The organism is Cognatundibacterium crateris, assembly GCF_010078235.1.
GTDB lineage: Bacteria > Pseudomonadota > Gammaproteobacteria > Burkholderiales > Burkholderiaceae_D > Undibacterium > Undibacterium crateris.
In genome coordinates, this window is the sequence record NZ_JAABOS010000001.1 from 1 (window position 1) to 57,671 (window position 57,671).

The 57,671-nt window shown below is 54.3% G+C and carries 42 protein-coding genes and 1 riboswitch (1 of these 43 running past the window's edge); of the genes, 25 read left to right on the top strand and 17 right to left on the bottom strand.

What is annotated here, in order from left to right; all coding sequences use genetic code 11:
- Window positions 1-1,092, top strand: a 1,092-nt coding sequence (locus EYB48_RS00005; protein ID WP_235934800.1) for a thioesterase domain-containing protein, incomplete at its 5' end; no start/stop codon positions are given.
- Window positions 1,093-1,123: 31 nt separating this feature from the next.
- Complete coding sequence (locus EYB48_RS00010; protein ID WP_162018245.1) at window positions 1,124-1,336, top strand: MbtH family protein; 213 nt, start codon at window positions 1,124-1,126, stop codon at window positions 1,334-1,336.
- Window positions 1,337-1,383: 47 nt separating this feature from the next.
- Here EYB48_RS00010 and EYB48_RS00015 read toward each other — a convergent pair whose 3' ends face one another.
- Window positions 1,384-2,115: a 4'-phosphopantetheinyl transferase family protein gene (locus tag EYB48_RS00015; protein ID WP_162018246.1), complete on the bottom strand. Its 732-nt coding sequence runs from the start codon at window positions 2,113-2,115 to the stop codon at window positions 1,384-1,386.
- A gap of 43 nt (window positions 2,116-2,158) precedes the next feature.
- Between EYB48_RS00015 and EYB48_RS00020 the strand changes: the two genes are divergently transcribed.
- From EYB48_RS00020 to EYB48_RS00035, 4 genes are read left to right on the top strand one after another with little or no spacing between them, the layout of a single operon-like run.
- The gene (locus EYB48_RS00020; RefSeq protein ID WP_162018247.1) at window positions 2,159-3,256 is read left to right on the top strand and encodes an efflux RND transporter periplasmic adaptor subunit; all 1,098 of its coding nucleotides are present in this window, start codon (window positions 2,159-2,161) and stop codon (window positions 3,254-3,256) included.
- Window positions 3,253-3,927 carry an ABC transporter ATP-binding protein gene (locus tag EYB48_RS00025; RefSeq protein WP_162018248.1) on the top strand — a complete coding sequence of 225 codons (675 nt, stop codon included), beginning with the start codon at window positions 3,253-3,255 and terminating at the stop codon, window positions 3,925-3,927. The genes EYB48_RS00020 and EYB48_RS00025 overlap by 4 nt, the downstream gene beginning before the upstream one ends.
- Window positions 3,924-5,213 (top strand): ABC transporter permease, encoded by a 1,290-nt coding sequence (locus EYB48_RS00030; RefSeq protein WP_162018249.1) that lies wholly within the window; start codon window positions 3,924-3,926, stop codon window positions 5,211-5,213. The genes EYB48_RS00025 and EYB48_RS00030 overlap by 4 nt, the downstream gene beginning before the upstream one ends.
- Complete coding sequence (locus EYB48_RS00035; RefSeq protein ID WP_162018250.1) at window positions 5,206-6,804, top strand: TolC family protein; 1,599 nt, start codon at window positions 5,206-5,208, stop codon at window positions 6,802-6,804. The genes EYB48_RS00030 and EYB48_RS00035 overlap by 8 nt, the downstream gene beginning before the upstream one ends.
- 19 nt (window positions 6,805-6,823) lie before the next feature.
- On the opposite strand, the gene phnF is transcribed toward EYB48_RS00035, so the two are convergent.
- The 7 genes from phnF to EYB48_RS00070 all read right to left on the bottom strand — a co-directional run bounded on the left by phnF (window position 6,824) and on the right by EYB48_RS00070 (window position 14,843).
- Entirely contained in the window at window positions 6,824-7,564 is a 741-nt protein-coding gene (phnF, locus tag EYB48_RS00040) for a phosphonate metabolism transcriptional regulator PhnF (protein WP_162018251.1), read from the bottom strand.
- A gap of 19 nt (window positions 7,565-7,583) precedes the next feature.
- Entirely contained in the window at window positions 7,584-8,708 is a 1,125-nt protein-coding gene (locus EYB48_RS00045; protein WP_162018252.1) for a TIGR03364 family FAD-dependent oxidoreductase, read from the bottom strand.
- Window positions 8,705-9,595 (bottom strand): phosphonoacetaldehyde hydrolase, encoded by an 891-nt coding sequence (gene phnX / locus EYB48_RS00050; RefSeq protein ID WP_162018253.1) that lies wholly within the window; start codon window positions 9,593-9,595, stop codon window positions 8,705-8,707. The genes EYB48_RS00045 and phnX overlap by 4 nt, the downstream gene beginning before the upstream one ends.
- 67 nt (window positions 9,596-9,662) lie before the next feature.
- The gene (locus EYB48_RS00055; protein ID WP_162018254.1) at window positions 9,663-10,772 is read right to left on the bottom strand and encodes a 2-aminoethylphosphonate--pyruvate transaminase; all 1,110 of its coding nucleotides are present in this window, start codon (window positions 10,770-10,772) and stop codon (window positions 9,663-9,665) included.
- Between the two features lies 1 nt (window position 10,773).
- On the bottom strand, window positions 10,774-12,528 hold the full coding sequence (locus tag EYB48_RS00060; RefSeq protein ID WP_235934802.1) for a putative 2-aminoethylphosphonate ABC transporter permease subunit: 1,755 nt from the start codon (window positions 12,526-12,528) through the stop codon (window positions 10,774-10,776).
- A complete protein-coding gene (locus EYB48_RS00065) occupies window positions 12,525-13,673 on the bottom strand; it encodes a putative 2-aminoethylphosphonate ABC transporter ATP-binding protein (RefSeq protein WP_162018255.1) in 1,149 nt (382 codons plus the stop codon). Before EYB48_RS00065 ends, EYB48_RS00060 begins: the two co-directional genes overlap by 4 nt.
- Before the next feature lie 138 nt (window positions 13,674-13,811).
- Entirely contained in the window at window positions 13,812-14,843 is a 1,032-nt protein-coding gene (locus tag EYB48_RS00070; RefSeq protein ID WP_162018256.1) for a putative 2-aminoethylphosphonate ABC transporter substrate-binding protein, read from the bottom strand.
- Between the two features lie 428 nt (window positions 14,844-15,271).
- On the opposite strand from EYB48_RS00070, the gene parS reads away from it, so the two are divergent.
- Together parS and EYB48_RS00080 are read left to right on the top strand one after the other, a co-directional pair.
- Window positions 15,272-15,799 carry a type II RES/Xre toxin-antitoxin system antitoxin gene (gene parS, locus EYB48_RS00075; protein WP_162018257.1) on the top strand — a complete coding sequence of 176 codons (528 nt, stop codon included), beginning with the start codon at window positions 15,272-15,274 and terminating at the stop codon, window positions 15,797-15,799.
- Window positions 15,799-16,275, top strand: a complete 477-nt coding sequence (locus tag EYB48_RS00080; RefSeq protein ID WP_162018258.1) for an RES family NAD+ phosphorylase — start codon at window positions 15,799-15,801, stop codon at window positions 16,273-16,275. The genes parS and EYB48_RS00080 overlap by 1 nt, the downstream gene beginning before the upstream one ends.
- A 57-nt stretch (window positions 16,276-16,332) precedes the next feature.
- On the opposite strand, the gene EYB48_RS00085 is transcribed toward EYB48_RS00080, so the two are convergent.
- From EYB48_RS00085 to EYB48_RS00095, 3 genes are all read right to left on the bottom strand, one after another.
- The gene (locus EYB48_RS00085; RefSeq protein WP_162018259.1) at window positions 16,333-16,986 is read right to left on the bottom strand and encodes a TetR/AcrR family transcriptional regulator; all 654 of its coding nucleotides are present in this window, start codon (window positions 16,984-16,986) and stop codon (window positions 16,333-16,335) included.
- 95 nt (window positions 16,987-17,081) lie between these two features.
- On the bottom strand, window positions 17,082-17,804 hold the full coding sequence (locus EYB48_RS00090) for a Rossmann-fold NAD(P)-binding domain-containing protein (protein ID WP_202927615.1): 723 nt from the start codon (window positions 17,802-17,804) through the stop codon (window positions 17,082-17,084).
- Window positions 17,805-17,826: 22 nt separating this feature from the next.
- Window positions 17,827-18,612 (bottom strand): SDR family NAD(P)-dependent oxidoreductase, encoded by a 786-nt coding sequence (locus EYB48_RS00095; protein WP_162018260.1) that lies wholly within the window; start codon window positions 18,610-18,612, stop codon window positions 17,827-17,829.
- 314 nt (window positions 18,613-18,926) lie between these two features.
- Here EYB48_RS00095 and rdrA point away from each other — a divergent pair, with 314 nt between their 5' ends.
- From rdrA to EYB48_RS00115, 4 genes are all read left to right on the top strand, one after another.
- A complete protein-coding gene (gene rdrA, locus EYB48_RS00100) occupies window positions 18,927-21,752 on the top strand; it encodes an antiviral RADAR system adenosine triphosphatase RdrA (protein ID WP_162018261.1) in 2,826 nt (941 codons plus the stop codon).
- Window positions 21,745-24,552: an antiviral RADAR system adenosine deaminase RdrB gene (gene rdrB, locus EYB48_RS00105; RefSeq protein ID WP_162018262.1), complete on the top strand. Its 2,808-nt coding sequence runs from the start codon at window positions 21,745-21,747 to the stop codon at window positions 24,550-24,552. The genes rdrA and rdrB overlap by 8 nt, the downstream gene beginning before the upstream one ends.
- A gap of 95 nt (window positions 24,553-24,647) precedes the next feature.
- Complete coding sequence (locus EYB48_RS00110) at window positions 24,648-25,394, top strand: SLATT domain-containing protein (RefSeq protein WP_162018263.1); 747 nt, start codon at window positions 24,648-24,650, stop codon at window positions 25,392-25,394.
- A gap of 283 nt (window positions 25,395-25,677) precedes the next feature.
- A complete protein-coding gene (locus EYB48_RS00115) occupies window positions 25,678-28,524 on the top strand; it encodes a DUF1444 family protein (protein ID WP_162018264.1) in 2,847 nt (948 codons plus the stop codon).
- Between the two features lie 442 nt (window positions 28,525-28,966).
- Here the strand turns inward: EYB48_RS00115 and EYB48_RS00120 are convergent, their stop codons facing one another.
- Window positions 28,967-30,235 carry a dicarboxylate/amino acid:cation symporter gene (locus tag EYB48_RS00120; RefSeq protein WP_162018265.1) on the bottom strand — a complete coding sequence of 423 codons (1,269 nt, stop codon included), beginning with the start codon at window positions 30,233-30,235 and terminating at the stop codon, window positions 28,967-28,969.
- Window positions 30,236-30,492: 257 nt separating this feature from the next.
- Between EYB48_RS00120 and EYB48_RS00125 the strand changes: the two genes are divergently transcribed.
- A complete protein-coding gene (locus EYB48_RS00125; RefSeq protein ID WP_162018266.1) occupies window positions 30,493-30,663 on the top strand; it encodes a hypothetical protein in 171 nt (56 codons plus the stop codon).
- Window positions 30,664-30,861: 198 nt separating this feature from the next.
- Here the strand turns inward: EYB48_RS00125 and EYB48_RS00130 are convergent, their stop codons facing one another.
- Window positions 30,862-31,755 carry a DUF1186 domain-containing protein gene (locus EYB48_RS00130; RefSeq protein ID WP_162018814.1) on the bottom strand — a complete coding sequence of 298 codons (894 nt, stop codon included), beginning with the start codon at window positions 31,753-31,755 and terminating at the stop codon, window positions 30,862-30,864.
- A gap of 444 nt (window positions 31,756-32,199) precedes the next feature.
- Here EYB48_RS00130 and recC point away from each other — a divergent pair, with 444 nt between their 5' ends.
- From recC to recD, 3 genes are read left to right on the top strand one after another with little or no spacing between them, the layout of a single operon-like run.
- Complete coding sequence (recC, locus tag EYB48_RS00135) at window positions 32,200-35,709, top strand: exodeoxyribonuclease V subunit gamma (protein WP_162018267.1); 3,510 nt, start codon at window positions 32,200-32,202, stop codon at window positions 35,707-35,709.
- On the top strand, window positions 35,706-39,320 hold the full coding sequence (recB, locus tag EYB48_RS00140) for an exodeoxyribonuclease V subunit beta (protein ID WP_162018268.1): 3,615 nt from the start codon (window positions 35,706-35,708) through the stop codon (window positions 39,318-39,320). The genes recC and recB overlap by 4 nt, the downstream gene beginning before the upstream one ends.
- Before the next feature lie 46 nt (window positions 39,321-39,366).
- Window positions 39,367-41,463, top strand: a complete 2,097-nt coding sequence (gene recD / locus EYB48_RS00145) for an exodeoxyribonuclease V subunit alpha (protein WP_202927616.1) — start codon at window positions 39,367-39,369, stop codon at window positions 41,461-41,463.
- A gap of 91 nt (window positions 41,464-41,554) precedes the next feature.
- Here recD and EYB48_RS00150 read toward each other — a convergent pair whose 3' ends face one another.
- Window positions 41,555-42,412 (bottom strand): SDR family oxidoreductase, encoded by an 858-nt coding sequence (locus tag EYB48_RS00150; protein ID WP_162018269.1) that lies wholly within the window; start codon window positions 42,410-42,412, stop codon window positions 41,555-41,557.
- 121 nt (window positions 42,413-42,533) lie between these two features.
- Between EYB48_RS00150 and EYB48_RS00155 the strand changes: the two genes are divergently transcribed.
- The 7 genes from EYB48_RS00155 to mmsB all read left to right on the top strand — a co-directional run bounded on the left by EYB48_RS00155 (window position 42,534) and on the right by mmsB (window position 50,150).
- On the top strand, window positions 42,534-42,977 hold the full coding sequence (locus tag EYB48_RS00155; protein WP_162018270.1) for a winged helix-turn-helix transcriptional regulator: 444 nt from the start codon (window positions 42,534-42,536) through the stop codon (window positions 42,975-42,977).
- 26 nt (window positions 42,978-43,003) lie between these two features.
- Complete coding sequence (locus tag EYB48_RS00160; protein WP_162018271.1) at window positions 43,004-43,876, top strand: dienelactone hydrolase family protein; 873 nt, start codon at window positions 43,004-43,006, stop codon at window positions 43,874-43,876.
- A 155-nt stretch (window positions 43,877-44,031) separates the two neighbouring features.
- Window positions 44,032-44,239: riboswitch (cobalamin riboswitch) on the top strand.
- Window positions 44,240-44,509: 270 nt separating this feature from the next.
- Complete coding sequence (locus EYB48_RS00165; RefSeq protein WP_162018272.1) at window positions 44,510-46,066, top strand: CoA-acylating methylmalonate-semialdehyde dehydrogenase; 1,557 nt, start codon at window positions 44,510-44,512, stop codon at window positions 46,064-46,066.
- A 13-nt stretch (window positions 46,067-46,079) separates the two neighbouring features.
- Entirely contained in the window at window positions 46,080-47,240 is a 1,161-nt protein-coding gene (locus EYB48_RS00170; protein WP_162018273.1) for an acyl-CoA dehydrogenase family protein, read from the top strand.
- Window positions 47,237-48,019, top strand: a complete 783-nt coding sequence (locus EYB48_RS00175) for an enoyl-CoA hydratase (protein ID WP_162018274.1) — start codon at window positions 47,237-47,239, stop codon at window positions 48,017-48,019. Before EYB48_RS00170 ends, EYB48_RS00175 begins: the two co-directional genes overlap by 4 nt.
- Window positions 48,016-49,248, top strand: coding sequence for an enoyl-CoA hydratase/isomerase family protein (locus tag EYB48_RS00180; protein WP_235934804.1), 1,233 nt, complete (start codon window positions 48,016-48,018; stop codon window positions 49,246-49,248). Before EYB48_RS00175 ends, EYB48_RS00180 begins: the two co-directional genes overlap by 4 nt.
- A complete protein-coding gene (gene mmsB, locus EYB48_RS00185) occupies window positions 49,245-50,150 on the top strand; it encodes a 3-hydroxyisobutyrate dehydrogenase (RefSeq protein ID WP_162018275.1) in 906 nt (301 codons plus the stop codon). Before EYB48_RS00180 ends, mmsB begins: the two co-directional genes overlap by 4 nt.
- A gap of 122 nt (window positions 50,151-50,272) precedes the next feature.
- Here mmsB and metE read toward each other — a convergent pair whose 3' ends face one another.
- Window positions 50,273-52,591: a 5-methyltetrahydropteroyltriglutamate--homocysteine S-methyltransferase gene (gene metE, locus EYB48_RS00190; RefSeq protein ID WP_162018276.1), complete on the bottom strand. Its 2,319-nt coding sequence runs from the start codon at window positions 52,589-52,591 to the stop codon at window positions 50,273-50,275.
- Between the two features lie 141 nt (window positions 52,592-52,732).
- Here metE and EYB48_RS00195 point away from each other — a divergent pair, with 141 nt between their 5' ends.
- Complete coding sequence (locus EYB48_RS00195) at window positions 52,733-53,656, top strand: LysR family transcriptional regulator (protein ID WP_328823223.1); 924 nt, start codon at window positions 52,733-52,735, stop codon at window positions 53,654-53,656.
- Window positions 53,657-53,761: 105 nt separating this feature from the next.
- Here the strand turns inward: EYB48_RS00195 and EYB48_RS00200 are convergent, their stop codons facing one another.
- Together EYB48_RS00200 and pepF are read right to left on the bottom strand one after the other, a co-directional pair.
- Window positions 53,762-54,361: a hemerythrin domain-containing protein gene (locus EYB48_RS00200; RefSeq protein ID WP_162018278.1), complete on the bottom strand. Its 600-nt coding sequence runs from the start codon at window positions 54,359-54,361 to the stop codon at window positions 53,762-53,764.
- A 544-nt stretch (window positions 54,362-54,905) separates the two neighbouring features.
- Window positions 54,906-56,774 (bottom strand): oligoendopeptidase F, encoded by a 1,869-nt coding sequence (gene pepF / locus EYB48_RS00205; RefSeq protein ID WP_162018279.1) that lies wholly within the window; start codon window positions 56,772-56,774, stop codon window positions 54,906-54,908.
- A gap of 271 nt (window positions 56,775-57,045) precedes the next feature.
- Here pepF and EYB48_RS00210 point away from each other — a divergent pair, with 271 nt between their 5' ends.
- Window positions 57,046-57,671, top strand: the 5' portion of a protein-coding gene (locus EYB48_RS00210; RefSeq protein ID WP_162018280.1) for a bile acid:sodium symporter family protein. The gene runs 340 nt beyond the window's last position; the window shows 626 of its 966 coding nt (coding positions 1-626); the start codon lies at window positions 57,046-57,048; its stop codon lies beyond the right edge, outside the window.

The window sequence follows — 57,671 nt, forward strand, 5'->3', positions numbered from 1 at the left end:
CCTTTGAATGCGAACGGGAAGTTAGATGTTAAGGCATTGCCAGCGCCGGATGACAATGATGCTGTGCTGACTCAGCGTGCTTATCTCGCGCCGCGCAATGCGACTGAACAGCGCTTGCAAACCGTCTGGCAAACCGTGCTGGGACGCACACAAATCGGCGTGCGCGATAACTTCTTTGAGTTGGGTGGGCATTCCTTGCTGGCGATACGTCTGCATGCTGCTTGTAACGCTGCCTTGGATGCGGCGCTGCCTTTACGCAGTTTGTTCGCCTTTCCGACCATAGAAGCGATGGCCAGCTTACACGCGAATGCAGCGCTGCTTGGTCATGGGCCCTTGGTACCCTTGCGCGCCAGCGGATCACGCCGCCCGCTGTTTGCGATTCATCCTTATGGCGGCACGGTGTTTTGCTATCAGGACTTGGTCCGGCAGTTACCGGATCAGGTACCGGTCTATGGCTTGCAGGCGCCCGGTCTGGAAGCAGGCGAACAGCCGCACACCAGTATTGCAGCGATGGCCACCCACTACATCGCCTGCATACGTCAGGTGCAGGCCGAAGGACCGTATCAGATCGCGGGCTATTCGCTGGGTGGCTTGATCGCACTTGAAATCGTCAGTCAGTTGCAGGCACAGGCGCAGCCGGTTTCCTTGCTCGCTTTGATTGATGTGCCTATGGCGGTGGCTGAGCAGCGTGTAGCGGTCACGCCAACACAAATCATGGCTGAAGCGATGGAGGGCTTGGGCATAGGCGGTTTGCAGGAAATGCCACGCTCTGTCGAAGAATTGGTGCAGCTATTGCAAACCCGGGGCCTGGTGCCAGCTGGATTTGCTGTGGCAGATGCGCAGCGCTGGGTCGATGTTGCACTCAAGATGATGCAAGCGGCACATGCCTGGCAAGCGCCGCGCTTGCAACTGCCTGATGACGCTGTCTGCCTGCAAATCCGCGCCACACAAAGCGCGCAACAGTTGTCTGACTGGCCTACACATTTGCAATCCGGGCTACATACGCTCGATCTGGACTGCAGTCACGCTGCACTGATGCAGGCCACATGGGCAGACAAGCTGGCTGCATTCCTTGCGCCGCATTTGTTTTAATCATTCAATCTCATCAGGAGGACATCACATCATGAGCAAGGACAATCAAAACGGCCACGAAAACAATTGGGACTGGGTGGTGCTGATCAACGCTGAAGAACAATATTCAGTCTGGCCGGAACAGCTGGATATTCCCGAGGGCTGGAAACAGACTGGCACCATAGGTTCCAGAGAAGAATGCCTGGCGCAGGTCGCTGAGTTATGGACAGATATGCGTCCACGCAGCCTGCGTACTTTGGGCTAAGTCATGATTGCGCATAAAGCTCAGTGCTGCCTGAGCCGGAAACAGGTTCAGGTTCGCGCTGGCAGGCAAATAGCGGTACACATGACGCCTGCATGTTCACGCCAGCGACCTGCGATCACGGTCCCGTTCGCGAAGCGGCCGCAGTCTTTTGTCAGCACCGCCACAAATTCTGCATCAGAACGCAGACTTATCTCTGCATCGGAAAAATCCATCCATACTTTGGTGAGCGGATGCAGGCATTTGAATAAAGATTCTTTGGCGCTGAACACTAAAGGCAAGGGCAACGCGGCGGCACGTTCTGCTGCCGTGCAGATCACACGCGCCAGATTTGGTTCGAAACGCTGGATATTGGCGAGGTCTATGCCTATCGCTTGCCAAGCGCCACCAGCACGCGTCACAGCAACGGCTGCCACGTTTTCAGAGTGCGTGATGGAACCTAGGATGCCAGCCGGCCACAGCGGTGAGCGGTCAGCTGCCACAGGAATGGCACAGGCTAGTCCGCTTACCTCTTTCAGCGCCATGTGTGCCAGCCGCCGTCCGCTTGCGAATTCAGCCTGGCGTCGTGGCACTGCACGCGCAATGGCTTCGCGTTCTTCACTAAATAATCCCGCCAGAAGCCCGGTTTCCGTGTGCGCTGATTCTATAGTTGCTTCCGCGACGACGATCTCGGGCGGTAGCAGTGGGCGTATCCAGCCCGAATCAGAAACGGTGTCGGTTTTCATACGGAATTTAAATGGAATGGAATGGACGAATTCAACGCAGACATGATAGCACTGCATATGCGGCCACCTGAAATCAGTCAAGAGTAGCAGCCTAAAAAATATGAAAAAAAAATCTTTACTACTGTACCTGATACTGGGCTTGAGCTTACCGGCTCTGGCTTATGTCTTACTGAACCGGACTGTGCGGCCTGCCCAGTCTGGACTTGTGCTACAGCAGATCAAAGTTGACCGTGGCACCATAGAGTCTCAGCTGCGTGTCACGGGCTTGGCGGTCAGTGAGCAAAAAGTGGTGCTGACAGCCGAGGAGTCAGCCCGTGTCAGCGAGGTATTGGTGCAAATTGGTCGCCATGTGAATAAAGGCGAGGCCCTGCTGAGCCTGGATGCGACAGATATTAAAGCTGAACAGCTGGTTCAGCAGGCGCAGTTGCAGCAGGCAGAAGCAGAGTTGGGTAGCCGGCGCGCGCAACGTGATGCGCTACATCAGGATATGTTAGCCGGCGGTGAATCCCGAGAGCGTGTGAAGGAGCTGGACCTGCAATTGCGTAGCCTGGAAGCAAGGCGGGATGCAGTGCGCGCCGATGCTGGCCGACTGCAACTTCGTTTGAAAAAACGCGGTTTGTTCACACCGGTCAGCGGCGTGGTGGTCAGCGTAGAGATCAAAGCGGGTGAAACTGCACAGGCAGGTAAGCCACTGCTGGCTATCATCCCGGAAAACAGTATGCAGGTGCTCGCTAAAATCGAGCCTGCTGACGCTGCTGCAGTCAAAGAGGGAATGCCAGCACTGATTGCGCTGGATGGGCATCCTGAAACAGAAGTCAGGGAAAAAGTAATCCGCATCAATCCAGCGGTGGAGCGCGAGGGCAGTACGGATTATCTGGCCGTGTGGCTCAGTCTGGCAGCGGGCGGCCTGAATGCGCGTTTCAATCAGCAACTGGATGTCAGGATACTGACAGGCTCTGCACAGACCGTGATTCGTGTGCCAGTCGAAACGCTGTTCAGTAAAGCTGGCAAGAGCTTTGTCTGGCTGCTTGTCAACGGTAAGCTAAAGCAGCAAGCAGTCGTGGTCGGCATGATGGGCGATCGCTATGTAGAGATACGCTCGGGCTTAGAAGCCGGACAAACCATCGTCGTGCCACAGGGAGAATTGCTCAGCGAAGGCACAGTGATTGACACCGCGCACACTGTGGTCAAACCATGATCAGCATACAGAACGGTAAAAAATCCTATGGCCACGGCGCGACTTTAGTGCCAGTGTTGAAGGATATTACGCTGGATATTGCGGCCCATGATTTTGTCGCGATTATGGGGCCATCCGGCTCCGGAAAATCAACCTTGATGAATGTACTGGGCTGCCTTGATGTACTGGATGAAGGGCGTTATATACTCAATGGTGAAAATCTGGATAACTGCAGTGAAGCCGAGCTTGCACGCGTACGCAACCAACTGTTTGGTTTTGTTTTTCAGTCCTTCAATCTGATTCCGCGCCAGAATGCCTTGCGTAATGTGGAGCTGCCTATGGTGTATGCCGGTGTAGCGCCTGATGAACGCCTGGCGCGTGCCAGCCAGGCACTCAGCGATGTGGGGCTTGGGCACAGACTGGATCACACTCCGGCACAGTTATCGGGTGGGCAGCAACAGCGTGTTGCGATTGCGCGGGCCTTGGTGAATGATCCGGAAATCGTGATTGCCGATGAGCCCACTGGCGCGCTGGATTCGAAATCCGGCACAGAAATCATGGAAATTTTCTGTGATATGCATGCGAAGGGCAAGACCATCATCATGGTGACGCATGAGAATGAGATCGCAGCCTATGCACGTCGTGTGATTCATTTGCGGGATGGATTAGTGGACAGGGATAGTTGCAAATGAGTGCTCAACAATCCACCTATGCGCGACAGCTCCGGCGCAGTATTCAGGGGCGCGATTTGCTGGCTCAGGCCTTACTGAGCCTGGGACACCGGCGTTTCCGGACTTTTCTGAGCGTCCTCGGCGTCGCCATCGGGATATCTGCGGTGATACTGATCGGTGTGGTCAGTGAAGGCGGAAAAAATGTGGTGTATTCAGAGTTGCAGACCTTTGGCCTGCGCACAGTCTGGATTTATCGCGACAGAAAAATCCTTGATCCTCAGCGCTTGCAAAGAGCGGGCAGCGGCATCACAAATGAGGATTTGATCGCACTCAGTAAGTCGGGCTGCTGCACGTCGGTGGCGCGTTTTTCGCCCTTAGTCTACAACGCGCGTACTGGCGCAAACCTGCTGAAAGCCGGTAATAAATTCAGCCGTGTGAATGCAGTTGGCGTCGGGCCAGACTACATGGAAATCAATAATGATTCCACGTCTATGGGCAGGGGATTGAATACAGATGACATCGCGCGCAAGCGTAAGGTCATCGTAATAGGTGAAACCACATGTCGTGAGCTGTTTGGCAGTCAGAGTAATCCTCTGGGCATGGAAGTGCAGTTGTATGGACAAACGTTCGAAGTTATCGGCGTATTGGCGCACAAGGACCGCAGTTTTTTATCCAGTATAGGTTCGTCCGGCGGCGGGGACGCGGACGCACGCGCACTGATCCCCTACAACCGTCAACAAGCGATCATGGGTAGTAAAGACATCGATACCATACAGGCGCAACTGGTCAACGATCAGGCGCCGGCCGCGCTGGGAACCGGGCAGATCATTGCCTTTCTCCAGCGTGAGCACAAAGGGAATTATGACTACCGCGCTGACACCATGGAGCAGTACATCGAAACCGCCGATAAGATTTTAGGCGGCGTCTCCAAGATAGGCATCATCGCCGCCTCGGTGTCCTTGTTTGTAGCTGGCCTGGGCATACTCAATATCATGAGCACTTCTGTGTTGGAACGTACGCGGGAAATCGGCTTACGCAAGGCGCTGGGTGGCACTGAGCGTTCCATCCTGCTGCAATTCTTACTCGAAGCGGCTTTGATCAGCGGTCTGGGCGGTGTACTTGGTTTGTTGCTGGGATTTGCTACCAGCTACCTGATTGTGCAGCTGACCGGATTTCCCCTGTTACCTTCGCCGGTCACCGCGCTGCTTGCGTTGGTCGTTTCGGTAGTGATCGGTTTGATTTCAGGGTTTTATCCGGCATACAGGGCAGCTGCTTTACGCCCGGTTGAGGCATTACGCTATGAATAAAAACCATGTGAAAGCACTACATGCACTCTGCAGTGTGTGTCTGATCACGCCAACGATGCCAGGTCTTGCCGAAGTGGCGCGGGCCGCAGAAACGCAGGATGCAATGATGCTGCGCTACAGTCAGAGCCTGACATTCAAACCGGCCGCAGCACGTCCTCTGCGTGTTGTCAGTATGCTGGATTCCAGACAGGCAGCTAGCTTCCGCACACAAAAACCGGATGCACAGGGCTATGGTTCCGATGCTCCGGACGCAGCAGACCTGGCCGAAAACGCAGCTCAGTCAGCGCGCCCCCGTTCGCTTGAGCAGGCAATTCAAATCGCATTGCGTAAGCGGCTGACTATCCGTATCGCACAGCTCGCAAGGCAAAGCGCGCAAACTAAAATTGATCAGGCGCAGGCCAGCTTTAAGCCCACAGTACGTGTGTTGGCCGATGCACTGGCGACCAATAATTACGATACCTATTCAGGCACGACGTCTTCCGTCAATGTACCCGGCGCAGGAACATTTACCGCAGAAACCATACGCAGCCTGCCTAAATACCAGATTACGCCGTCCTTACGCATCGATTACGATCTCTACAATGGCGGACGCGATCAGGCCATGCTGGCGCACGCAGTCGTACAAAAAGACAGCATGGATGTTCAGCAAAGCCTGACGGTCAGGCGTGTCGTGCTTGAAGTTGCGCAAAGCTATTTTCAACTGCGGCATGCCTGCGTGCGGCGAGCAATGGCACAAAGCGCTGTGCAATTAGCCCAGGAAAAACAAACGCTCGCAGCAACACGCTGGTCGCAAGGGCGTATTGCTGATATCGAATATCGCACGGTCGCGAATGCGCTCAGCGAGCATCAGCTTACACTCAAGCTACGCAAGACCGAGCTCGAAAGCACTTATCTGCAATTCAGCACAGCAATAAATAGCGTTAGTTCAGCAAATACTGAAGCGGATGCAATGTGTGGCTTTGACAGCACGCAGGAACAGGATCTGGCAGCCGTAGCACCTTACGCAGAACCCGGGCTGGACAACAAAAAAAATCTGTTGGAGCTACAGGCAGCGCAGAAACAGATACAGATACAGCAGGCTGCTGCCAGGCCTAAGATCAGTCTGTATGCGCAGTACGCGGGTGTGGGGCGCACCGACAGCAGTAACACGACTTCCGTCAGCAATGTGCACAGGCGCGATGCCAGTGTTGGCGTCGCGCTCAGCTACACGCTGTTTGATGGTGGCCTGGTACGTAACAAAATAGCGGAAAGCGTACTTGAGGCAGAGCGCCTGCAATTGCGCAATCAGGAATGGGACGATGAGCGCGCGCGCGCCAGAGAGAAGGCTCAGCTGAAAATGAAGAGTGCTCAACTGCAACAGGAACTGGCACAGAGCCGGCTGGAGCTGGCGACATCGCAGCGCCAGTTAGCGGCTGATAAACTGAACCATGGCACCGGTAGCACGCTCGCGCTGAGTGAAGCGCAAAATCGGGAAGATGTGGCTGCGGCAGAACTCGCCATCGCCCACAATGAGGCAGCGCTGGCACAGCTGGATTTCCTGTTCCCCGCGGTGGCACGTCAACGTACAGGCGCAGAGCTGACCGCGCCATAAATTGAGATATTGTGCCAGATCAGGGTTCGATGACCACTTGTACCGAACTGCTGCTAAGCAGGGAAATGCCGTATTCTATGATGTGTTTATCCTGATCCTGATACACGCTTTCCACGCACAGCACAGGACTGGAGCTGGATTGCTGTAACTGACGTGCCACATGTTTGTCAGGCAGCTGGGCGCTGATGCGGCTCAGCTTACGCGTGAATTCCTGTACACCGCAGGCTTGCAGCGCCAGATGGGTTTTACCCAGTTCCTGATAGTGACGCGCAAAATCGGCAAAGCGCGGCAGCGGAAAGTACTGGGTACAAACGCCCAACACTTTATCTTCCACCACATCAAGGGTGTCAATTTGCAGCACCTCAGTATGTTCGTCTATGCCCAGCATCTGCGCCACGCTGGCAGTGGCAGGCAAGACGTGGTCGTTCAATATCCGGCTGTGTCCGATTTTTCTTGCCTTAGCCAGACTATGCGCAAGCCGGGTGCGTTCCCCAAGTTCATAGGCGATCACTTCCTCGCGTACGAAGCTGCCTTTACCTTGCACCACTTCGATCAGTCCGCGTTCCGCCAGCGCTTTCACCGCTTGGCGCACCGTGTGACGGTTCACACCAAAGCGTTCAGACAGACTGGTTTCATTCTCCAGCTTGCCGCTTAATTTTCCGCTGTAGATATCTTGCGCCAGTATGGCTTCGATCTGACGCCATACCGGCGTACCCTGGCCGCGTTTAAAGGTGGAGGTGTTGGATTGCTGGTTGCTCATGGTCTGTGTTTTTGGTGGATTACAGCGATTCTACCACCTGCGCTGCCAGCGCCAGAGCTACGCTCATCCCTATGCCTGCCGTCATGTTGACTGTGGTGAGGCAGGGCTGAGGCTTCAGAACCTGATAGGGTTGAGCTGCGCTCGCATACACGCCTTGCCAGTGGCGGATAGCAGAGACCGGCGTCTGCAATAGCTCACTGCACAGTTCACGCAAAATCACATCGGCTTCCGCGCTCTGAAAGATGGCCGCGTCGTCTGCGTAATGATGGGTGTCACCGACGATGATGCGGCTGGGGTCGTCTAATTGCTGTACGATCAGATGGATACCATGCTCCGGTATTGCCGGATGTTGTTGCTGTAAATGCGTATGGTAGCGCTCAGCCAGCAGCGCGAGTTGCGGTGTCTGGCGGAAGGCCGGATAGTGCAGGCAGGACAGACCAGTCAGCAAGGTCGGCGCGATACGGCGTGGCGCAATCCCTAATTCCTGCATTTGCAGACTGCATAAGCGTATGCCGCTGTCTGCATACAAATGCGGCATTAAATGACGGAATTCATGACCGCTGCACAGCAGAATATGGTCGGCCTTCACCAGCCCCTGCGCGGTGTGCAGCACCTGATCATCTATGCCCAGCACCGCGCATTGATAATGTATGCGTACGTCCTTGGTTTGCTGCAGCCATGCACTCAGACGCGGTATCAGCCGGGCCGAGGCAAAGCCGATTTCATGTGGACTCGATAAGGCCGATACTGCCGACTCGCGCTGCCAGCCAGCATCAGCCAGCTGGTGTTGACTCATGAGCTGCGTGCCATACTCGCTGCCCAGCGCTTGCTGAAAGCATTCCAGTATGTCAGCTTCATAGCGGTTACACGCCAACATCAGACTGCCAGCTTCTTTGTACCAGACACCTAATTCCGGTAGCAGCTGACGCCAGCGCTGCAAGCTGGCGCGTGCCAGCTCCAGCATCTCTCCCCGGGCATGGCCCAGATGCAGACCCAGGCCGAAATTCCTGACCGATGCCCCCAGCGCCTGGCTATCGCGCTCATAGACATCGACCTGAAAGCCCCGTTCAGCCGCCGCCAGCGCATGGGCTAAACCCAGCATGCCAGCGCCGACGATAGCCAGGCGTGGTTTGTGCGTAGTCATGGGCGTTCGCCACCTTGCATGCGCAACTGGATGTCGTTTAACACCGGCAGCAATTGTGCGACGCTGTCGATCAGGTAATGCGCGCCAGCCTGTGCCAGTAACTGACCTGCATACTGGCGTTTTTTATCCTTCAGACTGGCATCTGCAGCTTCAAATTCTGCCAGGCTGAAACCCGCTTCATTACCCGATAAAACCAGACCTACCGTCCACATGCCGGCATTGAGGCCTTCTGCAATGCCAGGCACGGTATCATCGACCTTGACGCAGGCAGCGACATCTGTGATGCCCAGTGCGATCACGTTTTGCAAGGCCATCCACGGTCCCGGACGCGCACCGGCCGCCAGATCATCCGCCGCTACCGCACAGTCGACGGTAATGCCAGCCTGGCTCGCGTGTGGCAACAAGGTATTCATGACCTGACGTGGATAGCCAGAGCAGGAACCTATTTTGATTTGCCGCTCACGCAGAGCCTGCAAAGTCTCCAGTGCGCCCGGTATCGGTGCTGAATATTGTGCGACCTGGCTGATCTGCATAGGCATAAAACTTTCGTAAATATGATCGATCTGCGCTTCGGTGGCGCTGCTGCCAAATTGTGCGAGCCAACGCTGTTCCACAGCCGGGATGCGGGTAATAGCACGGATATGATCCCGCTTCGCCATCCCCATCGGTACCCGCGCTTCCGCCAGTGAGATCTGGAAGCCATAAGCGGCAAATGCATCAACCAGTACCTGAGTCGGTGCGAACGAGCCAAAGTCGACCAGGGTGCCAGCCCAGTCAAAAATTACGGCTTGCAGGGGACCGCTGTAGCGGCGCTGATAGCGATAAGGGTGTTGAACTGCAGCGTCAATAACATCGCTGATGGCGGCTTGCGGAGTCTGTGTAGTCATACTGAGTTTCCTTAAATTTGAAATTGGTAGTTTGTGTGGGATCACAGCCGTGAGCTGAGCTGCTTTTTCATTGTTCTTTCGGGATGCCCATCTGTGCTAAGGCATCTGCAATGGCTGCCAGCGCGCCGTCCAGATCGGCCACTTGTATCGCGCCGATACAGCCTATGCGGAAGCTCTCCACTTCAGTCAGTTTGCCCGGATACAGGATGTAGCCACGCTGTTTGACCAGCTCATAGAACTGCTGGAAGTTCCAGTGTGGATGAGCGGGCGCATGGACTGTCACGATGATGGGTGCCTGAATCTCAGCGGGCAGGAAAGAGCGCAAGCCCAGACGCTGCAAGCCTTGCAGCAGGTGGTCGCACAGTTGCTGGTAACGCGCCAGTCTGCCGGTTTGCGCGCCAGCTTGCTGGTACTGCTCCAGTGCGCTGGCCAGCGCCGCGACGACATGGGTAGGCGGGGTGTAACGCCACTGGCCGGTACGCTGCATATACGTCCATTGCTGGTACAGATCGAGCGACAGTGAATGGCTATTGCCTTCCGCTTCCATTAATGCGCTACGGCGGGCCAGTACGAAGCCCATGCCCGGTACGCCTTCCAGACATTTATTACTACTCGCAATCACCGCATCAAAGCGCAGGCTGCGGCTATCGAGTGGTAAGGCGCCGAAGGCACTCATGGCATCGATGATCAGACGGCGGCCGGCAGCATGTACGATGTCAGCGATTTGCTGCAGCGGATTCAGGATGCCGGTACTGGTTTCTACATAAATCACGCCGACATGGCTGATCTCAGGATGAGCTGCCAGATAGCTGCGTAATTGTTCGGTATCGATGGCCTCGGTTTCGCCTGCATCCAGCACGGCGCAGGCGCGCCCCATCATCTGGGTCAGCTGTGCCATGCGCTTGCCGTAAGCACCATTCACCAGTACCAGCAATTTGCCGTCTTTAGGCAGCAGGCTGCCAATCGCGGCTTCGACCGCAAAGGTGCCCGAGCCTTGCAAGGGAACGCAGACAAATTCGTCGTCAGCCGGATTTATAATGGCGAGTAATTGCTGGCAGACGCTGGCGGTCAGACGATTAAAATCAGCATCCCAGGAACCATAATCATGCAGCATGGCGGTTTTGGTTGCCAGGCTGGTGGTCAGCGGGCCGGGGGTGAGCAGGATGGGATCACGCATATCAGGACTCCTTGGTAAGTGGTTGTTGCCAACGGCGATGACGGTTTTCGAGCAGGCCAGTCAGCATTTGCAAAATCAGGTTGATGAATAATGAGGTCACAACGATCAGGGTCGCCATTGCTGCTGCAGCAGCGGTATCTCCGGCATCATCCATATTCAGTACTGATACCGATGCCAGCACGGTGTCCGGGCTGTACAGGAAAATCACGCAGCTGACCGTGGTCATGGCAGAGACAAAGAAATAGCGGAATACGTCAATCAGCGCAGGCAGGCACAGGGGCAGGGTGATGCGCCAGAACAGGGTAAGCCAGCTGCGCCCCATACTCTGGCCTGCGGCCTCAAATTCCTTGTCCAGCTTGCGTAATTGCGTACTCAGGGTCAGGTAGGCGGTAGTGTAAAAGTGCATGATGGTCGCCATTACCATCAGACTCATGCCGCCATACAGGAAGTGCAGCGGATGCGCAGGCTGATTGAAGCAGAAAATATAGCCCAGACCCAGTACCATGCCGGGTATCGCCATCGGCCACCATGCCAGTTGTTGCAGGCAGCGGCTGAGCCAGTGCTGGCTGAATTTTTTCAGGCTCAGATAGCTGCTCACCGTGACCAGCACCGTGCCACCCAGCGCGGTCAGCAAGGCCAGTTGCAGGCTGTTCAGAAAGGCTGACCAGCCACCGCCATCGACCGCATCAAAATTGAAATGACGCAGTGTGAGTTCCATTTGATATGGCCACAAACGGATCAGCGCTGCATAAATGCCGGTGCCAAACAGAGCCAGCACAAACAACAGCATCAAAGCGCAAAGCAAGCCCAGCAGCGCATCACGCCAGACATTGCGCCGTATTTGTAAAGTCAGGCTGCGTGCGCTCAGACCGGCTTCCGGGCGACTGGCGGTATAGCGTTCCAGTGCAAAGCTCAGCAAGGCCGGGGTCAGCAGTAGCAGTCCTATCACCGCACCCTGAGAAAAATTCTGCTGGCCGATGACTTGTTTATAGGCTTCCAGTGCCAGCGTCTGGGTCTGGCCGCCTATCACTTTAGGAACGCCAAAATCCGTCACCACCATCGTCAATACCAACAGCGCGACCGACAATAAGGCAAAGCGTATACCGGGCAAAGTAATGCTGAAAAACTGGCGCATGCGGCTGGCGCCCAGGCTTTGCGCTGCTTCGTAAAGGCGTGCGTCGGCCACGCTGAGCGCGGTGCTGAGGATCAGGATGGCATGCGGCAGCGTGTAAAACACCTCGCCGATGACGATGCCTATCGGCCCGTAAATACTGTGTGATCCCAGCCAGGATTTCAGTAAGCCCTGATTGCCAAATAAATAGACCAGAGAAATCGCAGGCATCAGCGAAGGGCATAACATAGGCAAGAGCAGCAAGCCACGTAATTGGCGGCGCAGCGGCAAGGCCGAACGCATCAGCGCAAAGGCCGCCAGCAAGGCAACAGGTAACACGATGGCCAGCGTGATCAGCGCCAGTTGCAGACTGCTGGCGGCTGCCTGCCAGATTCTTGCTTCGCTGAGTACAGCAAAGAAATGCTGCAAGCCTATCCATTCGCCAGCCTGATTTTGCAGCGCTTTTTGCAGTATGCTCAATACTGGCCAGACCAAAAAGAGCAGCAGTAAAGCCGCCGCTAAGATCAGCAAGAGTTTGCCGAATGCGTCGCTCCAGGCGTGCGATGAGATGGAGCGCAACAATGCAGATGTTGATGGCGTTTGCATGGCGTCCGCCGTCTGCAGCGTCGTTCTGGGCGCGTTCATGCAGACTCCGTGTCGAATACGGTCAGGCTGGCTGGCGGTAAATGCGCGCACACCATTTGTCCGGCCACCAGCTGGCTATAGGCGGGATCACGCTGATGTAACTCCACCTCAAAGCGGATATCACGTTGCTTGCACAAAGACAGGGTGGCACGGCGGCGGCCAGCCAGAAAATCCACTCTTTCGACTATCGCCATCCATTGATTGGCTTGCTGGCTGTGCGCCTGCCATTCGCTTTGTATCTGCACATGCTCAGGACGGCAGAATACTTCCAGCTGTTGTTTGCCTGGTGTCGCTGTTGCATGCAGCTGCAGCGTTTCACCGGCCAGTTGCCAGTGCTCGCTCTGATGCTGCGTGATTGGAAACCAGTTGCAGCGTCCGACAAAATCAGCCACAAAACGATTTGCAGGCTGGTGGTAGATTTGCTCGGGTGTGCCGCTCTGTACGATGCGTCCCTGATGCATGACCGCGATGGTATCTGACAGCGCAGCGGCTTCATCCTGATCATGTGTCACCATGATTGTGGTGACGCCTAGTTTTTCTTGCAGGCGGCGCAGCTCGGCCTGCAAATGATCGCGCACCTGCGCATCCAGTGCCGACAATGGCTCATCCAGCAATAACAGGCTGGGCGCAGTCGCCAATGCACGCGCCAGTGCCACTCTTTGCTGCTGGCCACCTGATAGTTGTGCCGGATAGCGTTGTTGTATGCCTTGCAGGCCGATCAGATCCAGTAATTCATCAACCCGTCTTTGTTTAGCATGACGGCTGTCGCGCAAAGCAAATGCGATATTGTCACTGACATTCAGATTGGGGAATAAAGCATAGGATTGAAACACGATGCCGTAATGACGCTCAGCCGGTGGCAAGCATGAAATGTCACGGTTACCCATCAGGATTTGCCCCTGATCTTGCTGCTCCAGACCAGCGATGATACGCAGCAGTGTGGTTTTGCCACAGCCGGATGGCCCCAGCAGGCACAGGAATTCGCCTTTGCGTATATCCAGGCTGATGTGATCCAGTACCTTGGTTGTGCCAAATTGCTTGCTGATATCGCGGCAGCGCAGCCAGGCTTCTGTGTGAGGCTGCGCTAATGGTGCGCTCTGTGCTGACTGTGCTGACTGTACTGTCGGCAGATCGTGTAAATGCATAATTTTTTCCTGAACAGCGTGCTTTGCATAGCACGCTGCGCTGACTCATGTTGACGCAACAGACCAGACGCGGAGGCTGTCCACGCCTGCCTGCGACGGCTGCTTGCCGGGCAATCTGGCCCGGCAAGGCCTGCTGCTTTATTTGCTGACTGGTTTCGGTTCGGTTTTGGCGTCGTAACGCTTGCTCCATTCTTTCAGGATGCGTTCACGCTGTTCCGCGGCCCAGCGCAAGTCCTGCTTGATCAGCAGTTGCTCATAATTGGCAGGGATGTAGGCATTGGGTTTGGCGACGCCTGGATAGGCCACGATGGCGAAGTTCTTTTCATACTGTTCATTGGCCGAACGCGATGCCGCCCAGTCGGCCAGTTTGCGTGCTGCTTCCGGAAATTTTGTGCCCTTCATGATGGCAGTCGCTTCCAGATCCCAGCCCAGACCTTCTTTTGGAAAAATCAGGTCTATCGGTGCGCCGGATTCTTTCAGCTTGGCAGCACGATATTCAAACGCGATCCCGATAGGGAATTCGCCAGCTGCGGCTTGCTTACAAGGTTTGGAGCCGGAGTGCGTATATTGCGCGATATTCTCATGCAGCTTGTCCATATACGACCAGCCTTCCTGTTCGCCAAACAAATGCAGCCAGGCAGTCACATCAAAATAGCCGGTGCCACTGGAGGCTGGATTTGGCATCACGATGCGGCCTTTGTATTCAGGCTTGAGCAAGTCTTTCCAGCTTTCCGGTTTTTTCAATCCCAGTTTGGCTGCTTCAACAGTGTTAAAGCACAAGGTCGCACCCCAAACATCCATGCCTACCCAGGCTGGCGGGTTCGCGCTGTCTACATAGTTTTTGCTGAGCTTGGCGACGTCTTTCGGTGCATAGTGCTGCAGCATGCCTTCTTTATCCAGAATCAGCAGCGAGCTGGCCGCCACCCCCAACACCACATCCGCTTGCGGCGCAGCTTTTTCAGCCAGCAGCTTGGCCGTGATGATGCCGGTGGAATCACGCACCCATTTGATTTTCACATCCGGATATTCTTTTTCAAACTGCGCCTGATACGCCTTGAGCTGATCGGCTTCCAGTGCCGTGTACACGGTCAGTGTGGTATTGGCCAGCGCGTTAGCGCATTGCAGCGACAGCAGAGTGGCACAGCTGAGTACAAATTTTCGCAAAGTCATGACGGTTTCCTTGTTAGGGTTGAACAGGTGGCGGATAAACACTGCACGCTGCGCACTGTAACAAGTGAAAATGACAGGCTAATGACATCTAGATGACTTGATATTTCTGTTTGTTTTAAATGATTCTTAGATTCTATTCGGTCTTAGTGATAGCGCCGCTTGCGGTCGATATAGCGCCATAGTTTTGGCAATTGGCTGCCTGCTCTGTATGGCACAAAGCAGCTTTTTAATGACAGACTATCGCTTGGTCAGCTGCTGGTGATTTCATCTCGCTGTGTCAGTAACTGGTAAATACGAACTTGGCTTGATCTTGAAAAAAGTCTATAATGAGACTTAATTAAATCCAATGTTAGACTTTATTGGCTTTGGGTGAAGTGAAATCAGTAGCAGTGGCATGTGCGTTTTTATGGATGAAAGCGGAGGTGAATATGGCAGTCAGCATCAAAAAAGGTGGCGATAAAATAGGCGGTGGTCCGGTCTTGCCACCGATGTCAGGCCTAGCAGTACGCAGCAAATCTTCATCTGCCACCACTGCTGCAACAGAAAAAACTTCAGCCAAGGTACTGACGATGCCTTTTCGTGGCAATGTGACCGAAGTGATACACCATATGCGCAATGGGGTCAGTGCTGAACTGGTGCCTGTGATTGCGCGTCAGTTTGGTATGACGCAGGATGGCTTGTTTGAGCAATTGCGTCTGCCGAAAAGCACCATGAAATCCCGCATCAGTAAAAATGGCTTACTGTCTTCTGCTGAGCAGGACAGAATGTACCGTGCTGACAGAGTCTGGAAGCGCGCTTTGAGTGTGCTGGAAGATGAGTCGGCGGCACGGCAGTGGATACGCGGCGTCAACCGTGCGCTGGGTGGCGAAACGCCTTTATCGCTACTCGATACCGAGGCGGGTTATGAGCTGGTGCTCGACACCTTAGGAAGGATAGAGTACGGCGTGGTGTCCTGATGTCGGCGCAACTGGTCTGGCGTATCGCTAAACATACGCCACAATACCGCGCCGATGATTTGAGTGGCGGTGGTGCCAAAGCAGTCGGCGGGCGCTGGAATGCCAAGGGTAGTGCGGTGGTGTACAGCGCTTCCAGTATTGCACTCGCGACGCTGGAGACACTGGTGCATCTGGGTGACCAGATCGCGATCCGCAATGCCTTTCTGGTGCAGATCACCATACCGGCTAAAGTCTGGAAAGAACGCGAAGTGATAGAAGCCAGCGAGCTGGATCCGACCTGGCTGGCCGAGCCACCAGGCTCCGCCAGTATTGATTTTGGTACGCAATGGCTGCAGGGGATGAGCGCGCCGCTGTTGCTGGTGCCATCCATCATCGTGCCGGAAGAATACAATGTGTTGATTAATCCCGCCCATGCTGCGGCCAGACAAATCAGCGCGACCGTGAAGCGGCAGTTTATTTACGATCCGCGTTTGTGAGCTGATATCAGCTGCGCCTCAACCCTGATTCAGCTTAACAGCAGCCTCGGATGTAGCCTAAGCTGCAGCGCTGGATGCAAGCGCACCCGCCCAGAAATCGCGCAGGCTGGCCAGCAATTCCGTCTGAAAATCTGGCCGTATCGGTGCAAATTGTGGTGCCGCCAGGATGCGCTGCAAATATTCAGGATAATCCAGCGTCTGCCACAAACCGCGTATCAGCGCATAAGTGCGCAATAGCAGCGCCACCCCGCGCCCCGCTGGCAACTGCAAAGCCTGATCAACGCGCTGGCCGGTGCTGACCAGGGTCTGGGTCAAGGATGTTTTAAATTCCAGTAAATACGCTTCACTCAGATTCTGTTCCAGCACGCTGTAGGCCATCGCATCCAGCCGCAGAAACTCAGGATGGGTCGCGATGTATTCGCAGACTTCCTGCAGCAAACCATCCAGTCCTTGCGCCAATGCCGCACTCTCCAGATAGCTGCTGATACGGCGCAGTAAGCCATCAAATTCCTGCGCTAACAGCGCAACAAAAATTTCCTCTTTTGTGCGGAAGTACAGGTAGACCGTGCCTTTCGCGAGGCCGGACGCCTGCGCAATTTGTGCGGCCGAGGGCAGTTGATGGCTGTCGCGCACAAACAGCTCACGCGCCGCTGCCAGGATGGCGTTGCGGCGTAAGACTTTATCGTCGTCGGACAGGGCTCTTTGCTTCATGGGTGCGTGAGGGTGGGGGATACAGTGGTCAGACATTGTAGCTGTTCTGGGCTATAGCCGCAGCCGTGGCGCACATCACAACGCAATCGCAGCGTTCAGCCCTGCAACTGCTCCGATTCAAGGATCAGCAGCTTAGGCATTGGCGCCGCTTGTTGCGCTGATTCTGCTTTGCCTGCATAAGCCGACTGCGCCAGTCTCAACATCGCGCCTGCCACCACCGAAATCCCAACCGGGCGATAACGTGCCGGCAGCAGCCAGCGCAACGGACGCAACACACGCAGCGCAATCGCTTCACCGCTTCTGTGATCCGGCCGCTGTTGTCCTTCATTGTCGAGTAAAGCAGGACGCACGATGCCCAGCGTGCCAAAGCCCAGCGCCGCCAGATCACGCTCGGTTTCAGCTTTTACCCGCAGATAAAATGAGGATGCCTTGAGCGCCGCACCCAGCGACGAGTTATAGACCATGCAGTTCACACCCGCTGCCCGCGCCATCGCCGCACAACGCAGCACCAGATCATGATCGGTCTGGTAAAACGCCGCCTGCGAACCCGCAAGCGCCATCGTGGTACCGAGCGCGCACAACAGCACATCAGCCTGCCAGATTGCATCGTCAGCCTGTAGCTGATTGAAATCACGGATTGGATTGTGCAGGCGGGCATCATCAACAAAGCCAGTCAGCGCACGGCGCGTCGGTGCGCACACCTGGGTTACGCCAGGCAAGGCCAGCGCTTGCCGTATCAGTGATTGCCCGACCAGCCCGCTGCCGCCCAGTATCAGGATACGCAATTGGCTATTCGTGGCTGTCTGTGAGATTTGCATGATGCCTTCGGCTCCGTGGGTTTCAGTTTTTCATGAGAGTGTACGCGACTTTGCTTTGTATGCTGCGTGGCGTAAAGCGATTGCTAAAGATCGTGAGCTTATTCATCAGCCCCGGCACCACGCTGAGTTTGCCTTTGAACATAGCCTGCAAACCGATGTGCGCCACTGGCCGCGATTGCATCATCACCAGCCTTTGATACAGCGTTGGCCGCTGACCCGACACCGCCAGAAAATTTGTCGCTGTAATCCCCGGTGACAGCACGCTGACCTTCACGCCATACGGCGCCAGCTCCTGATGCAGCGCCTCGCCAAACAACAGCACATAGCCCTTACTGCCTGCATACGCCGCGTAAGTCGGCGTCGCCTGATAGGCCGCGATACTCGCAATCAGCAACATATAACCCCGCCCGCGCTGCTTCATCTGCTGGCCAAACACATGCGTGAGCCGGGTCAGGCTCAGCATATTCAATTGCATCATGTCCAGTGTCTTTTCCAGTGGCTGCTGCAGGAATTCGCCATACAAACCATAGCCCGCATTATTGATCAGAATATCAATCGCTATCCCATCCGCATCCAGCCCCTGTTTCAATTGCGTAGCCGCATCCGCCGCCGTCAAATCCAGCCCCGTCACCCGCACCTGCACCCCATGCTGCGCCCGCAATTGCGCCGCCAGCTCTTCCATAGGCGCAGTCCGTCGCGCCACCAACACCAGATTCGCCCCCCGCGCCGCCAGCAAATGCGCAAAATCCACCCCAAAGCCACTGGATGCCCCGGTAATCAAGGCCCATAAACCGCGAATGTCTTGCATATTTCCATCCTTTTCCATGCTGGATTTGATTAAATGACTATTGGTCAGTTGTATTCTAAAAATAAATGACCGTTGGTCATTTGAGTGCATCGTAAATCTGCTGTTGAGGCTTGTCAATAAAAAATATCGTATTTAGCAGGGCGGGGATGCCGCTTATTTATCGTCATCTAAGACATTTTCCGCTTAAAAATCGCCATGACAGTCTGATAAAACACAGTTTGTCGATGAAATTACTTCAAGGCTAGTTTTTTGCTTAACAAACTGACCATGCCTGACATATAGTTGCTGTTTTGTATCGAAAATCGGCAAAAGTCATGAGCGACAATAAAGAGAACATCATCTATTTCCCTGTTGATCAGGGCGAACAGGCCAGACAGCCTAAAGCAGAAAATTTGCTGGCGCGCGATGTGTACAAGCGCATTGCCGATTTATTGGAGCGAAGCGACAAAAAATTAAATGGAAAACTGGACGTTGAATTAGATGATTTGCGTGCGCATGAAGCCATTCTGATCGATGGCGGCAGAGGCACCGGTAAGAGTTCTATTCTCGTGAATTTACCGCTATACCTGAATCAAGAGCCTGAGCTTAAGGATAAATTATTGATCCTGAAACCGGTGGACCCTACTTTGCTGGAAGACGGTGATGACTTATTCCTCAATATTATTGTGGCGGCTTTGCTGCGTGATAAACAGATTAAAGATGCGCTAAGTCGCGTAGATCATAAAACCGAGGCATTTTATGAGCAATTGCAGCGCCTGGGCACGGCCTTAGAAGGCGTGCAAAAGCAAAAGAATGAATTTGGTCTGGATAAATTACGTGCATTCATCGGCAATCATGGCATCGCCGATGAAGTCCATAAGTTATTTGGTCTGGCCTTAGGTGTCACAAACAAGCGCCTGATAGTCTTACCTATCGACGATGTAGACACTTCATTACAGCATGCGTTTGAAAATCTGGAAGTGGTCAGAAAATATCTTGCTTCGCCATACGTAGTTCCTATCATCAGTGGTGATTTAAATCTTTATCGTGATGTGACCTGGCGTGAATTTTATGGACGTATTACCGATAAAGTGAAAGACCATGCAGAAGGGGTACGCCGTACAGCGAATGAGCTTGCGATCGAATATCAGCGCAAGGTTTTACCTTTACCTCGCCGAGTTAATGTTCCTGACGTGATGGAGTATTTGTGTAAGAAAGATATTCTGCTTATAAAGGGCGACAAAAAGCTATTGTCATTTGCAGATATGTATGACTTGTTGATATTGATACTAAACGGTGCAGTTAACGGGCGTGATAACAGTTACCTTGAGCTTCCGGTTTCGTCGGTCAGGGAGTTGTCACAATTGATTATTTCGATTGGCGGTAATCTTGCAGATTTAGCGCCGCATTTGAGTAGAAATAAACGTAGTACAGATGCTGTAGAAAATGACGAGGATAAATTAAATGGTGTGGATAAAAATCCTTACTTCGATCAGATACTGAATCAACGAACTGTTAACAGTGAGTTTGATAAGTTGTTGAGTCAACTCATAGGAAAGCTTGCAGCCTATTTTTCAATTCACGATAGGGCAGGTGCGGCATATCTGGTCGTCCAAGCTGACCAATACTGGTACAGAATTTGGGGGGGATCAAAAAAAGAATCAAAAAATAAGTCAGAAGGGCAACCACCAGAACAAAAAACAGCTTGCCAAAATCCGTTGAACATCCCTTTGTTCGCTCCTCTTTCGCATTCTGCTCATCAATTTTCAATGTTCGAAAAAGAAGATGGTTTAAAAGAAAATTGGAATCAGCAACTCAAAGAAATAGTACGCAATCCAAAATGGCTACGTGAGCTACCTGAGCAAACTGTTTTGCCTTATCCAAATCTAGATCTGGGAGCGCAAGTGCACAGGCAACTGGCATGGCCTGTTAAATCGACAGATCAGGAATTGAAGCGGGACCATTCAGAGTATTTTGATGAACTGTTGCGGCAGTTGTTGATACATGAGGGATCTTATTCAATTGGGAATGACGCCGTCTTGGTTCAGATTGGACGCATCTTTGAACTTCTTATTGCGAGTTTGACGCAAGATCTTACTGCGGACTATGTCAAGGATTTGCTGCAAAGGCCACCTTTTTATTCTGCTTCAGCTCTTTCTCTTAATACCACGGGAGCTTTTTTGGTGACAGAGTTTGGAAGTAAAAAAGATGCGACGGAGACAAGCGATTTAGTGGAAAACGATAAAAAGAGCGAGAAAATTCGATTTGAAAAATCGATTGATTCGTTTGTTGAAGAAATCAATATCTGGCGAGAGGGACAAAAGCTGGATCAATTTCGTTTGAGTCCTTGGTTGGTCTACTGTGTGTTTCACAAGCTTTTTACACGTGCGGCTTCAGGAGATTCATCGAGAGAAAAGGCTTCATCGGAAAAGAAGAACCTATCGCCCCTATACAGAGTCAAATATGATCTAGAAAGCGGCCAACTCAATTATTCGCCGAATGGACACTTGCCTAAATTTAACTATGTCATAGATGTTGGTATTCGTGCGTTTAATGCAATCTGTGCAGATTTTGGTAGTTTTGAAAAAGGAAGCTTCAGTGGTCAACACAAAAAGATCAGTGATAACGAGGTAGGGACAGCATGGAATAATTTTCATAAGGCCTCTTTGTTTACCCAAAATATCAGTCCATTCTTAGAAAATGTGAATTTCTCTAACGATAGCGATTTCAGTAACACGAAATCAAAATTAGGAGCAGTTGTAGGTAAGCTATACCTTCATCCTTTGGGACAGATGTTGAAGAAATCACTGAGAGAAAAAGAAGTTGTTGTGATTGATCAACCTTTAAAAAGTCTTCGAGTCCTGTCTCAGGATGAAATTTCAAAGGATGAAATCGCAATGAACAACCTTTTACGTAGTGAAATTGACGGGGTGTTACTCCAATTTGTTGGCGAAAATTTCAATGAACGTTTGAAGATTTTGTCAGAGCAACCTAAGAACATAAAAGACAAAGTTAAGACCAGTTTTTTAAGAGGACTTTCTACGACACTTCAAAGGTATCTCAAGGGATATTTAGTAAGTAAGAGTGGAATACACGGCAGTAGTCATTTGGCTCGATTTATAAAAGCGATAGAACTAGTTCCAAGTGATTTAAATGCTTAAGCCGGAGATTATTCAACTTGGTATCAGCACTTGCTTCTGTAGTTCGGCTTTCGCTACGCAACTGAAACAACACCTGCTCAGCCCCGACCCATGCCATCTGATGGAGCACAGCCATTTTCACGCTGCCTGTCTGGACGTGTTGCAGGCTGACCTGGACAGAGACTGGCCGCGGCGTTTTCGTCTAAATGAAATCCGGCATGGTTTGCAAATCGTGTGGCCGCAAACGGCCTTGCGTGGTCCTGCATTCAGTAGCCTGGATTATTTGTATGAACAGCTGTTTATCGCAGATGGTGATGCGCTGCGTTATCGCGATGGGCAGGAGCAGGATTATGTGCGCTTTTGTGCGCAGCTCGATCCGGCGCTGGTGGTGGGTTGGAAGTTTGCGCAGCATCTGATGTCGCCGCATAGTCTGACTACCTACGATATGCAGCGCATCGTGGGGCAGCAGCAGGCTTTGTTCAGTCCGGCTGCAGTCGATGGCAATGCGGTCGCGGAAAATCATGTGCATCTGGGCGGCGTGCATACCAGCGGGCTTGCTTTGTTATTGGGTGTACTGGCTCCGGATAGCGATCACCTTAAACAGCATCCTCAGCATTCGACTTTGTGCGAACTGCAGCGTGTGCTGCATGGTTTGTTGACGCGCGCGAGCTGGCTGCCTGAGTCCTATGAGTATGGGGCAGAACCAACATGCGATGCCACGCTCAATTTGCTGCTGCAAGATAGTCTGGGCGAGCGTTGGCGCACCCAGCCGCAACGGCGTAGCGACTGGCAGTTGATTGCGCAGCAAAGTGTGCATGCCTCAGTGCGCGATCCGGCCTGGCTGCGCCAGCAAATGGCAGTCGCGATGTTGGCCGGGCGCGTTGCCCAAGCCTGGTTATGGTTGCTGATCTGGCTGTGGCGGCATTATCAAAGTCCGCAATGCCCTTACGCGCTGCGCGTACTCATCATTTATTTTTTGAATCGTCTGATGCATTTACGGCGCGAGCTGATTATGGATGGTCAGGGCTTGACGCGCTTCGTGGCTTATTACGACAGGCCATTGCGCTGGGGTGAGCAGCAACCCAATCATCTGAATGCCGCGCAAGTGCTGTTCCAGCATCCCGACGATGTGGCAGAACTCAAGGTAACGCGTTCCAAATTCAATCCCGAGGAAATCGGTTTGTGGTTGCGTCAGCTTGCCAGCGCGACTGGCGTGGCTGCGCCGCAGGGGCTGGCGCCTTTGCCTGCGGACGAGGCTGCAGCGTACCGTACATTGATGGATCGCTGGCATTTCTGCATACATTTTTTACGCATCCCTAAATTCCAACATCATCCGGAACTGGTGTGGCGGGAGGCGCGCCAATTACGTGAACAATGCCTGTCGCAGGCGGGCTGGGACAGGCCGGAATTGCTGGGCCTGAGCAGCCGTTTTCCGCAGGATATGCGTCGTCAATTGCTGCCGGTGCGCTGGGTGCGCGGCCTGGATGTGGCTGGCGATGAAAATCTGGTGCGGGTTGAAACCTATGCGCCTGCATTGCGCTGGCTGCGTCAGGGTTTGCAGCATCAGGCAGAGCGACAGGAGTCTGTCGCGGGCTTGCATTTGAGTGTGCATGCGGGTGAGGACTATGCCCATCCTTATTCCGGCATGCGCCATCTGGATGAAACCGTCCAGTTTTGCGAGATGCGTTCCGGCGACAGGCTGGGACATGCGCTGGCACTGGGCATACGTCCGCGCGACTGGCTGCAGCGTCATGGTGACATGGTGGTGCCGGTCGATGAGCATGTCGATAATCTGGTCTGGGCCTGGCATTATGCGGGGGTGATGGCAGAGCGCCTGCCCTTAGCGGCGCAAGTCATGCCTATGCTGGAGCGACGCATACGGCGCTTTTTGCGCTATGTACCGTGGATGCATCCGGCTTGTCTGGATTGGCTGCAGCCGGGCAGTACTCTGAAAGCAGCGCATGAACAATTTGCCTGCAAGGCCGACGCGCATATCACGTGCACCCATCCGGAAACCTTATTCAAAGCCTGGCAGTTACGCCGCAATTGCAGCTGGCAATTGAAGCAGGCCGAGCTGTCTGGTATTTGTGATGCGGAATCGGCGCAGGCATTACCGGATCGCTATAAGCTGATGAAGCCTTGTACCCCGCCTGCGCAGTTGCAGGGTGATGCAAGTACAGCTGAAGCAGCATCGGATTATTTGCCCGATGTACGTTTGTTCCGCGACCGCGCGCGCTGGTTAGATATGCAGAAGGGCGGCAAGCCAGCACCGGCCTGGGGTTGTCGCCAGACCCATGCGGCTTTGCCTCAGGTCAGAGTCTCGCTGAGCGGGCCTGAACACAGCGACAGTCGCTGGCAGCAGCAAGCTTTAAATGCGCTGGGCACCCTGAGCGATCAGCATACGGAAACCGAGCTGGAATTTATGGAAGCTTTGCAGGATTATCTGCTCGATCTGTACGATGCGCGCGGCTTGATGATAGAGGTGAATCTGACCAGCAATGTGTATATCGCAAGGCTGGAAAGTTTCAGTGAACATCCGGTATTCAGATGGTATCCGGTCTCGGAAAGCGTGCTCAAACCGGGCGAAGCGGCTAACCGCTTTGGTCTGCGCCGTGGTCCGATCAAGGTCTGCATTAATACCGATGACCCCGGCATCATGCCGACCACACTCAGAACCGAATTTGCCTTGCTGCGCGCCGCCGCGATGGAGCATGGCGCCACCCGCACCGATGCCGAAAGCTGGACCGAACGCCTGCGCCAAACCGGCGTGCAGGAATTCCGCCGTAAACATCAGGCTGTGTGGACCCAGCGTAGCGTGTGAGGCGCTTGCAGGGTGTATGACACATCTGTGGCTGAAGATAAACACAGAAAACTTCTTAAAAATTTAACTCAAATAAAAAAGAAAAGGGATAAACGATGGCTGAAAACGATTTAGCTGTGAATACGCAGAATCAAAGTGACACCACCGCGCTTGCGGCAAATGGGGCTGTTGAACCAGTCGCAGATACGGCGGCTGATGTTGCTGTGGTATCGGCGCCAGCACCAGACGCGGGCACCGATTTGGCGCCCATCGTTGATCCGGCGCAGCTGGAGGTGCCGTTTAATACTGAGGCGATGGGCTTGATCGCTGCTGCGAAAACCAAACTCTTAGGCGAGATTGATACCTCAATCCGCTGGTATGCGGAAAAGGCACCGCAGCGTGGCTTAAAGGCCAGACGTTTGCGGTTTTGGATGATCACCTTTGGTGGCTTGTCTGCTGTCGTGCCTTCGCTGACGCAGATGCATTTGCCAGAATGGCTGGTTACGTGGATAGGCCCGACGATCTCGCCGATGTGGACCTCGGTACTGATTGCACTGACGGCGACCCTGTATGCGTATGAACGTTTTTATGGTGACGCTGAAGCCTGGATGCGCTTTGTACTGGCGCAACAACAGTTACAGCGTTTGCGCGAAGAATTTGAACTGAACTGGCTCACGATACAGGTTTTACGCGTGGGTCAGCCCGATCTGGGTAAGGAAATGGCCGAGCTGATCCGCGTATCCCGCGCACGCCATCGCATCATCCAGCTCGAGACTGAGCAATGGACAGCGGCGTTTAAGGCTGGTCTGCAAGCGACTACGCCTAAGCAAGTGGAAGAGAAGGGTGCTTCCCCCGAAATTTAGTTCCCCAAAGGTGACGTAAAATCAATGACACTTTGGAAAAACAAATGATAAACAGGATACCAAAAGCAGCTTACACGGCCGAGTTTAAAGAACTGGCCGTTAAACCTGTTTCAGATGGTGAAGCCATCTCTGTAGTTAAAGAAACAAAATCAAGAGAATCTCGCTGCATGACATTCACCTGATGGTGAACTAATTATCTAGTGAAGATCACTCTTGCTGATCAATCGAAAAGCGCCGATAAACTCAACAACAATCTTCGGCATATAGCTATAAAAGGAAAGAGATGGACTCATTTACGATTGCTTGCGACAACATGTTCAGCACTGACGATAACACCGCGCATTTCATCGAGGCCATGTTTAGTGAGAAATTTGATCTCGCTTCTGATTTGCCAGAAATGCTGATCAGAATTCATCCGGCAAAGAAAACGTTATTTGAACATTTACATCGTGAGAATCTACAAGAAAGACCGGGCTCTGAGAGGAACGTCATCGAGTTCAATGTCAATAAATCATCAGGTGGAAGCGAATCTATTCCTTATAGCCGCTTACGAGGCGTGAATCCGAAAAAAGTGATTCGAGAAGTCGACGTTGATGGTTTCGATAACAATGCAAATCCTGTTATTCGAGAGCTAGATAATGGTAGCCTGCGTATTGTGTTTTGCAACTTGCCACCAATCTCCTATACAGGTGATTCCGAGTTTGATATGAATGACTTTGGCAGCAAATTGCTAAAGTCTAGCGAAGCCAGAATTATCTGGGAAGATCGAGATGTTTTTTATGTTTCACATCCGATTCCCGAAACGATAGATGACATCCAGAAATTCATTCAAAACTATAGCGGCACAAAGAATATTACGACTGCAACTACCACTATCAATTCAAAAAGCAAGGCTCCTTTTTGCGAACGTGCGATTGCGTATGTCAAATCGACTCTTGCACCAACCGACACATCCAATTCCCTTGGCACTGTTGACTGCAACTTCTCTCAATTAGTCGATCATCTTTTTACACTATACGTAGTGGACGAACCACAGGGCTTGGTCTTCATTCAAGACTATCATCTGGAAGCAGAAAATATGTCGCATGAAGCGCTACGTGAAATTGGTTTGCAAAATTTGCGATCGCTTTTTCAGAAAGAACTCAAGGTCAAAAAAATGGGCGACATCTTCGGGATATTCGTCAACCATAATTTTGAAGCGAGCGGCCTTTTGTTAGATGAACTCTGGGATCAAATGCTGTGCTCATTGATCGACAACTCTTTTGTGGTGGCCGTACCCTCCCGCGACGTTCTTGCATTTTGTGATAGCCAATCAATAGAAGGAATAAAGACCTTACAAGAAGTCGTTCGTCGCACCTACGCTGAACCAGCAAATCCTAACCATCTTCTCAGTCAGGATCTCTATCAACGTATCGATGGGAAATGGGTAAAATTCAATCCTGCACAGATACAAGATCAACAAGCAGAAGACGATCACTTACAGCAAAAGCTCCGAAAAAATGCGGACAAATTGCGTCAGCTCGTCAAAGAAAAAATGAATGTTGAACTCAATTACGACGCCAAAAGCATTGGCTGGATCAACAGCTACATCGACAAACTTAGTGCAAAAGACGAGCTCAAAAATAAAGATAGCTTAATCCAACTATTGGCAGCATTTTCTGGCGAGTGCTTTGTTCAAAACTATGGTGGAAAATGGTCCACTCAACAAGTGGGCGTCGTCTTGAGGATTGGAGATCGAACTATCGACCCATTTCGTTTAGTCCGTCTGCAAATGGAACGCCAGCTTTCCGACAATCTCAGCGTTTTCAACCTCTATGAAGCAGAAACTGTGCACGATCCACTGGAAAAACAAAAACGCACACACGCTGCGGCGGAAATTCCCGGACTAGATGCAGGTGCCGTTAAACGCTATGTGGTGACGCCGCCGCCTTGGATTGCGAAAGACCCACTAAAAAAGCTCTTTGATAATGTGGAAAACCTACTGCAACACGGTCGAATCGTGTGGGCTACCTTGATACAAGCGAACCGCGTTCTATTTGAATTGGATCCTAAGACTGGCCTAACAGGTGCAGCCGCCGAACTCTTGTATGATCCGACTGGAAATACTTCGGTCGAAGACATGCTCCCAGTGAGCAAAAGCATTTTGCAATTGCATTCAGAGAACGTATCGGACCCTGATCTCAACTACATTAAAGATCACCTTAATGCAGAAGTGACTCGTCTCTTCGGCCATTCCGTGCCCGCATCCTTGTCATCCAAGGGACTCAAAATGTCGAGCACATGGATAGAGCGTTCCTATTTCCCGCATGGCGTTATCGTGCTCCCATATTTTCCGGTGCTAATCTCTGACGACTTCCCAGGCCTGGTTCTGCCAGTGCCGAGTTCGTTCTGGCATCAAGATCTGAAAGATCAGTGGCTTGAGAATTTACCTCAAACGACATCAAGTCAGAAGCCGCAGCGATATGTTCCGCCTGCCGAGATCGCCCATCTGCATCCATTCAGCTTGGTTGAAGAAGGTGCCATTTATCTTCTCGGTAATGATTTTCCGCGAGACTATGAAAAAGCGAAGCTCGCCTTCGAGAAAGCAATTTCACAAGGAAGCACGAGTGCCTATGAGTGGCTAGCAAAAATATACGATGATGGCCTCGGCGTTCTTAAGGACGCTGAACACGCGGCAAAACTCAGAGAGAAAGGAATGGAGTTAAATCAACAAAAGAAAGACGCTGAAACTATTAGCGCAAAAACTAATAATCCTGAAGAGAGCAAAACACAAACGCCAGAGGAGCGACTAAAAGTAGAAATCGAAAAAAATGCCCACGATCCACTGCTACAACTATATCTCACTGGCGTGGCACATTACGAAGGGATTGGTGAAGTCAAGAGTGTCGCGAAAGCTCGTACAATCTGGCAAAAGGGTGCAAAATTGGGGGACCGTAGTAGCATGTATAGTTTGGGTTGCATCTACTTCTTTGGTGAACTAGACAAAGCAGATCGACGTACTGGAATGGGTTATTTTGATGAGGCAGCTAAACGAGGCTGCGAAAACAGCAAACGGCTAATCACCCAACGAAGAAAAACACTACTTGGTTTATACGAATGGGGGTTTCGTAAGAAGAATCTTATCGACTAATAGTTTTGCGGATCTAAGAGTTTCACAAGCAAGACGACAAATCGAACGTAGGAATTACAAACCTTTGTAGACGCACGTGGCGGACTGTCAATGGGGTGAACAGGGTCCTTCGGCAAACTGGAAGCGGTGTTGTCAGGTGCTTGATACTGGAATCGCGAAGCGCTAGATGTCGCGGCGCTTCGCGTATTTCGGTTGTTTCGTAAAGTCGGTAAATCGCTGTCGCAGGCTGGATCAAAAATAAGACCGGGGTCAAGCTATTACAAATAAACATTTAATGAATTTCACCAACACGTGCACTCCAATATCCAGGGCGACGTGACTGATGGGCAACCGCAACAACAATTACTGAAACACACAGGCAGGCGCACAGCCTGCCGCGAAAAAAACACATAAAAAAAGCGAGCACCAGGCTCGCTTTTTTGTGGTTCAGTTTAGCTGTAAATCATGCAGCTTTTTTGGCAGCGACAGCTTCCAGATGAACCGGTGTTTCTATGCCGTTTTCCCATTTCGCGATCACAGCGGCGGCGATGGAGTTGCCGACGGCATTGGTGGCGGAGCGGCCCATGTCGAGGAATTGGTCCACGCCCATGATCAGCAACAGACCGGCTTCAGGAATATTGAACTGATTCAGGGTCGCAGCAATCACCACCAGCGAAGCACGTGGTACGCCAGCCATACCTTTGGAGGTCACCATCAACAGCAGCAGCATGGTGATCTGGGTGCTGGTTGAGAGTTCTATGCCGTAAGCCTGAGCGATGAACAACACTGCGAAAGTGCAATACATCATCGAGCCATCGAGGTTGAACGAGTAACCCATAGGCAGTACGAAGCTGGAGATTTTGCGTTTGACGCCGAATTTGTCCAGTGCATCCAGAATCTTAGGATAAGCGGCTTCCGAGCTCGCGGTAGAGAACGCCAGCAGGAAAGGTTCGCGTATCAAAGTCATCAGACGGAAAATCGATTTGCCGAGGAAGATAAAGCCTGCGAATATCAGCAGCGCCCACAGGATGCCGAGGCCCGCATAGAAACCTGCCATGAACTTGGCGAAGGTAACCAGCACGCCCAGACCCTGAGTTGTGATCACCGAAGCCATTGCGGCGAACACTGCTACCGGTGCCATTTTCATGATGGAGCCAGTGATAGTCAGCATCACGTGTGACAATTCATCAATCACGCCAGTCAGTTTTTTACCGGTTTCACCCATCGCAGCCAGCGCAGAGCCGAAGAACAGCGAAAACACCACGATTTGCAGAATCTCGTTATTTGCCATTGCTTCCATCGGGGATTTTGGTACCAGATGGTTCACGAATTCCTTGAGCGAGAAAGCGGCGGTTTTCAGATTGGTGGCTGTACCTACTTCCGGCAAAGGCAGATTCAGGTTGACGCCTAATTGCAGCGCATTCGATAACAGCATGCCGATAGACAGCGAGACCAGCGAGGCGATAATAAACCAGCCCATGGCTTTCACGCCGATGCGGCCTACCGTCTTGGTGTCGCCCAGATGCGCAATACCGATGGTCAGGGTTGAGAACACCAGCAACGCAATGATCATCTTGATCAGGCGCAGAAAGACATCGGTGAAAATGGAAAAGTAACCTGCCAGTTCGGTCGCAAATTTGCTGCCGGCCCAGGTTTCATGACAGCCATATCCAACCGCGATACCAGCCAGCATCGCGACAAAGATGAGCGGGGTCATCGATTTTTTCTTCATACATGCTCCGTGTGAGAGGCAGATTGCGCTGCGGTCTCGTTATGTTAGGGAATGACGCAATGAGCCTCAGTGGCGACACATTGCATACGCGTTGCGGCACAGCTGAAATTCATGAATCGGGTTGATGAGCGTTCAGGGATACTGCACGCGCGACTTCAGTTCGCCGGGGATGTGGGCGCTGATCCGATTGGTCGGTTTAGTCTGCTTTCCGGACTTCTTCTGAGAGAGTTTGAGGATAAACATAATGGGGTCGCATCATGGCACTAAGCGCAGATGCACCATATTGGGGAAAACCACAATTGCCCGTCGTTTTAAGCGGAAATTTGCGAAAAAAGCAGATGAAATTTGATTTTTGGGGTGTTTTAGAGCTTTTTGCTAAGAAAAAGCCCGGTTTTGACTGCATGCAAGGCCGGGTTGCCTGTATGTAGGCCGTATTCAGTCAGGGAGTCTCAAGCTGCATGCGGCTGCCAGCCGTTTTTGCCTTGCCAGACCGCATCAATACTCAGTCTCTTATTTTGGAATGGTGGTCAGTGTGGTGTAGTGCTGCGCTGTGCAGTCCTGTCCTGTCCTGACCTGTCCTGTCTGGACCTCAGATGTGTGGCTGAGGTCCGGAAAGAAATCTGCGTTCAGACGTTGACGCCGTGGCACTTCTTGTATTTTTTGCCGCTGCCGCAAGGGCAGGGATCATTGCGGCCTATCTTGGCTTCTTTGCGTATGGTCTGGGTGGTATAGGTTTGGCGGAAGTTAGGTTTCTTTTCTTCCTGAAAACTGTCCCACCAGCCCATTTCTTTTTCCACGTCGTGGATATAGCCTTTGCCATGTTCCAGCTCCAGCGCGCGGCTGGCATTGAAGTCGGCTGCAATATGTTCGTTGAACCAGTCCTGATCGCTCATTTGCGGGTCCAGCAATTTGTCGGCGAACCAGCCATTGACCTGCTCCGCCATTTCTTTGGCGCACAATGCGGTGGCGACATCGACGATGGTTTCTAATAAAACCGCATCGCCCTCACTCGCGGTACGACGCTGACTGGCCAGCAGTTCGCCCTGGGCCTGCAGATATTCCAGCAATTCCTGACGTGGATTGTCACCCGCGATCACGCGTACCTGCCAGGCGATCAGCGCAGCGGTGCGCGACCAGATCGAGATGCCGGTATTTTCGAACAGGGTTTTGAGTGGCGCGACATTGCCATCGCAGACTGAGGCCAGGCAACGGCCATAGGTTTCTGTGACCACGTCGCCCATCATGCTCTCTATCACTTCATCGCTATAGCTGCCCATCGCGATCATCGGTGCATAGGCGCTGCTGTCACGCCATGAAGCCAGTAAATGCATCGCATACATATGCAGCATGTACTCGCCGTTTTCGGTGATGGCGGGGGTGGTGGCAACCTGCTGCAAGACTTCTGTCAGGTAAGGCGCGAGTTCGGTTTTATTTTCTTCGGCTTGCGCAATTGCAGCACGCGGAAAAGGGGAGGAAAAAAATTCGAGTTGCTCGCGCAGCGCAGGCCAGATGGAAGACATAATTAACAGATTCGGAAAGTAAAGAGTGGTGCAACTTCAGGCTGACCGGGAAGATCAACATGGTGAAAAACACCTAATCGCCCAGTATAACAGCTGCACCTGTTGAAAATTGTGACATCACCATCTTTTTGGTGGGCTTACTCAGTCTGTTGTCCGGCGTCAGCGTTGCTGCGCTTCCGTACAGACTGAGTGCTGTTTTGCTGATCCTGCCCAGCATCGTAGACATGACACACCAGCGCCGGCAGGAAAGCGCTTATGCATCGGTATTTGTCATTGTCATAAGCAGTGCTGACACTGTATATTTGCACAGATATTCAGACTGCATGATGTACTGACGCCAGGCTGTGGTTAGCCCCACGGCTGGCAGCATCGGGCTAACAGAAGCACAGACCAAAATACTCATATTGTGATGCCTGCAGATGCAGGCAGGGACTAAGCATACAGATGGCTTCAACGATCACTCCCGGACTGATTGCGATACATGGCAATCAGCTCGAACAACTAGGCGCGGCCATCTTCAGCTGGCTGCGGCAGCAACCATTAGACGTGCTGGAACAGGAAACCTTCATCGTGCAATCGAACGGGGTGGCGGAATGGCTCAAGATTTCGCTGGCTGCCGAAAACGGCATTTGCGCCGCGACCCGCGTCATGTTGCCTGCGCGTTTTTTGTGGGAATCCTACCGCAGCGTGCTGGGCCCGCAGGCGGTGGCACGTCGTTCACCGTTTGATAAATCCTCGCTGACCTGGCGACTGATGCATATGCTGCCGCAGTTACTGGCGCAGGAGGTGTTTGCGCCTTTACGCCATTTTCTGGCGGATGGTGCGCCTGAACGGCGTTTGCAACTGGCGCAAAAACTCGCAGATTTGTTTGACGGTTATCAGGTATTCCGTTCTGACTGGCTGGCAGACTGGGATGCCGGGCGCGATGAATTGCGCTGTGCGGCGGGCCCGGCTTTGCCTTTGCCGCCGGATCAGGCCTGGCAGGCAGCCTTGTGGCGCGCAGTGATGCAGAGTGTGGATGAACAGCAGCGCTACGGTGGCCGCGCCCATGTGCATCAGCATTTTTTACAGGCTTTGATGCCAGATGCCGCTTCAGATCTGCAGCCTGCTGCAAAGCCTGATGCAAATCCCACCTTGCCGCGCCGCATCGTGGTGTTTGGCCTGTCTGCACTGCCACGGCAAACGCTGGAAGCACTGGGCGCACTGGCCCAGCACACCCAGGTCGTGATTGCGGTGGCCAATCCCTGCCAGTTTTATTGGGGCGATATTATTCAGGGCAGAGAATTGCTGCGTGCGAACCGCCATCGTCAGGAATTACGCGAAGGCCGCGACCTGAGCCAGATTCCACCTGAAGAATTACACAGCCACAGCCATCCGCTGCTGGCTGCCTGGGGCCGCATGGGACGCGATTTCATCCGCATGCTGGATGAGTTTGACGATGCCAATGCGACCCGCGCGAGTTATCAGAATTTGCGGCTGGATTTATTCAGTGAAGGACCCGGTCAGCATTTGCTGGCACAGGTGCAGGCAGCTATCCGTGATTTGCTGCCGCTGTCTGAGCATGCGCGGCTGCCGCTGGCTGCCGATGACCGTTCTGTGCAATTCCATATCGCCCACAGCGTACAGCGTGAGGTGGAAGTCTTGCATGACCAGCTGTTACTGATGCTGGCGGAAGCGCCGTCCGATGCCGGCGGCAGCGTGCTGCGTCCGCGTGACATCGTGGTGATGGTGCCGGATATCGCGCAGTTCAGCCCGGCGATACAAGCCGTGTTTGACCAATATGGGCGTCAGGATGCACGCTATATTCCGTATGAAATCGCCGATACCACAGAGCGTCAGATTAATCCTTTATATATCGCGCTGGAATGGCTGATGCGCTTGCCGCAGCAGCGTTGTCTGCAAAGTGAAATCCGTGACTTGCTGGATGTGCCTGCGATTGCGACGCGTTTCGGGCTGGAAGAAGCCGACTTGCCGCGTCTGGGCAGCTGGATAGAAGGGGCCGGTGTGCGCTGGGGCCTGGATGCCAGCCATCGTGCCAGCCTGGGGCTGGGGCAGGTCGGTGAGCAAAATAGCTGGCTGTTCGGCGTGCGCCGCATGTTACTCGGCTATGCGAATGGCGATGCGGTCGATTTTGATGCGATCCAGCCTTATCCGGAAATCGCAGGTCTGGATGCGGCGCTGGCCGGTTCGCTGGCCGATATGCTGGATAAGCTGATGGTATGGCGCACCGTACTCAGTGAAGTCGCCACACCGGCCGTGTGGGCACAACGTGCGCGCAGTTTGCTGAGCACCTTTTTTGCGCCTGAATCGGAACGCGACAAGCTGTCGCTGGCGCAACTGGAACAAGCGCTGCAAAGCTGGCTCGACGATTGTGAGATTGCGCAATTTGAGCAGGCGGTGCCGCTGGCAGTCATGCGCGAAGCCTGGCTGGGGCAGGTCGAGGAAAGCAATCTGACCCAGCGTTTTGTATCGGGTGGCGTGACGTTTTGCACGCTGATGCCTATGCGCGCCGTGCCTTTCCGTGTGATTTGTTTGTTAGGCATGAATGACGGCGATTATCCGCGCCGCGCCCAGCATGCCGATTTTGATTTGCTGGCCTTGCCCGGCACCCAGCGTCCGGGTGACCGCTCGCGCCGCGATGATGACCGCTATCTGATGCTGGAAGCCTTGCTGGCAGCGCGTGAACGTCTGTACATCAGCTGGGTGGGGCGCAATATCCGCGACAACTCGGAGCAGCCGCCTTCTGTGCTGGTGGCGCAATTGCGTGATTATCTGGCGGCAGGCTGGGATCTCGATCTGGCCAGTCTGACCAGCGAGCATCCTTTGCAGCCTTTCAGCCGCCGTTATTTTGAAGCCGACGGGCCGCTTACTTTTGCACGTGAATGGCGCGCAGCGCATGAAACCGAGGCGCTCGATTGCCTGGCAGATGGTCACGCGACTACGCTGACTGCGCTGGCCGCGATGGAGTCCGGTTACCGCCTCAATCTGTCTGAATTCAGCCGTTTCATGCGCCAGCCGGTGACGTATTTTTTCCGGCAAAGACTGCAAGTCAGCTTCCCGGAACAACAACTGGTGTCGGCCGATGAAGAGCCGTTCAGTCTGAACCGGCTGGATGAATATCAATTCGCCCAATTGCTGTTGCAGGATGACGGGGATCGCGAAACCCTGGACGATGTGCAGCCTGATATGGAGCGCAAAATAGCGCGCCTGGCGCGTGAAGGCGTATTCCCGGTCGGGCAGATGGGACGGTGGTGGCAGCAGCAGTTGTTGAGCCAGCTGGTGCCGGTACGCCAGCAATGGCTGCGCCTGTGCGCGCGCTATCCGCAGCCAGCCGCCAAACATGCGCTGGCGCTGAGTTTTCCGGCAGTGCAGATCGAGGACTGGCTGGATCAGTTGTGGACTGACGGCGCGCACACCGTGTGGCTTGCGATGTCGCCCGCTAATCTGTGTCAGGCTAAGGGCGAAGAACTGCAGGTACGGCCGGATGCCTGTTTGCCTTACTGGTTGCGGCAGCTGGTGTCGGCAGCCTGTGGTGTGGCCGTTCCTGGTTATCTGGTTGGGCGCGATGCCGTGCTGTATTGCCTGCCGCTGTCACAGCAGGATGCGCTGCAGACGCTGGACAGTGTGCTGGCCTGTTGGCAGCGCGCTTGTCAGCAACCCTTGCCGGTTGCACGCAAAACCGCGTTTGCTTTACTGAGCGGGAAAAATCCTGAAGAGTGCTATGACGGCAGTTACACCACGACCGGTGAAAGTCAGGACCCCTGTCTGCATCGCATGTGGCCCGATTTCGCCGCTTTGTCGGCAGAACCCGATTGGGAAGAACTGAGCCGGACTTTATATCAGCCTGTGCTGGACTGGATACAGAGCGCGGTACAGGTACAGCCGCTGCAGTCTTTGGATGGCGGAGCGACAGAACAAAACACAAATCAGTCAGTCGGGGAGGCTGCATCATGAGTCAGCCTTTACATGCCGTCGATTTTCCTTTGCGCGGCGCGCGTCTGATCGAAGCCAGTGCCGGTACCGGTAAAACCTGGACCATCGCCGCGCTGTATATCCGTCTGGTGCTCGGGCATGGTGGCGAGCATGGATATGGACGTCCCTTGCTGCCGACTGAAATTTTGGTCATGACCTTTACCCGTGCCGCGACCCGTGAATTGTCTGACCGTATCCGTCAGCGCCTGGTGCAGGCCGCTGCGTATTTTCGCGGTGAGCCGGGCGCGGAAGACGATCCGTTTTTGCAGGCCCTCAGCGACAGTTATCGTGAGCCACAGCAAGCGCTGCAAGCCGCCCACCGGCTGATGATGGCGGCTGAAGCAATGGATGAATGCGCGATCTTTACCATCGATGCCTGGTGCCAGCGCATGTTGCGTGAACACGCATTTGACAGCGGCTGCCTGTTCGATGAAGAACTGGTCAGCAGCGAAACCAGTCTGCTCGATGATGCGGTGCGCGACTATTGGCGGCAACAAGTGTATCCGCTGCCCGCGCCCGTATTTGCCCAGGTGGCTGAGGCCTGGGCCGATGTGCACGCCTTGCGCAGCGCGATACCGCCTATGCTGAATTATGCAGAACGTTACGCAGAACTGGGTGCGGCATCGCTCGCTCAACTGTTAGCCACCAAACGCGAAACAGAATTGAGCTGTGCGCAGCAATTGAAAAACCAGTGGCGTGCGCTGCTGGAGGAATTACAGCTGTGGTTAGAAAAGCATAGCGCTATCCTCAATGGCAACCGCTTGCGCAAAACGACGCTGGCGGCATTTTTTGAGAGTGCGCAGCAATGGCTGGATCAGGCGCAGCAACTCAGCCCTGACAGCGGTTTCTGGAATGCCTGCGACAAGTTAAGTGCAGACAATTTGCAGACTTGCTTTAAAAAAGATCAGTCCGCCGCGTTGCCGCAGGCTGCCAGCCTGTTACCCGAATTGAAGGCGGCCTTGCTTGGCTTTGAACCGGTGCAGCATGTGATGCTCAAACATGCGGCAGTGCGGGTGGCCCAGCGCATGCAGCAGCTCAAGCAAATGAACCGTCAGTTTGGCTTTGCCGATATGCTGCAGCGTTTGCGTCTGGCGCTGGAATCCGCCAACGGCACGACGCTGGCGCGCCGTATGAGCAGCCAGTATCCGGTTGCGCTGATTGATGAGTTTCAGGATACCTCGCCCGATCAGTACCGGATTTTTGATTTGCTGTATCGCTTGCATGATGCTGACACGCCGCATGGGATTTTTTTGATTGGCGATCCTAAACAGGCGATTTACGGCTTCCGTGGTGCCGACATCCACAGCTATCTGGATGCGCGGCGTGCCACCAGTGGCCGTCACTATGTGTTGAATACGAATTTCCGTTCCTCGGCTGCGTTGGTGGGGGCGGTGAATCAGTTGTTTGAACTGGCTGAAGGGAATTCTGATCAGCCCGGTTATCCGGCCGGGGCCTTCCGTTACCGCACAGCGCAAGGCAATCCGCTGCCTTTCGAACCCGTGCAAGCGAGAGGCAGGGCAGAGCGTTTCGTTACTGTGGCAGGGTCTCCGTCCGCCATGACGCTCAGTTATGTGCAGCAGGAAATGAGTAAAGACGAACTGCATCAGCATGTGTCTGCCGTTTGCGCCGAACAGATTGTGCGCTTGCTCAATGATGTGGACGCCGGTTTTCTTCAGGATGAACAACTGACGCCGGTGAAACCGGCAGACATCGCGATTCTGGTGCGTGATCGCAGCGAAGCCCGAGCCGTGCGGCATGCTTTGCAACAGCGTGGTGTGGCCAGTGTGTATTTATCGGATAAAGATTCGATTTTCGACAGCGATGAAGCGCGTGACATGCTGTTGTGGCTGCAGGCGATTGCGAACCCTATGCAGGCAGCCACTGCACGTGCCGCCTATGCCACCCGCAGTGCCAATCTGTCGCTGCAGGAACTGGCGACGCTGGTCAGTGATGATCTGGCCTGGGAAGCCAGAACGGAATTGCTTAGACAGATGCATAGTATCTGGCAGCGTCAGGGCATACTCGCGATGCTGCGCCGTTTCATTCACGAGCTGCACTTGCCGGCCACACTGCTGGCGCAAACCGGTGGCGAACGACGACTCACCGATATGCTGCATCTGGCTGAATTATTGCAATCAGCCAGTCAACAATTGGATGGCGAGCAGGCGCTGATACGCTGGCTGGCGGAACAGATTCATGATCCCGCTGACAGTGGGGCCGATGAGCTGGTGTTGCGGCTGGAAAGTGATGCCGAGCTGGTACAGGTCATCACCATCCATAAATCCAAGGGTCTGGAATTCCCTATCGTGTTTTTGCCGTTTGCGGCAGCAGCGCGCCCGGTAGCCCGCCGCGCCGGGAAATTGCTGACCTATACCGATGCCGACGGCGTGACGCAACTGGATCTGACACAAAGCAAGGAAGTATTGGAACTGGCAGATGCAGCGCGGCTGGAGGAAGATTTGCGTTTGCTGTATGTGGCGCTGACGCGGCCCCGGCATGCATTATGGATGGGCGTGACGGCGCAAAAAGGGCGCTTCCAGCATTCTGCACTTGGTTATTTGCTGAATGCGGGGAATGCGACAGAAGCGGGTCAACTCGCGCAACTGCTACAGCCCTTACTCGCTAACAGCGCGATTGCCGTGCAGGATAGCAGTGCGCAGTCCGGCCTGAGCAGGCTGATGCGCCAGCAAGCCGCTCCTGTGTTGCAGGATGCGCCCGTGTACACGTCACAGTTTGAACGCAACTGGAGTGTCGCCAGTTATACCTCGATCACCCGTGGTTTGGGTGAAACCCGGCAAGCGCACAGCGCGCTGATGGAAAAACTGTCAGAAGTCGATGATGCCGCATCCTGGCAGCAAGTACAGGATAGTCCCTGGCACCGTTTTCCACGTGGTCCGGTGCCGGGACAATTTTTGCATGAACAGCTGGAATGGCTGGCCGGCGAAGGCTTTGACTTTGTGCATAGCGAACGCTATCGCGCCGTGATGGAAAAGCGCTGCGAACGCGCAGGCTGGGCGCATAGGCAGGACGATGTGATTGCCTGGCTGGCCGCAGTTTGTAGCCGCGAGCTGCCCGCACTGGCTTGTGCGCTGTCCGGTTTGCAGCAATGTGTGCCTGAAATGGAGTTCTGGTTTCCGGCCAGTGGCTTACTCAGTGCAGAACTGGATCAGCTGTGCCGTCTGCATGTGTTGCCAGGGCTGGCGCGTCCTGCCCTGAGCGAGCGCGATATGCATGGCATGTTGCGCGGTTTTCAGGATCTGGTGTTTTGTCATGAGGGGCGCTATTGGGTGATGGATTACAAGTCTAATACCATAGGGCCGAATGATGCGAGCTATCACAGCCAGGCTTTGCAGCTATGCCTGGTTCACCATCGCTATGATGTACAGGGCGTGCTGTACCTGCTGGCCTTACACCGTTTGCTCAGGCAGCGTCTGGGTGAGGACTATGCGCCGGAACAGCATTTAGGTGGTGCGCTGTTTTACTTCATGCGCGGTGTGGCTCATGCTGACACGGCCGGCTGTATCCGTATCGCGCCGGACGCCGCTTTGCTGACGCAGCTGGATCAGCTGTTTCCAGCCCAAACCAGTTTGTAAGTGAGGCGTCTGATGTCGTCTTTTGTATTCTATTCAGTGAGCCAAGATGTCCAGCTTAGAACTTAACCCGGCCCTGCCGCCGCAATCCCAGCCTCAATCTCAGCCAGTCAATCCCGCGCTGCAGGAAATCGCTGCAGTCACCGCTGCCCAGCATGGCTTACCGGCCGCGCTGGATCAACAACTGGAGCTGCTGATGCAGCAAGGCGAGTTGCGCCGTCTTGGCGTGGCATTTACCCGCTTCGTGGCACAGCTGGGCACAGCCGACCCGGTATTGCTGCTGAGTTGTGTGGTGCTGTCAGAGCTAGAAGGACGCGGGCACAGCTGTCTGCGCATTCCCGATTTATTGAACGATCCGGATGCCTTGCTGGGCTGGCCTGCCGGACAGTGGCAGGCTTTGCAAAACAGCGCCGGACCTTTACCCGCCACTAGCCGTTTGTGGCTGCGTCAACTCGCCGCCTGCAGTCAGGTGTTGCTGGAAGCGGAGTTGGATCACGGTCAGCCTTTGCTGCTGGTCGATGACAGGCTGTATCTGCGCCGTTACTGGAATTATGAATGTGCGGTCGCCAGCGCAGTACAGCGCAAGGCCAGTCAGCCACGCCCGTTGGATTTGCAGCAGGTCAGACAGGGACTGGATTTGCTGTTCGGCGTAGCCAAAAACACAGACGCAGCGCAGACAGTAGATTGGCAAAGAATCGCGTGTGCGATTGCAGTGCGCAGCCATTTCAGCATCATTACCGGCGGCCCCGGTACCGGTAAAACCTATACCGTGGCGCGTTTGCTGGCATTGCTGTTTTCTTTATCTGCGCAGGCAGAGCAATTGCGCATCGTGCTGGCTGCACCGACCGGCAAGGCTGCCGCGCGTCTGAAGCAGGCGATAGACCATGCCTTATCCGGGCTGGCAGAAAAAATGCAGGGCCAACTGCCGCTGACTGAACTGGCGGCGCGCATGGCACCGGCAGCGACTTTGCACAGCTTGCTGGGTGCGCGTCCCGATACCCGCAGCTTCCGCCACCATGCGGGTAATCCGCTCGATGTCGATGTGCTGATTGTGGATGAGGCTTCGATGGTGCATCTGGAAATGATGGCGGCTATTCTGGATGCCTTGCCACCGCATGCAATGCTGATTTTACTCGGTGATAAAGACCAGCTGGCCTCGGTAGAAGCCGGTGCGGTACTTGGCGATTTGTGTCAAAACGCGAGTGCCGGTGCCTATCTGCCTGAAACCGCTGCCTATGTGCAGGCCGCCAGCGGCCAGCAACTGCCAGCGGCGATGCTGCATGGTCAGTCCACACTGGCGCAGCAAACCGTGATGCTGCGTGAGAGTCGCCGTTTCGGTGGCCCCATCGGTCAGCTTGCGCTCGCAGTCAATGCGGGTGAGGTAGCGGCCAGCAGCCACTTACTGCAGACCGATAACAGCGGCATGCTGAGCTGGTATGCGCAGGCGCAATTGCCCGCCTTGTTGCAACTGGCGCTGGCTGGCCGTGCCGGGGTGGAGGACAGTTATCTGCCTTATCTGCAATTGTTGCAAGCTGCGCCGGTGTTGCAGCCTGGCGCTGCAGATGGCGGCGCAGATGGTGGCAATGAGGAAGGCTATCTGGCCTGGGTAAAGCAAGTGCTGCTCGCGTTTGACCGCTTCCGCATCCTGTGTGCGGTACGTGAAGGCGAGTGGGGCGTGGCCGGTGTGAATGCGCTGATCGAGCAAGCCTTGATTGCACAGCGCTGGATACAAAAACGCAGCGACTGGTATGCCGGACGTCCGGTCATGATTACGCGGAATGACTATGGCCTGGGTGTATTTAACGGCGATATCGGCATGACCCTGCCTGACCCGCGACGTCCTGATTCGCTGCGTGTATATTTTCTGCAGGGTGAGCAGGTGCGCAGTGTACTCGCAACCCGATTGGCCGATGTGGAAACTGCCTTCGCGATGACAGTACACAAATCCCAGGGCTCGGAATTCTCACACGTCGCACTGGTCTTGCCCGGGCAGGGCGGCAGCTTACTGGCAAGAGAATTGCTATACACCGGCATCACCCGCGCGCGCCAGTTCTTCACACTGCTGACACCACAGCCTGGTGTTTTTGGCGATGCTTTGCAGCGCCAGACTAAGCGTGTGAGTGGCTTATCAGCCTTGTTGTCTTAAATGCTCTTGCTTGTTTTGGCTGATCAACTGAGATGTGACGAGTCCGGCACCGCGCAGGCAGCACCGGACTCAGATCATTGAGCGCAAAAAATCAAACAGCAGCTAATGCAGCGCGTACATAGTCGCTGAGCGGGGTGGTCGGGCGGCCCAGCAGTGCAGACAGTTGTTTGCTGTCGTCAAACAAGACGCCTTTGGCGGCTTCCACATCCCAGCCTGCGATGCCGTTTGCCCAGACTTCCGGTAAGCCAGCTTGCAGCAGGATGGCGGCGAATTCTTGTTCTGGCAGCGAATGATATGGAATCGTTTTGCCGGTTTGTGCAGAGATTTCCTGTGCGATTTCAGTCATGGTTGGCGCGCTGTCACCAGCCAGTTCATAGCTGAGTCCTGCATGGGCGGCCGGGTTAGCCAGTACGATGGCAGCGGCTTCGGCGTAATCGGTGCGCGGTGCCAGCGACAATTTGCCATCGGCTGCGCTGCCGGCCAGTGCGCCATGTGCAATGGCGGGTGCCAGATTGCCGGTGTAATTTTCTGCATACCAGCCATTGCGTAATATCGTATAGCTGAGTCCGGATGTCTTGATCAGTTGTTCAGTTTCAAAATGCTCGGGTGCCAGGTTCAGGCTGGAGCGGTCTGCATGCAACAGGCTGGTATAGACCAGATGACGCACGCCAGCCAGTTTGGCCGCTTCTATCACATTGCGGTGTTGCGCCAGGCGTTGGCCCAGTTCATTGCCGGAAATCAGTAGCAGAGTATCCACGCCTGTCAGTGCCAGTTGCAGGGTGGCGGCATCGCTGCTGTAGTCTGCTGCTTTGACTGCGACGCCGAGGTCGGCGGCTTTTTCCGGTGAGCGTACCAGCGCCAGGATGTCGCTGTTGGCGACGCGTGTGCTGAGGTGTTGAATGACGAGACGTCCGAGTTGGCCGTTAGCGGCTGTGATTGCGATAGTCATGGCTTTTTCCTTGAATGAGATAAACGAGTGGCTATGGTCCGGGTGCTTGCATCCGGCACTGAAATCATTGTACGATTCGCGCTAACTTTTCGTAAGTACTTACATAAAGGTAAGTGATAACATGAATAAACCACCAAAAAAACCGGCTGATACTGCAGAGCGCCTGCCCTTGTCGGAGGCGGTAAGGCGTGGCGATTTGCTGATGGAAGCATGTCCTTCGCGCGATGTGCTCAAACATGTGACCAGCCGCTGGGGCGTGCTCATTCTGATGGTGCTGGAAAACGGAACGCATCGTTTTTCTGAACTCAGGCGCGCGGTTGGCGGTGTCAGCGAGCGCATGTTGGCGCAGACCTTGCAATGGCTGGAAGCAGATGGCTTAATTCTGCGTGAGGCAAAAGATGTGGTGCCACCGCATGTGGAATACAGCCTCACACCACTGGGGCAGGAAGCTGCAGAAAAAGTACGGGTGCTGGCAGACTGGATAGAAATCCGTATTGGCGATGTGCTGGCCGCACGTGAACGCCATGAAGCGCAGCCGGTATCCACCCGCAATCGTGCCAAATAATTTGAATGTCCAAACCGGGAGTGAGTATGTGTAATGAACAAACCGCAGCAGCCCTAGACGACGCATCGAATGCAGCGCAGTCAGCACAATCAGCACAATCAGCCGCAGCTGACTGGCGCGCTGCCATCGCGCCACAATGGCAGTCGCATGGCGTAGAGCTGACGCAGAGCGAGGTCGTGATCGATACGCCGGATGGCAAGATGGATGCCTGCTTTGTGCATCCGGCTAAGGGCAGCCATCCGGCCGTGTTGCTGTGGCCGGACATCGCCGGTCTGCGTGAAGCGAAACGCATCATGGCAGCACGGCTGGCCGCTGCAGGCTATGCAGTGCTGGTGCTGAATCACTATTATCGCGATGCGCCAGCGCCGCTGTATGTGGAATTCAGCGACTGGCTGGCTGACCGTGATTCGGCCTGGCCACGGGTGGCAAGAATACGTCCGGCTGGTATCGCGGCGGATACGCAGGCGGCGCTGGCTTTTCTGGATGGGCAGGCGGCGGTTGACCATAGCAAAAAAATCGCCAGCATCGGTTATTGTCTGGGGGCGGCGTTTGCGCTGCGTGCAGCAGCGGCAGCGCCTGAACGCATCCATGCCGCGGTCTCGTTTCATGGCGCATTTTTGATTACCAATCTGGCCGATAGCCCGCATCGCCTGTTTGCGCAGATGGCGCCCGGTGTCAGCCTGTTGCTGGCGATAGGCGAGGATGATCATGCACAGCAACCCGAACATCAGGCCATCCTGCAGCAGGCTGCGCAGGATGCGGGCAGGGCGGCACAGGTGACGGTGTTCCCGGCTCAGCATGGCTGGTGTGTGATCGATATGCCGCGTTACGATGCACAGCAGTCGGAACTCGCGTGGCAGCAAATGCTGGCCTGCTTTGCGCGCGGCGGGGTGGCCTGAGGTCCTTGCTGATTAGTGATTAATCTCTGAAGCAGCAAGCTGCGGGTGTTGAGTCCGGTTCTGATTCTGAACCCGACTCACCACCCGCAAATTTTTTTCATCACTATTTTTTTGGTGTTCCTTAAAAGTGACGTTTACGTAAACGTCAATCGGTGTTATTGTTTTCTGCATCAGGTGCTGCGCGTTCGTTCTGGATGCGACAGTTAAACGGGAAAGCGGTGCGTCTTTACACAGACTATGCCGCTGCTGCCCCCGCAACGGTAAGTAAGTGTGGTTGTCACTCTGTGCCACTGGTCGACAGACTGGGAAGGCGTGACAGCAAGTCTTACGAGCCCGGATACCGGCCTGATGATCTGTAGCGAATCGCGGGTTGGCGATCAGGCTGCAACGGCATCATGGCGATGCGGTTGGCGTCTGCGTCTCACGCTGTTCTCTGAGGTCGCGGTCTGGCACGGTGGGTGCTGGCCGTGGCGCACAATTTTTTCCCTTGCTGCGCTTTCAGTCAGGTCACCGAAGCTGTGTTGCTTCGTGTCGCTTCGTGTCAGCACACGTCCGCACACGTCCGCACACGCGCCGGTGACTTTTATCGCTAATTTCTGTGCCAAGCACAGTGACGATGTAAAGGAAGCTGAGATGACCCATCCTGCCGTATCCCCTGTAAATTCCGTATCTTCCGCTGCGCATTCCGGCAGCACCGTGCCGGCTATTCCACTGTTGATTAATGGCGAATTCGTGCAATCGCGCAGCACAGAGTGGCGCGATATCGTTAACCCTGCCACGCAAGAAGTGCTGGCGCGCGTGCCGTTTGCGACGCCGGAAGAAACTGATGCCGCGATCAATGCCGCGCATCAGGCCTTTCAACACTGGCGCAAAACGCCTATCGGTGCGCGTGCGCGCATCTTCCTGCGCTATCAGCAACTGATACGCGACAACATGAAGCAACTGGCGGCGATGCTGACTGCGGAACAGGGCAAAACCCTGGCCGATGCGGAAGGCGATATTTTCCGCGGGCTGGAAGTGGTGGAGCACGCAGCCAATATCGGCAATCTGCAAATGGGCGAGCTGGCCAATAACGTCGCGAATGGTGTCGATACCTATACCTTGTTGCAGCCCATCGGTGTGTGTGCCGGGATTACGCCGTTTAATTTTCCGGCCATGATACCGCTCTGGATGTTCCCTATGGCTATCGCCTGCGGTAACACCTTTGTGCTGAAACCGTCTGAACAAGATCCTATGGTGACCATGCGTCTGGTCGAGCTGGCGCTGGAAGCCGGTGTGCCAGCCGGTGTGCTGAACGTGGTGCATGGCGGCGAGCAGGTGGTGAATGCCTTGTGTGATCATGCGCATATCCGTGCACTGTCCTTTGTCGGCTCGGGTCGTGTGGGGCAGCATGTGTATCAGCGTGCCAGCCTGAATGGCAAACGCGTGCAATGCATGATGGCGGCTAAAAATCATGCGGTGGTGATGCCGGATGCAAACCGTGCCCAGACCATCAATAGTCTGGTGGGGGCGGCGTTTGGTGCGGCCGGTCAGCGTTGTATGGCGGTCTCGGTGGCGGTGTTGGTCGGAGCAGCGCGTGAATGGCTGCCGGATCTGATCGAAGTAGCGCGCACCCTCAAAGTCAGCGCCGGTACGGAGGCCGGTACCGATATTGGGCCCGTCATTTCACGCAACGCAGCGGACCGCGTGGCGACCCTGATAGAGCGTGGTGTGCAGCAGGGTGCCAGGCTGGAACTGGATGGGCGCAACCCGCAAGTACCTGGCTATGAAAAGGGCAATTTCTTTGGCCCCACGCTGTTTTCCGGGGTGCGTCCCGGCATGGATATCTATGAACAGGAAATCTTCGGCCCGGTCTTATGCGTGATGGAAGCCGAGAATCTGGCGCAGGCTATCGCGCTGATCAATGCCAGCCCGTATGGTAACGGCACTGCGATTTTCACCCAGTCGGGTGCGGCGGCACGTCAGTTTCAGGAAGAGATTGATGTCGGTCAGGTCGGTATTAATGTGCCGATTCCGGTGCCGGTACCTTTGTTCTCGTTTACCGGTTCGCGCGGCTCCAAGCTCGGTGATCTGGGCCCTTACGGCAAGCAGGTCATCAGCTTTTATACCCAGACTAAAACCGTGACTCAGCGCTGGTTTGACGACAGCCAGGCTGGTGCTGGTGTGAACACCACCATCTCTTTGAAGTGAATGGGTGAGTGCGATGAATTTCGATCTCAACCAGGAACAGCGCGCGTTTCAGGACGCGGCGCGCAGTTTCGCTGAATCAGAGTTACAACCGCTGGCGGCTCAATGGGATGCGGAAGGGTTTTTTCCGCGTGCCGTGATAGAAAAAGCCGGTGACATGGGCTTTTGCGGCCTGTATTCGCCCGAAAGCGCAGGCGGACTGGGCTTGTCACGACTCGATGCCAGCATCATTTTTGAAGAGCTGGCAGCAGCTGATCCATCCACCACCGCCTATCTGAGCATACACAATATGGCGACCTGGATGCTGTGCAGCTGGGGCAGTGCAGCCGTGCGCGAACGTTGGGCCAGCGCGCTGACCTCGGGCCGCCAGCTGGCTTCGTATTGCCTGACCGAGCCGGGTGCAGGTTCCGATGCGGCAGCCCTGCGTACCAAGGCCAGCGCGGTTGATGGCGGTTACCGTATCAACGGTGCCAAGGCGTTTATCTCTGGCGCCGGTGCTTCCGATGTGCTGATCGTGATGGCGCGCACCGGTGAGGCGGGTGCGGCCGGTATCTCGGCATTTGTGGTGCCGGCGGACAGCGCCGGTATCAGCTATGGCCGGCTGGAAGAAAAACTGGGCTGGCATAGTCAACCTACGCGTGCGGTGTTTTTTGAAGATGTGTGGGTACCGCAGGATCATTTGCTGGGTGAGGCTGGCCAAGGCTTCCGGCTTGCTATGCGCGGACTGGATGGTGGCCGTATCAATATCGCTGCCTGTTCTATCGGTGCCGCACAGGGCGCGCTGAATGCAGCGCAAAACTATGTGCGTGAACGGCGTCAGTTTGGCCATCTGCTGGCAGATTTTCAGTCTGTGCAATTCAAACTGGCAGACATGCTGACTGATCTGATTGCGGCACGTCAGTTAGTCCGTATGGCGGCGGTCAAACTGGATGAACAGGCGGTGCATGCGACAGCCTATTGCGCCATGGCCAAGCGCTTTGCCACCGACGTCGGTTTCCAAGTCTGCGATGAAGCGATGCAGATTTGCGGCGGCAATGGCTATATCCGCGAATACCCGCTGGAACGCCTGATGCGCGATGCACGCGCCCACAAAATCGTGGAAGGCACCAATGAAATCATGCGCTCCATTATTGCGCGTCAATTCCTCAACACCCTGAGTACCGGAGAACTGCGATGAATCACTACCATAATCTGCAAGTCCAGCTTGAACAGCATACTGCGCTGATCAGCTTGCACAATCCACCCGCCAATACCTTCACGCGTGAAGGCCTGATGGCGCTGACCCAGTTAGTGCATGACCTGAATGCGCGACCAGAGATCACTAGCCTGATCTTAGCCGGCAGCGGGCAAAAGTTTTTTTCTGCGGGCGCGGATTTGCAGGCCTTCGCATCTGGCGACAAAGCGCTGGCACGCGAAATGGCGCGCCGCTTTGGTGAGGCCTTCGAAGCACTGGCGGCTTTTCGCGGGGTGTCGATTGCCGCGATTAATGGCTATGCCATGGGCGGCGGGCTGGAATGCGCGCTGGCCTGTGATATCCGTATCGCAGAAACCCAGGTCGTGCTGGCCTTGCCGGAAGCTACCGTCGGTTTGCTGCCTTGTGCCGGTGGTACCCAGCATCTGAGCTGGCTGGTTGGTGAAGCCTGGGCCAAACGCCTGATCTTGCTGGGTGAACGCATCGACGCCGCGACTGCCTTGCGTATCGGTCTGGTACAGGAAGTGGTGGATAGCGGCATGGCCAGCGAGCGTGCGCAGCAACTGGCGGCCCTGGCTGCTAAACAAAGCCCGCGCAGTCTGCGCACTTGCAAGCAATTGATACAGGGTGCACGCAGCCAGCCGGTACAACACATGCTGGTGCAGGAGCGTGAAGCCTTTGTGGATTTGTTTGACGGGCCGGATCAGGCCGAGGGTGTGCAGGCGTTTTTAGAAAAACGTCAGCCTAACTGGAGTTATCAATGATGGAGGCTAAGGTGATGAATGATAAGGCTATGGATGTCGTCTTATTTGAAGAGCGCGTGTGTGCCGATGGCAAGCGGCTGGCGATCGCAACCCTGAACGTGCCTGCGACCTTAAACGCCTTATCGCTGCCTATGGTGCAGCTGCTGACTGCGCGCCTGAAGCAATGGGCCAGCGACCCGCAGATTGCGCTGGTGCTGTTGCAAGCGAGTGGTGATAAAGCCTTTTGTGCTGGCGGCGATTTACAACAGCTGTATCAGTCTATGCGCACGCATCATGCCTCGGCTGCAGCGGATGATTGCTGCGCGAATGCGTATGCGGCAGAATTTTTTGCGAGTGAATACCAGCTCGATTATCTGATACACCGTTATCCCAAACCTGTGCTGTGCTGGGCGCATGGCGTGGTGATGGGCGGCGGTGTGGGTTTGATGATGGGCGCCAGCCATAAAGTGGTGACTGAAGCGACCCGCTTTGCGATGCCAGAAGCCGCGATAGGCTTATTCCCGGATGTCGGTGGCTCCTGGATGCTGTCACGCCTACCCGGCAAAATTGGCTTGTTTCTGGCACTGACCGGCGCCCAGCTACGCAGCGCCGACTGTCTGTATGCGGGCATCGCTGATTACGCAATTCCACATGCGAGCCGTGAGCAACTGATCGGCGCTATCCTGCGCCAGGGTTGGAGCATTTCACCATTTGAAGCGGCTCAGCAATTGAGCCAGCTGCTGCATAGTGTCGCCATGCCGGAAGCCGTATTGGCCGGGTCTTTGCAAGAAGCAGCTACATTGATAGATCGTTTGTGTGAGGGCGGGAATTGGCAACAGGTCGTGCAGAAACTGCGTGACCATGCATACACTGACCCTTGGTTGCAGAAAGCCGCAGCCAGCCTGCATAAGGCCGCACCTTTGTCGCTGGCGCTGGCCTGGGAAGCGCAGCGGCGTGCAGCTACCATGTCGCTGGAACAGGTGTTTCAGATGGAATATGTGCTGGCTTTACGCTGTGCCGCTCACAGTGATTTTGCAGAAGGGATTCGCGCTTTACTGATAGACAAAGACGGTAAGCCGCAATGGCAGCCTGCCGATCTGCGGCAACTGACGGCAGCCCACATGGAGGCGCTGGTGGCGGCCATGTTTGCCGCGCCAGACTGGCCTCAGCATCCGCTACAAGACTTAAATCAGCTGCAAGTGTTGGGGCAGCACATTGAGCACATTAACCTGGAGGAGCAAGCAGCATGAGTCAGATTGCATTTATCGGTTTAGGCAATATGGGTGCGCCGATGGCGCTGAATTTACTCAAGGCCGGACATAGCCTCAGGGTGTATGACTTATCGGCTGCAGCTATGGATAAGCTGGCCAGCGCGGGTGCGCAGTGTGCCAGTTCCGCCGCCGATGCGGTGGTTGAAGCGGAGGTGGTGATTTCCATGCTGCCAGCGAGCCGCCATGTCGAAGCCCTGTATTTTGGTGCCAAGAATAGCCCCGGCATACTGGGGCTGATCGCAGACGATGCACTGGTTTTGGATTGCAGCACAATCGCGCCGCAGACTGCGATACAGCTGGCCAGCGCGGCGGCGGAGCGTGGCCTGAGTTTGCTCGATGCGCCGGTTTCAGGCGGCACTGCCGGTGCGGCCGCAGGCACGCTGACCTTCATGGTGGGCGGCTTGCTCAATGATCTGGAACGCGCGCGTCCTATACTGTCCGCAATGGGAAAAAACATTTTTCATGCAGGCAGTTATGGCGCAGGTCAGACTGCAAAAATCTGCAATAACATGTTATTGGGCATACTGATGGCGGGTACCGCCGAGGCGCTGGCGCTGGGTGTGGCGAACGGGCTGGATGCGCATGTGCTGTCGGATATCATGCGTCAGAGTTCAGGCCGTAACTGGGCGCTGGAATTGTATAACCCTTGTCCCGGTGTGATGGATAATGTGCCCGCATCACGCGGCTACAGCGGTGGTTTTGGGGTAGATCTGATGTTGAAGGATCTGGGCCTGGCTGCAGAATCAGCACGCACGGTACAGGCCGCAGTGCCGCTGGGTGAGCTGGCGCGGAATCTGTATGCTTTACACAGTCAGCAAGGCGCGGGCGCTTTAGATTTTTCCAGCATTTACAGCTTGCTGGCGCCTAAGACTGAGGGCTGAGGACTTAAGCGGTTCATCAGTTTGACTGATTTGTGAGCACCTGAGTCCGCAAGCTTGTGGATACTCAGGTGCTCAGGTACGCAGATGTTCAGCTTTTTAAGTACAGATTATTTCAAATGCGCTCAGACTGGCTGTGTCACTGATTCCACCGCTGCGCTGGCTTGCTGCTCCTGTTCAGCCTGCAGCCTCAACTGACGTGCTGCTGCCACCATATTCGCGAGTGCCAGTTCGGTTTCCTGCCATTGACGGGTTTTCAAACCGCAATCCGGATTCACCCATAAACGCGCATCGGGAATCACGCTGCGTGCCTTGCCCAATAAGCGTGCGATTTCTTCCGGTTTGGGTACCCGTGGTGAATGGATGTCATACACGCCGGGCCCAATATCGTTAGGGTAGGAAAAGCTGGAAAAGCCATCCAGTAATTCCATGTCTGAACGCGAGGTTTCTATCGTAATCACGTCGGCATCCATCGCAGCGATCCAGGGCAGGATGTCGTTGAATTCGGAATAGCACATATGGGTATGAATCTGGGTGGTATCGCGCACTCCGGCTGCACACAGCTGGAAGGCCTGTACCGCCCAGTCCAGATAATGCGCCCAGTCTTGCTGGCGCAAAGGCAGGCCTTCGCGGAATGCAGGTTCATCGATTTGTATCATGCCTATGCCTGCCTGTTCCAGATCGCAGACTTCATCGCGTAAGGCCAGTGCAATCTGGCGCGCCGTGACTTCGCGTGGCTGATCGTCACGTACGAAAGACCATTGCAACATCGTCACCGGCCCGGTCAGCATACCTTTCATCGGCTTGTCGGTCAGGCTTTGCGCATAGGCGCTCCAGCTTACCGTCATCGCTTCCGGACGATACACATCACCATAAATAAACGGCGGTTTTACGCAGCGTGAACCATAACTCTGTACCCAGCCAAAATCGGTGAAGCCATAACCCCACAGCTGTTCACCGAAATACTCCACCATGTCATTGCGTTCCGGTTCGCCATGTACCAGCACATCCAGCCCCAGTTCTTCCTGTTTGCTGACCACCAGGCTGATTTCTGCGCGCATTTTTTCCAGATAATCGAGATGGCTGATCTCAGCACGCTTATACGCGGCGCGGGTCTGGCGTATGGCTGGCGTTTGCGGGAAGGAGCCAATCGTGGTGGTCGGGAACAGCGGCAACTGCCATTTTTCTTGCTGGGCGCGGATACGTTCACTGAAGCCGGAATGACGCTGGGTATCTTTGGCAGCAATTGCTTGCAGACGCTTTTGTACCAGCGGATTGTGGATGCGCTTAGAACTCTGGCGTGACTGTACTGCCTGATCGCTGGCCGCCAGCTGGGTCGCGACTGCTGCTTCACCCTGATCCAGTGCCAGTCTCAGGGTTTGGATTTCTGTGATTTTCTGATTCGCGAAAGCCAGCCAGTTTTTCAGTTCGCTATCCAGCCGTGTTTCGCTGTCCAGATCGACCGGCACATGCAGTAAAGAACAGCTGCTGCTGATCCAGCAACGCTCACCCAGTGCCGCATGCACAGGCTGCAGCTTGTGCAGCACGCGGCGCAAATCGGTGCGCCAGATATTGCGGCCATCGACTACGCCCAAAGACAAGATCTGTGGTGCTGGCCAGTTCGCCAGCACATCATTGGTCAGAGTTGTGCCACGCACCAGATCCAGATGCACACCGGCCACTGGCAGGCTTTGCAGTAAGTCCAGATGCTGACTCACATCGCCAAAATAGCTGGCCAGTAAAATCTTAGGCGCTTGCTGGCTCAATGCCTGATAGCAGGGCAGGAATTGCGCCAGATATGCCGCGTCCAGATCCAGTGACAACACAGGTTCATCGATTTGCACCCAGGTCACGCCTTGTTGTTGCAGGCGTTGCAGTATGCGTTGATAGGCGCTCAGTAATGGCGGCAATAATTCCAGTGCATGTGACAGTCCGGATTTGACTTTGCCCAGTGCCAGCAGACTCAGCGGCCCCAGTAACACCACCTTAGGCTGTAAGCCCGCGGCCTGCGCCTGACTGACTTCTTCAAACAGCCAGTCAGTGCCGCCGTCAAAGCGCGTGTGCTGGCTCCATTCCGGGACCAGGTAATGGTAGTTGGTATCAAACCATTTGGTCATTTCCATCGCAAACTGCTGGCTGTTACCGCGTGCCAGTTCGGAATACTGCTGCAGATTCAGACTGGCGGGATCGAAGCCAAAACGTTCCGGGATCGCGCCCAGTAAAGCCAGGGTTTGCAATACATGGTCGTAATACGCAAAATCGCCCACCGTGACCAGATCCAGACCGGCATTCGCCTGGCTTTGCCAATGGCGCAAACGCAGGCTGGCGGCCAGTTCCTGCAATTGCTGTTCGTTGCTGTCGCCGCGCCAGAACGATTCCAGCGCAAACTTCAATTCTCTGTGGGCGCCTATGCGCGGATAACCGGGGATATGAGCTAAGGACATGATGGACTCCAGATAAAAGGGTGGTTGCAAACCTGAGGCTTTGCTGAGTAAGGCGGAATACAGGTTTCAGGCTTGTCATTTTGTCGTCAGGTCGAGTATTATTCAAACGATAAAAATTCGTAATCATCATGAAATTTACTCATAATGGCATCCATCCTTGAAGTCCGACACTTAAAAACCCTGGTGGCTTTGCGCGAGGCAGGCAATCTGATGCGTGCCGCGAGCTTGCTGAATGTGACGCAGTCGGCCTTGTCGCATCAGATCAAGCAACTGGAAGAACACTACGGCCTGGAATTATTTGAAAGGAAGTCGGTGCCGGTACGCTTTACCGCAGCCGGTGAGCGCCTGCTGCAACTGGGCGATGACTTGCTACCTGCCGTGGCGGAAGCCGAGCGCGATATGGCGCGGCTGGCGCAGGGCGAAGCCGGGCAGTTAAGAATCTCGGTAGAATGCCATACCTGCTTTGACTGGCTGATGCCAGCCATGGATATTTTCCGGCAACGCTGGCCAGCAGTTGAGCTCGATATCGTGTCGGGCTTTCATGCCGATCCTATCGCTTTGCTGCATGAGCACCGCGCCGATATTGCGATTGTGGCCGATCGTGATGCCGATGAGGTGGTCGATTACCATCCGCTGTTCCGCTATGAAATTGTGGCGCTGGTCGCCAAAGATCATCATCTGGCGGCACGCGATTATCTGGTGGCTGAGGACTTTGGCAGCGATACCCTGATTACCTATCCGGTACCGGATGAGATGCTGGATGTGGTGCGTCAGGTGTTGCGACCGGCCGGTATCAAAACCACACGCAGGACGACTGAACTGACAGTGGCGATGCTGCAGTTAGTTGCGAGTAAACGCGGCATCGCGACCTTGCCTTTATGGGCCGCGCAAAACTATCTGAACCGGAATTATGTGCTGGCCAAAAAAATCAGCGCTGAAGGTTTGACCGGTCGTCTGTATGCGAGCTGCCTGCCAGCCATGTCATCCAAAGCCTATCTGCTCGACTTTGTGCAAACTATCCGTGAAAGCAGTTTTCTGACGCTGAGTAATGTGGAACTATTATGAAACAGTCGTAAAAAAGCCGGAGCGTGGCTTAGACACACGATCCGGCTTTAAAGTAGTTTGCAGTGGTTTGCAGTAGTTTGCAGCGGGGGGATTGCAATCGAAGAATTACAGCGGGTCAGCCACACCGATAGGTGCCGGGCTGATATTCACGATCAGTGAAAACAACTGTTCATAGCGATAGCGTTCACCGCTGTCATCCAGCCGTTCACGGTTTTTCATAAAGGCCGCATCCACTGCCTGCCAGTCTTCAACAAACAGCACTTGTCTGGCGACTGGCATGATCACATCTTCTTCTTTGCGCATATGCGCGTAGTAAAACTTGGCATATTGTTCGACCAGTTCATAGAATTTATCAAACGCAGGCTGACCCTGGAATTCATACTGTAGCAAGGCATCCTGCAAACGATGGACTAAGGCTTCGCCACTGCTATGCTGTTCGGTCAGCGCATCTAGCTCGGTATCGAGCTGATGGGTGCGTTGCTTGATTTTGGCGAACAGATACTGATCCTCCTTAGGATGATGGACTTTCTCAGGATATTCCGCGATGTAATACAACATCGCGCGGAACACCTTCAGATCCGGTACCGGTCCGCCCTGTTTGACTGAGCGTACAAAGTACAGCATGCCCTGGATCACGGCGGATAAATGCTCGTGTTCCTGATGAATGATATCGACAGAAACCGGATGAAAATTCCTGGCACTCATCTTAAATCTCCCTGTTTTTTGAATTTGGCTGGACGGACGCAAAAGCACGCAAGCCGGGTTGTGGCCGCTTGTCGTCAAGCGCTGCTGGCCTCATATCGCGTCTGTCCTCGGTGGGTGTCTTGTTATAAAAATCTGAATTTTTGCTGTGCACGCTTAGACGGAGGAACTGCGATGAATTTACTCTGAGTGAGGATTGGGGTTTTTGATCTTGCTCAAATTGCACACAGTACGGTTGAGGTTTTGGACTATATCAGACCTGCTTCAGGTTCAGGTCTGCGCAAGCTGAACCGCTTGCTGCCCTAACTGGCGGTGAAGCTTGCGCTCACCCAGGCCACACTGCGCGAACATCCCCAAGACAAACACCTAATACCGCTGCGCCTTTCCGAGGCTTTTGCTCCGCTAAGCCGCGTCTTTACTGGGTCTTCGTATTTCAAAACTACTTTTTGCCTTGCTCATCGATTAGCCCGGTTTTAGTGATAATAAAAAAGCCTGCTCGTTTTAAGAGCAGGCTTTTTTCATTGCCGTGACCCGTCCTGAAATTGATTTAGCGCGCTTTTTTGGCCAGTATCCCTTCAATCTGATCCATGATGCTGTTCATGCGCTTGAACACCGCCTGATATGGGGCCGGTGAGGCGAGGTCGACGCCGGCTTGTTTCACCAACTGATACGGGTAGGCAGCGCCGCCGGTTTTCAGGATGTTGAGGTAGTTGTCGCGTGCGCCTGGGGTGCCTTTCAGTACTTCATCGGCAAACATGGAACCGGCAGCGATCGAGGTCGCATACTGGAACACATAGAAGCGGGTGTAGAAGTGCGGGATGTAAGCCCATTCGGTGGCATACACATCGTCGATTTTCATGATGCCTTCCTGATCGCCATGGTAGCGTTTCAGAATGCCGCTATAGATCTGGCTCAGGCCTTCGCCAGTCAGGGATTCGCCTTTGTCGACCTTGGCATGGACTTCGCGTTCGAAGTCGGCGAACATGGCCTGGCGGAAGAAAGTGCCGCGCAGGTTTTCTAATGCTGAACCCAGATACAGCAGGCGTTCATCATCCGATTTTGCGATTTTCAGCATGTGATCGAGCAGGAACACTTCATTGGTAGTGGAAGCGATTTCTGCGGTGAAGGTCGGGTAGTCTGACGTGATGAAGGGTTGCGCCTTATTCGCCAGATAGGAGTGCATCGCATGGCCCCATTCGTGGCCCAGCGTAGAGAGCGACTCATAATCGTCGTTGTAATTCAACAGGATGTAAGGGTGCACGTCATAGCCAGCGCCGGTCATGTACGCGCCTGAGCGTTTACGCGCGCGTGGGTAGACATCCATCCAGCGTTCGGTAGTCGCCTTGGTCATCGCCTTGGTGTAATCCTCACCCAGTGGCTTGACCGATTCCAGCATGTATTTCACGCCGTCAGTGATGCTGTATTTGAAGTCGCCCGATACCAGCGGCGGATAGATATCGTAATAGCGCAGATCGTTCACACCCAGCATACGCGCACGCAGCTTGAAATAGCGGTGCAGGGTAGGCAGATTAGCCTGAGTCTGGCTGATCAGGGTGTCATACACGGCGCGCGGCAGATTATTGGCATCAAGTGCATGGGTCAGGGAATCCGGATAATTTCTGACCTTGGCATAGGTGCTGTCTTTTTTGAGTTGTTCATAAAACGTCACGCCATAGCTGCGTTCAAATTCCTTCCATTTACCCCAAAACGCATCAAACACCAGCTTGCGGTCAGCACGGTTCGGTGCGGCGCGGTATTTGGTATAGGCCGCCTGGTCGATCACAACTTCTTCGCCATTCGATAATTTCACTTTAGGCCAGGGCATATCGGCATTCGACAGCGTGGAGTAAACCGCGCTGGCGGTGCCGGTTGCCATACCGAAGGTGGCGATCAGCGCTTCAGATTTTTGATCCAGTGTGTGTTTGGCACCGCGAAGTATGTCATTGAGCGGGTGGCGGTAAATGCTCAGGGACTTATCTTTAGCCAGGTAAGCATCGATTTTTTTTGCGCCCAGGCTCAGCACTTCAGGGCGGATAAATGAACTGGCTTCTTCAAATTTACTGCCCAGGATGTCGGCGGTCTGCGCCAGATCCTGACCGGCGTTATTGCCGGTATCCTGGTCGCGGAATTGTGCGGCATAGGTGCTCAGGCGTGCATAGCGTTTTGCGATGTCGGCATACAAGTCCATGCAGGATTTGAATTTCGGCAGTGTGTCGCCGAGGCGGCCGCTGCAAGTCTGCAGTTGTGGCAATTGCGACTCCAGTTTTTTTGCATCGATATCCCAGGCTGTGCGATCCTGATACAGGTCTTGCAGATTCCAGCGGTAGGCTTCCGTGTCATTCGGATGGTTGGCGTAGCTGCTGACAGGGAAGGCAAAGGCCAGGCCTATCAGTGCGGCGATCAGATTTTTTTTCATGTAGTCTCCAGTGTTGTAGCGTGCAGGCCGGGCAGCCTGTAGTCATGCATGATGCAAAGCCTGAAAATATACCGCGAACGCTGCGCTAATCCTAAGAAAAACCGGCTGCTTCAACGCGTAAAAACAGAAATCCATAGAATCTTTGGCGAGCTGATGGCGCCTGCTGTTTTTATATGAAAATTCCTTGCTGTGAGCTGGAATTCTTTGGCTGATAAGTCGGGTGCATGTCGCTTTCCGGTACAATTCCAAAACTCAGACTGCAGATTTCATCATGAAACACTTCCGTTTTTCTCCTGACCCAATGACCATGATGTTGTTGGCGATGATAGCGCTGGCCAGTTTTTTTCCGGCGACCGGCGCTTATGCCCTGGCGTTTGACCGTTTATCGATGCTGATGATCGCTGTGCTGTTCTTCATGCACGGCGCACGTTTATCACGTGAAGCGGTGGTGGCTGGCATGATGCACTGGCGGCTGCATCTGCTGGTATTGGGCATTACCTTCGTGCTGTTCCCGATACTGGGTCTGGTGTTGCGGCCGGTGCTGGAGCCGCTGGTGACGCCTGAGATTTATTTAGGCATCCTGTATCTGTGTGTTTTGCCGTCGACGGTGCAATCCTCAATTGCGTTCACTTCTGTCGCGCGCGGCAATGTCTCGGCTGCGGTATGCAGTGCTTCGGCCAGTAATATTTTGGGCATATTCATCACACCTGTGCTGGTCAGTCTGATTGTGAAATCCGGTTCTGGCCTGCCTTTTTCCTGGGAGCCGGTACTGAAGATTGTGGTGCAGCTCTTGCTGCCTTTTGTCGCAGGTCAGTTGTTGCGTCCCTTGATACGGCAATGGGTGGATCGCTGGTCGGGTGCGCTCAAAAAGCTGGATCAGAGTTCGATTTTACTGGT

Coding starts and splice junctions, on each gene's coding strand:
- EYB48_RS00010 (WP_162018245.1), top strand. CDS start 1,124: ATGAGCAAGGACAATCAAAACGGCCACGAAAACAATTGGGACTGGGTG.
- EYB48_RS00015 (WP_162018246.1), bottom strand. CDS start 2,115: ATGCAGTGCTATCATGTCTGCGTTGAATTCGTCCATTCCATTCCATTT.
- EYB48_RS00020 (WP_162018247.1), top strand. CDS start 2,159: ATGAAAAAAAAATCTTTACTACTGTACCTGATACTGGGCTTGAGCTTA.
- EYB48_RS00025 (WP_162018248.1), top strand. CDS start 3,253: ATGATCAGCATACAGAACGGTAAAAAATCCTATGGCCACGGCGCGACT.
- EYB48_RS00030 (WP_162018249.1), top strand. CDS start 3,924: ATGAGTGCTCAACAATCCACCTATGCGCGACAGCTCCGGCGCAGTATT.
- EYB48_RS00035 (WP_162018250.1), top strand. CDS start 5,206: ATGAATAAAAACCATGTGAAAGCACTACATGCACTCTGCAGTGTGTGT.
- phnF (WP_162018251.1), bottom strand. CDS start 7,564: ATGAGCAACCAGCAATCCAACACCTCCACCTTTAAACGCGGCCAGGGT.
- EYB48_RS00045 (WP_162018252.1), bottom strand. CDS start 8,708: ATGACTACGCACAAACCACGCCTGGCTATCGTCGGCGCTGGCATGCTG.
- phnX (WP_162018253.1), bottom strand. CDS start 9,595: ATGACTACACAGACTCCGCAAGCCGCCATCAGCGATGTTATTGACGCT.
- EYB48_RS00055 (WP_162018254.1), bottom strand. CDS start 10,772: ATGCGTGATCCCATCCTGCTCACCCCCGGCCCGCTGACCACCAGCCTG.
- EYB48_RS00060 (WP_235934802.1), bottom strand. CDS start 12,528: ATGAACGCGCCCAGAACGACGCTGCAGACGGCGGACGCCATGCAAACG.
- EYB48_RS00065 (WP_162018255.1), bottom strand. CDS start 13,673: ATGCATTTACACGATCTGCCGACAGTACAGTCAGCACAGTCAGCACAG.
- EYB48_RS00070 (WP_162018256.1), bottom strand. CDS start 14,843: ATGACTTTGCGAAAATTTGTACTCAGCTGTGCCACTCTGCTGTCGCTG.
- parS (WP_162018257.1), top strand. CDS start 15,272: ATGGCAGTCAGCATCAAAAAAGGTGGCGATAAAATAGGCGGTGGTCCG.
- EYB48_RS00080 (WP_162018258.1), top strand. CDS start 15,799: ATGTCGGCGCAACTGGTCTGGCGTATCGCTAAACATACGCCACAATAC.
- EYB48_RS00085 (WP_162018259.1), bottom strand. CDS start 16,986: ATGAAGCAAAGAGCCCTGTCCGACGACGATAAAGTCTTACGCCGCAAC.
- EYB48_RS00090 (WP_202927615.1), bottom strand. CDS start 17,804: ATGCAAATCTCACAGACAGCCACGAATAGCCAATTGCGTATCCTGATA.
- EYB48_RS00095 (WP_162018260.1), bottom strand. CDS start 18,612: ATGCAAGACATTCGCGGTTTATGGGCCTTGATTACCGGGGCATCCAGT.
- rdrA (WP_162018261.1), top strand. CDS start 18,927: ATGAGCGACAATAAAGAGAACATCATCTATTTCCCTGTTGATCAGGGC.
- rdrB (WP_162018262.1), top strand. CDS start 21,745: ATGCTTAAGCCGGAGATTATTCAACTTGGTATCAGCACTTGCTTCTGT.
- EYB48_RS00110 (WP_162018263.1), top strand. CDS start 24,648: ATGGCTGAAAACGATTTAGCTGTGAATACGCAGAATCAAAGTGACACC.
- EYB48_RS00115 (WP_162018264.1), top strand. CDS start 25,678: ATGGACTCATTTACGATTGCTTGCGACAACATGTTCAGCACTGACGAT.
- EYB48_RS00120 (WP_162018265.1), bottom strand. CDS start 30,235: ATGAAGAAAAAATCGATGACCCCGCTCATCTTTGTCGCGATGCTGGCT.
- EYB48_RS00125 (WP_162018266.1), top strand. CDS start 30,493: ATGGCACTAAGCGCAGATGCACCATATTGGGGAAAACCACAATTGCCC.
- EYB48_RS00130 (WP_162018814.1), bottom strand. CDS start 31,755: ATGTCTTCCATCTGGCCTGCGCTGCGCGAGCAACTCGAATTTTTTTCC.
- recC (WP_162018267.1), top strand. CDS start 32,200: ATGGCTTCAACGATCACTCCCGGACTGATTGCGATACATGGCAATCAG.
- recB (WP_162018268.1), top strand. CDS start 35,706: ATGAGTCAGCCTTTACATGCCGTCGATTTTCCTTTGCGCGGCGCGCGT.
- recD (WP_202927616.1), top strand. CDS start 39,367: ATGTCCAGCTTAGAACTTAACCCGGCCCTGCCGCCGCAATCCCAGCCT.
- EYB48_RS00150 (WP_162018269.1), bottom strand. CDS start 42,412: ATGACTATCGCAATCACAGCCGCTAACGGCCAACTCGGACGTCTCGTC.
- EYB48_RS00155 (WP_162018270.1), top strand. CDS start 42,534: ATGAATAAACCACCAAAAAAACCGGCTGATACTGCAGAGCGCCTGCCC.
- EYB48_RS00160 (WP_162018271.1), top strand. CDS start 43,004: ATGTGTAATGAACAAACCGCAGCAGCCCTAGACGACGCATCGAATGCA.
- EYB48_RS00165 (WP_162018272.1), top strand. CDS start 44,510: ATGACCCATCCTGCCGTATCCCCTGTAAATTCCGTATCTTCCGCTGCG.
- EYB48_RS00170 (WP_162018273.1), top strand. CDS start 46,080: ATGAATTTCGATCTCAACCAGGAACAGCGCGCGTTTCAGGACGCGGCG.
- EYB48_RS00175 (WP_162018274.1), top strand. CDS start 47,237: ATGAATCACTACCATAATCTGCAAGTCCAGCTTGAACAGCATACTGCG.
- EYB48_RS00180 (WP_235934804.1), top strand. CDS start 48,016: ATGATGGAGGCTAAGGTGATGAATGATAAGGCTATGGATGTCGTCTTA.
- mmsB (WP_162018275.1), top strand. CDS start 49,245: ATGAGTCAGATTGCATTTATCGGTTTAGGCAATATGGGTGCGCCGATG.
- metE (WP_162018276.1), bottom strand. CDS start 52,591: ATGTCCTTAGCTCATATCCCCGGTTATCCGCGCATAGGCGCCCACAGA.
- EYB48_RS00200 (WP_162018278.1), bottom strand. CDS start 54,361: ATGAGTGCCAGGAATTTTCATCCGGTTTCTGTCGATATCATTCATCAG.
- pepF (WP_162018279.1), bottom strand. CDS start 56,774: ATGAAAAAAAATCTGATCGCCGCACTGATAGGCCTGGCCTTTGCCTTC.